This is a genomic window from Streptomyces sp. NPDC005141 (assembly GCF_053599975.1).
The window spans coordinates 57,672-115,342 of sequence record NZ_JBSFYW010000001.1 but is presented as its reverse complement, the minus strand read 5'-3'; the positions used below and the strand labels follow the sequence as shown (position 1 = coordinate 115,342).

Sequence of the window (57,671 nt, the reverse complement as noted above, 5' to 3'; positions counted from 1 at the left end):
ACCCGTTCCTCCCCCCAGGCAGGCCCTCACGGCCTGCGGTCCGCGCGCCTGCCGGACGGCGACTCCCGCGCATCAGTAGGCCCCCTGCCCATAGAGCACCGCACGCAGCGTCTTCCACAAGATCACTGTGTCCAGGGCGAGCGACCAGTCCTCCACGTACCGCAGGTCCAGCCGGACCGCCTCCTCCCACGAGAGGTCGCTGCGTCCGCTGATCTGCCACAGGCCGGTGAGTCCGGGCTTGACCAGCAGACGCCGCCGGATGTCCGGGCCGTACGCAGCGGACTCCTCCGGTAACGGAGGCCGCGGACCGACGAGCGACATTGATCCGGTGAGCACGTTGAAAAGCTGCGGGAGCTCGTCTATCGAGTACCGGCGCAGCACCGCTCCCACCCGGGTCACCCGCGGATCCCGGCGGAGCTTGAACAGCAGGCCGGCGCCCTCGTTGCGGTCGGCCAGTTCGGCACGTGCCCCGTGGGCCCCGGTGACCATGGTGCGGAACTTGAGAATGGTGAACTCGCGGCCGTCCTTGCCGACCCTGCGCTGGCGGTAGAACGCCCCACCCCGGCTGTCCACCAGGACGAGCAGCCCGACGAACACCATCAGCGGCGCGAACAGGATCAGCAGGATCGCTGCGCCTATCCGGTCGACGACCCCTTTGACCGCCCGGCGGCCCCCGGTGAAGGTCGGCATGCTGACCCGCAGCAGCGGGATCCCGAGCACCGCGTCGATATGCAGCCGCGGGCCGGCCACCTCCATCAGCACAGGGGCCACGACCATCTCGGCGTCGCTGCCTTCGAGGTTCCAGGCCAGCCGCTGCAGCCGGTCCGGTGACCAGTGCGGGTGCGGTGTGAGCGCGACGACACGGTAGCCGTCGCGGCGGACGTGGTTGGCGACGTCCGTCAGCCGGCCGACGACCGGCACTCCGTCCAGTTGGTCACCGTCGAACCCGAGACCGTCCGTCGTGCACACCGCGTCCACCCGCCAGCCGAGGTGCGGGAACTTGCGGGTTCGGTTGATCAGGTCGCGCACGGTGGTCAGGCTCCCGGCGGCGAGCACCGGTCGCAGGCACCGTCCTTCTTTCCGCTGTTTGTGCAGCCAGAGGCGCAGCAGATACCGCGCGGGCATGGTGATGAGCGCGATCGCGGGGATCGCGACGAAGATCCAGAGCTTGATGTTGCGCGAGGTCAGGGCGATTCCGCCGAGCGCCAGTACGACGGTCGCCGCGAACAGTGAGCGTCCGAGCCGTCGGAATTCCTCGGCGCCCTGGCCGAGCACGGCCGGAGCCCATGACCGGCCCACCGCGAGGGCCCCCAGCACCAGCAGCTCGGTGCAGAAGGCGAGAATTCCCCACTTCTCGTGCCAGTTGGCCGCGTCCCGGGCTCCGAAGAAGTTGCCGATCGCCGCCACCACGAAGGCGGTGGCCACGGTATCGCTGGTGATCACGGCACGGCGGTACCGCTGTTCCCATTCGATCGCGGGCTGTCTGATGGCGCCGTTCGCCAGACGCTCGCGCGCCGACGGAAACGGGCTGACTAGTCCCCCTTGCCGCACAGAACCCCCCAGGTCCCCAGTGGTACGACGTGTTCGCCCAACACTGTTCCTCCCCCTCGGGAGGCCCCCGCCCCCCCGCACTGCTCCTCCCCTCGGGAGGCCCCCGCCCCCCGCACTGCTCCTCCCCTCGGGAGGCCCCCGCCCCCCGGCACTGCTCCTCCCCTCGGAGGCCCCAGCCCCCGCATGACATCCCGGCTATTTCAGAGCAGCCTGAACAACCCACCCTGACGGCACGGGACTTGCTTGTCCTGTCAGACACTCGAGGTGCGCGGGGCCCGTCGAAACCTCGGATGCTCCCCGCACCCAAGGCCCCCTCTCGGGCTCCAAGAACTGATCACCCCCACGTCCGGCGACGGGGACGCGACTACTGGCTTTCCGTAGCGCCGGACCTATAGATCATTAATGGTCGCCTCGTGTCTGAACAGCTGAAGCACGGTCAATCTAGACCATCGGGGCCAGTATGAAGAGAGGGATGTGTGTAATTTGTGCTCAAGGTTTTGAGGTTGGATCCACCAACCGGCGATCTCCTGCGGTGACTTGACGCCACCACTCGCTCCGGCCGCTCGCCCGGCCCTCCCGGGGGCGGCTTCTGCGCGGTAGTGATCGGAGGGCTGCAGCGGGCCTTCTGCGGCGCCCGGTTCGGCAGCGACCTCCCACTGTTCGTGCACTACAGCGTGCCGCTGCGGGTGCCGGAGCCGGGCGGGGCGGCCGACCCGGACAAGGAGGCGTACGACTCGATCGCGCCGGTGTCCGGCCGCATGTCCGAGGGCGGGCGCGGTTCCTCCGCATCGTCCGCTGAGGTCGCGTCAGGCCGGTTGGCGGTGGCGCAGATTGGCCGGATCAGGGGGCACCGCGGGTCTCCTCGTGGTGCCTCGTGGGGCGGCCCTTCTGCCCCGGCTCGATGTCAGTGGTGACCGCTACGTTGGAATCACTGGAAGACGGCCGAATCGGTCGACCGGACCTTTGGGGAGGGGTGTGCTGTGTCCGCTGCGCAGGCACGACAGACGGGGATCACGACGTATCTGGAGCTGTCCCAGGAGAGCGGCGGTGCGCACAAGTTCTACGAGGTGACCGTCGAGGAGACGACCGTCGCCGTGCGGTACGGACGGATCGGCGTGGACGGGCAGAGCCAAGTCTCCACCTTCGCGACCGCCGAGAAGGCGAAGTCGGCGGCGGCGAAGAAGATAGCCGAGAAGGTGCGCAAGGGATACGCGCCCGCTGTCCAAGGACAGCGCGCGGCACGGCCCGTGACGCGCCGTCAGGTGACGTCGGCCCCCTCCACGGCGCGGGCGACGGCCCCGGTGCTGTGGCGGTTCCGTACCGGGACCTCGGCCTTCGGCATCCATGTGGACGAGGACCGCTGCTGGGTCGGCAACCAGCACGGCGACGTCTACAACCTGAGTCACACCGGTGAGGTGCTGGCCCACTATTCGCTGCCCGACGGTGTGAAGTGCCTGGTGGCGGACGACTTCTGGATCTACGCGGGGTGCGACGACGGCCGGGTGTACGACCTCTCCTCGAAGGTGCCGTTCGCGGCCTACGAGATAGCGGCCGAGGTGGACATCTTCTGGCTGGACATCCACGCCGGCGTGCTGAACGTCGCCGACCGCAACGGCGGACTGACGGTCATCGACCATGAGGACGAACTCCAGTGGTCGCGCAACTCGTCAGGCGACAACGCGTGGATGGTGCGGGCCGACGACCAGGCCGTGTACCACGGGCACAGCCGCGGTGTGACGGCGTACGCGGCGGACGGTGCCGGCCAGCTCTGGCACGCCGCGACCAACGGCAATGTGCTCTTCGGATGGCAGGAGGAGAACGCGGTCTACGCGGGGACGGGGCGGCGGGTCGTCCAGCGGCTCGACAAGTCCACCGGACGGATCGAGGCCACCTACCAGTGCGACGCCGCCGTGTACTCGTGCGCCACCTCTCCCGGCGGTCGGTACGTCTTCGCGGGCGACTCCTCGTCCTCCGTCTACTGCTTCCGGGCCGACGGCACCCGGTTGTGGAAGCTCGGCACCGGTGGCGGTTCGGCGCTCTCGATGCAGTACCACGACGAGCGGCTGTACATCGTCTCCACGGACGGCTCGCTCGCCTGCATCGACGCGACCGAGGCCGCGATCGACGCAGCCCAGTCGGGCAGCGTCCCGGTCGCCGCGGACATCAAGCTGGCGGCTGCCCTGCCGACATACGCCCCGCTGACCGCCGCCGCCTCCGTGGCCACGGTCAGCGCCGTCCCCGCGGCGGGGAACGGGGTGGTCGTCGAGTGCATCCAGGAAGGAGGGCGTGTGCGGGTCCATGTGGTCTCCGAAGGCTATGAGCCGAACTGGAACGTCCAGTTCCCGCGTGCGATACGCCAGCCGGGCACCCGCTATGTGGTGGACGCGCTGCACACCTCGCAGGGCGGCTTCTACCGAGTGCGCGGGGAGATCCGGCGTCTGGTGTGACGGTCCGGTGCGGCGGTGCGGCGGTGCGGCGGTGCGGCGGTGTGGCGGTGCCTCTCGCGGCGCCCCACTCCGCCGCGAGCTGCTGGGTCCTTTTCCTGGACCCTCGTATGCTGGGCGCGTGAGGCGGACTTCTTTTGCGAACTGGCCCTGTTCCATCGCGCGCACGATGGATCTGCTCGGCGACTGGTGGACGCCGCTGGTGCTGAGGGAGGCGTTCTACGGGATCAAGCGGTTCGACGCGTTCCAGCAGGAGCTGGGCATCGCGCGCAACACGCTGACCGACCGGCTCCGTCGGCTGGTCGACGAGGGGCTCATGGAGAAGCGGGCCTATCAGGCGGACCCGGTGCGGTACGACTACGTCCTCACCGAGATGGGCCGCGACTTCTTCGGGGTCCTGGCCGCCATGAACAGCTGGGGCAACCGCTGGCTCAGCGGTGAGCAGGGGCCGCCGGTCGTCTTCCACCACGACCGCTGCGGGCACGAGAGCGACGCCGCGGTGGTGTGCGCCGACTGCGGCGAGCCGATGACGGCCGAGGACACCCATCCGCGTCTCGGCCCCGGCTACCCGCCGCACCTCGCCGAACGCCCGGACATCCGGAGGCGTTTCACCACCTGAGCGATCCCGCGGCGGCTGCTCGCCGCGCCAAGGGGAACCGACCCCCCGCGGCGGCTGCTCGCCGCGCCAAGGGGAGCCGACTCCCCGCGCCGGCTGCGCCGGCTCCCGGACCGGGGCCAGTTCCCCGGACCGGACCCAGACCCGGTCCAGGTGCGCAGCCTCAAGCCCGGTCCAGGTCTGCAGCCTCAGGCCGGTCCGGGTCCCAGCCTCAGACCCGGTCGCGGTCCCCAGCCCAGCCCCGCCCGGGTCCACGTTCCGCTGTCGGCCCGTGAGTTGGCCGCGGTTTTCCTTGACAGGTGAGTCTATCTACGCAACTCTCAAGCTCAGAGCCCTGTCGGGCGCATTTCCCGGGAGACCAGAGGAAGGCCGGAGACTCATGGAGTGGACGGGTGCGCGCTATGCGGACCAGCCGACCGTCGATGTGCGGACACGGATCGACGCTCCGCCGGGGCGGGTGTGGGAGCTGGTGTCCGACATTCATCTGATGCCGGAACTGAGCGCGGAGCTCCAGTCGGTCGAGTGGCTCGACGGCGCGACGGGGCCGGCGGTCGGTGCCCGCTTCGTGGGCCGCAGCAGGCACGAGTCGCTGGGGGAGTGGGAGACCACCTCGTACGTGGTGGAGTGCGAGCCGTGCCGGGCGTTCGCCTGGGCGGTGGTGGACCCCGAACAGCCCAGCGCCGTCTGGCGGTTCGGCCTGGAGGAGACGGACGGCGGCACCGAGCTGACCCAGTGGATGCGGATGGGGCCCGGCCGTTCAGGGCTCTCCTACGCGATCGACCGGATGCCGGAGAAGGAGCAGAAGATCGTGTTCGTACGGCTGCGGGAGTTCGAGCGGAGCATGACGGACAGCGTCGCGGCGATCAGGAAGCTGGCCGAGAGCGCGGAAGGGGTGGAAGCATGATGCGTACCTCCACGACGATCGAGGCGTCGGCGGGCGACTGGCGGGAGACCGTCGACTTCGTGGTCGAAGCCGAGAAGCTGGGCATGGACATCTGCTGGGTGGCGGAGGCCTGGGGCTCCGAAGCCCCTTCTCCGCTGGGCTACTTGGCGGCACGGACCGAACGGATGCTGCTCGGCTCCGGGATCATCCAGCTCGGGACCCGCACCCCGGCGGCCATCGCGCGGGCCGCGATCACGCTCTCCAACATCTCCGACGGGCGCTTCCTCCTCGGCCTCGGTCCGTCCGGTCCCCAGGTGATCGAGGGACTGCACGGGGTGCCGTTCGCGCGCCCGCTGTCCCGGATGCGGGAGACCGTGGAGATCGTCCGGCAGGCGGTGACGGGGGAGAAACTCGCTTACGAGGGGAAGGAGTTCACGATTCCGCTGCCGGGTGGTGAGGCGCGGCCCATGCGAATGTCCCTGCGCGCCGAGCACGACCTGCCCGTCTACCTCGCCACGCTCTCGCCGAAAATGCTGCGGCTGACGGGCGAGGTCGCGGACGGCTGGCTGGGCACCAGCTTCGTACCCGAGGGGGCCAAGGAGGCGTACTTCGATCACCTGGACGCGGGCCTCGCGGCGGCGGGCCGGACCCGCGCCGGCCTCGACATCTGCCAGGGCGCAGAAGTGGCCTTCGCCGAGGACGAGGACGCGCTGCGCGCCATGGTCGCGGGCCGGAAGAAGGAACTGGCCTTCAGCCTCGGCGGAATGGGATCCGCCACCACCAACTTCTACAACGCCGCCTACAGCAGGCAGGGTTGGGCGGAGATCGCCGCCGAGATCCATGAGCGCTGGCAGGCCGGCGACCGGGACGGTGCCGCAGGGCTCGTGACCGACGAGATGGTCCTCGGCACCACCCTGATCGGCACCGAGGACATGGTCCGTGAACGGCTCCGCGTCTGGCGTGCCGCCGGTGTCGACACCGTCCGGTTCTACCCGGCGGGCGAGACCCTCGACGAACGGCTCACGACGCTGGGGCGCGCGCTGGATCTCGTCAACGATCTGAAGCCTGTCGTCGCTGAGGAGCCCGTCGCCGGGGAGCCCGTGGCCGGGGAGCCCGTCACCGCGGAGTCGGCTGCGGACGCTGGTGCTGCGGGGGAGCCGACCGGGCGTCGCTGAGGACCGCGGTGCCGTCGCGGCCGACGGCGCGGGACCGGGACCTGGGCGGGTTGTCCATGCGGTCCCGTGCGACATCGTGCGGCCGATCGGGCGGCAGCCGCCCGGTCACCCGGTCGGCGGAACCCCCGTGGCGAGGGAGGGGCGGTGGGCTGAGGCTCGAACTCCCCGATGCTTCCCGCACGGGGACGGCCAGCGGCCGGACAGCACATCAAGGTGGTCGAGCATGAGCCAGGACTCTTCGCAGCCTCCGAGCCCGCCGCCCGGTGGTGGCACGGGAGCGCAGCCGAGCGGCGGCGACATGCCGTTGTGGGGCGACCAGTGGTCCGGAGCCGCGCCCGCCGCCGGAGGACTCGGGCCGCCGCCTTCGGGCAACAGCGGCTGGGCGGCCGGTGGTGTCACCTTCGCGGGTGTCCTCCTGCTGGTGAACGGGGGTCTCCACATCCTCCAGGGCATCTCCGCGATAGCCAAGGACGATGTCTACACGCGCGTGAACGACTACGTCTACCGCATCAACCTCACCGGCTGGGGCTGGCTCCTGCTGGTCCTCGGCGTGATCTCGGCCGTCGTCGGCTGGGGGATCCTCAAGGACGCCGGGTGGGCCCGTGTCACCGGCATCGTGCTGGCCTCGCTGAGCATGCTCTTCCAGTTCATGTTCCTGCCGTACGCGCCGATCTGGTCGGTCATCGTGATCGCCATCGACGTCTTCGTGATCTGGGCGCTGGCCTCGTACCGGCCCGACGCCCGGCAGCCGCGCTGAGACACCCCTTCCGTCCAGTCGCCGAGCGAGCGCCGCCGAGAAGAGGGCCGCCGTATGCAGTCGAACCCCACGAGGGCCGCCGTATGCCGTCGAACCCCAACGCATCGGACCGATCGGAACGAGACGCGCCATGGATGACGTGATCGACCGGACGCGGGCCGGTCAGCGGTGCGCGCAGCACGACCGCGGCCCGGTGGCCCCTCCGGCCCGCGGTGGCGCGGGCCCGATCAGCGCTCCGGAGACGTCGTGAGTTCCGGTGACGTGAGCGCCGGTGACGCGCGGGAGATCGCCGATCTGCGGGCCCGGGTCGCCGAACTGGAGCGGCGGCGGCCGCTGGTCGAGCACCACCGCGTGCGGTCGTTCTTCGCGGTCGTGCTGATCCTTCTCGCGGCTCTGCTCACCCCGCTGAGCGCCGTGGCGGCCTGGACGAGCGATCTGGTCGGGGACACCGACCGGTACGTGGCCACCATGAAGCCGCTCGCCTCCGACCCCGACGTCCAGAAGGCCGTCGCCGACAGGGTGACCAAAACGGTGATGCAGCACGTCGACGTCAAGACGCTGCTCGAATCGGCCGCCCCCGCCGACCGGCCCGAACTGACCAAGGCCATCGGCCCGTTGAGCGGTCCGATCACCAGCGGTCTCACCGACTTCGTGCACAGCGTGGCGGACCGGTTCGTCAGCAGCGACGCGTTCGCCACCCTGTGGACCGAGCTGAACAGGAGAGCCCACTCCGCCGTCGACAAGGCGCTGACCGGAAGCGGCGGCGGAGCGGTGAAGCTCACCGACGACGCCGTCGTCATCGACCTCGCCCCAGTCATCGACCAGGTCAAGCAGTCGCTCGTCGACAGGGGACTCGGCATCGCCGCGAAGATCCCCGAGGTGCACACCAACTTCACGGTGCTGTCCTCCGAATCCATCGGCAAGGCCAAGAAGATCTACCGGCTGCTCCAGATCGTCGGATTCTGGCTGCCGGTGCTGACCCTCCTGCTGGCGGCCGGCGGTGTGCTGCTCGCCGTACGCAAGCGCCGTGCCCTCGTCACGGCGGCGCTCCTCGTGGCAGCCGGGGCGGCCCTCCTCGGCCTCGCGCTCTGGGTCTTCCGGGCGCTCTATCTCGACGGCCTGCCGTCGGACGTCTCCCAGCCCGCCGCGGGAGCGGTCTTCGACACCCTGGTGCGCTATCTGCGGACGTCGGTACGCATGGTGATCACCCTCGGGATCGTCGTGGCGCTGGCGGCCTGGCTGACCGGCAGCGGCCGGGCGGCCACGCGGGTCCTGGCCGCCTGGACAGGCGGCATCGGTGCCGTGCGCAGCGCGACGGGGTTCGAGCTGGGAGCGGTCGGAGCGTGGGTGCACCGGGTCAAGACGTGGCTGAACTGGACCGTGGTCGCGGTCGCCGCCGTCATCCTGCTGGTCTGGAACTACCCTACGGCCGCCGTCACCATCTGGATCGCCGTGCTGGCCCTGCTGGCCCTGGCCGTGGTCGAGTTCCTCGACGACGACGGCGCCCCGCACCTGACCGGCCCCCTCGACGGACCGACGGCGGGACCGACGGCCAGGAGCCCGGCCTGACCGACCGGGCGTCTGTGATCGGCCGCAGGGCCCGCGACGACCTCACCCCCGCCGTCGCGCCGACCCCCGCCGACCGGAGTCAGCGCGACGGCGGGGGTGTCGGGCGTACCAGGCCCGACTGGTAGGCGATGACGACGAGCTGGGCTCGGTCGCGGGCGGCGAGCTTGGTCATCGCGCGGTGCACGTGGGTGCGTACGGTCAGCGGGCTGACGACCAGGTGTTCGGCGATCTCGGCATTGGACCGGCCCTCGGCGGCCAGGGCCATCACCTCGCGTTCGCGGGCGGTGAGCGTGTCGAGCGACTCGGGCGGTGCGAGCGGGTCGCCCGGAGCCGGGGTGCTGAGGAACCGGCCGATGAGGGCGCGGGTGGCCGACGGGGAGAGCAGGGCCTCTCCGGAGGCCACGGTGCGGATGCCGTCGAGGAGCGCGTCGGCGGCGACGTCCTTGCCGAGGAAGCCGCTCGCCCCGGCGCGCAGGGCCTGGGCGACGTACTCGTCGATCTCGAACGTGGTGAGGATCAGCACGCGCGTGGCCGACAGGTCCGGGTCGGCGCAGATGGTGGTCGTGGCGCTGAGGCCGTCGGTGCCGGGCATGCGGATGTCCATGAGCACGACGTCGGGGCGGTGGAGGCGGGCGAGTTCGACCGCTTCTCTGCCGTCGGTGGCCTCGGCCGTAGCGGGCTGTCCGGCCCAGCAGTAGCCGTCAGGACCCGTGGCCGCCTGCCGTAGCAGCCGTCGGATGTCCCAGCCGCGGTCGATGCCGGTGGCGCGGTACCAGGTGGCGCGGAAGCACGGGCCGGCCGGGCGGGCGGACGCCCGATCGGCCCGCCACGGAAGGCACCTGACAGATCGTGAACCGCGGGCTATGCTCCCCGCGATGACGACTCCCTCTGAAATCAGAACGGGGGACCCGTCCGCGCAAGGTGAGTGCTGATGCTCACTTCGACCGCGTACGAGGATTCCCTTCGCTCCTTCTGGCCGCGCGTGCGTGACTTCGCCGTGCCGCCCACCATGATCGAGACCGCGACCGTCCGCCGCCGCTGCGGGGACTGGGCGGGTGCGTGCACCGCCGCGGGCATCGACATCGACCTCGATCTGCGTTCCCTGGCACGTACGCACGGTCACGATCTCGTGGCCCGAGTCCGTGCCGATCTCCGCCATCTGGCTCCCGACCTGCTGCGCTGGCACATGCCGAGGGTCGCTCCCGACGGGCTGCTGCGCCCCGGCCTCACCATCACGCTGGCCCGGTACGACCGTGCCGGGCGTGACGGCGTACACCCGGTGCACCTGGTGGTCCGTACCCCGCCGGCCTGGGCGGACGGCGGCCAGCGGATCAGCCTCGCGCTGTGGGACGGATCCCACGGCCCGGACGGCGACGGACACCCCGGCGGACGTCGGGGCGGGCGCCGCGACGTCCGCCGGGGCGAACAGCGGGGCGGACCCCATGACGGTACTCAGGGCGGATCCGGCTTCTGGTACTCCTCCGATGCCGGGGTCCGCCGCCATCCGCACCCCCGTCCCAGCCGGCGCTACCGCCTCGACCTGCACCGGCACCTGTGGGACGCGCGAAGGACCGACGAGTTGCGCGTCCGGTCCGGCGCCGACCGGCCGCCGGCCGACGCCCGTTCGGTGAACCCGGATCCACCGGGGCAGGTGCCCCACGACCTCGGCTGCGCCGTCGACCGATGGGCGGCCGAGGCGGGGATCCTGCTCCACGACGAGGGGCGGACGACCGGCACCGTCACCGTGCGGACCGGGTCCCGGCAGCGGCTGCTCCTGGACCTGGTGGCCGGCCCGGCAGGTGTCGGACCGCGCATTCTGCGGATCGACCGGGCGTCCGACGACGGCAGCGTCTCCGCGCTGCCGGTCCTGCCCGACGCCGCGACCTGGGTGCCGCCCGACCTGGCGCTGCTCCGGGCCGGCGCGATCGAGGCCGGGCGGCTGCATCCGCTGGTCGCCGCCGCGCTGGTACCGGAACACACCCCGGCCGCGTCCACCGGGTATGCGGACCCGGCCGGACAGCCGCGCCTCGTGGAGTGCCGGGGAGACCGGCACCGGATCGGCCTCCTCGACGGCGTACTTGCGCCGCTGGACCACGACCCGGCGGAGATCCGCCGGGAGGAATTGCTGGTCGCCCTGACCGGTACGCCGCTTCCCTGCCTCCGGGCCATCGACGAGGCGCACCGGCAGCCGCACTGCCTCCCCGGGGTCCGTGAACGCCTGCACCACGGCGACACGGCCGGTGCGCTGGCCGTCGTCGAGGGGCTGCTGGGCCCTGACGCGGTACTGCGCAGCGGCGCCCTGCAGAACGAACTCCGGGCGGCGGCGCAACGGCGTCTCACCTACGGACTGTTCAGGGCGGGCCTGGCCGGTCCCGCACGCGACCGCATCCTCCCGGGGCCCGACCGTCCCCGCGGCCATCGCTCCCGCCCGCGTGACACGACCGGCCGCTGACCGCTCGCTGAAAGACAGGCGACCGCCCCGGCGGTCCCAGCCCCCTGCGCCCACGCGCCCCACCACGAACCCGAAGGTGATCAAACATGCCCACATGCACCCCGTGCGCCGAAACCGAAGCCCTCGCCGACCCGGCCCACGCCACCCAACTCGACGTAGCCGACGCGCTGTTGACCCTGCTCCGCGACACCGGCACCGAACCGTGTTCCGACAGCCAGCTAGAGGCGCTGACCCTCGCCGTCGCCGCCGATCTGCCCGTACTCCTGTGGGGTGAGCCGGGGATCGGCAAGACCGCGGCCCTGACCCAGCTCGCCGAGACCCTGGACCTGCCGCTCACCACGGTGATCGCCAGCGTCCACGAGCCGTCCGACTTCTCGGGGCTGCCCATCCTCGGCGACGATCCCGCCGAACAGGGCGTTCCCATGGCCCCACCGGACTGGGCGGTGCGGCTCGTACGCGCCGGCCGGGGACTGCTGTTCCTGGACGAACTGTCCACCGCGCCCCCGGCGGTGCAGGCCGCCCTGCTCCGTCTCGTCCTCGAGCGCCGGATCGGAACCCTGCAACTGCCGCCCGGCGTAAGGATCGTGGCCGCGGCGAACCCGCGCTCCTCCGCGGCCGACGGCTGGGAGCTGAGCCCGCCGCTGGCCAACCGGTTCGTCCATCTCCAGTGGGTCCACGACCACGAGGTCGTCGTGCGCGGGCTCGGCGGCACCTGGCCGCGCGCGACACTGCCTCGGCTCGACCCGCGGAGGCTGCCGGAGGCCGTGGACTTCGCCCGCCGCGCGGTGTGCGGGCTCCTCGACGCCCGGCCCGGACTCGTCCACCGGCTGCCCAGCGGTGAGACCCGCCGGGGCGGTGCGTGGCCCTCACCCCGGAGCTGGGAGACGACCCTGCGTCTGATCGCCTTCGCGACCGCCGCCGACGCCTCCAGGGAAGTGCTCTCCCTGCTGGTCAGAGGCACGGTGGGAGACGGTCCGGGACTGGAGCTGCTGGCGAGCCTGGACCGGATGGACCTGCCCGACCCCGAGACGCTGCTAGCCGACCCGGCGGGCGCCGTCCTGCCCGAGCGCGGGGATCTGCGCCAGGCCGTCCTCGACGGCGTGGTGGCCGCGGTCCGCAAGCGTCCCGAGAAGGCCCGCTGGGACGCCGCCTGGGCCCTGCTGGTCCGGGCGCTGGACACCGGCGCCCCGGACCTGGTGGTCGTTCCCGCGACCACGCTCGCGACACTGCGGCAGGAGGACTGGGACGTCCCGGCGTCGATCGAGAGGCTGGCCGGAGCGGTGACCCTGTCCCGGCGCGCGGACGACGCGGCGGCCCGCTCCGCGGTCGCCGCGAAGGCGGGACGATGACGGCGGGCTCACCGGGGGCTCTGGACCTCGAGAAACTCTTCGCCGCCCGGCTGCACGCCGCGCGGGTCCGGCCCTATCTGGCGACGGCCCTGTTCGCCCTGCACACCGTCGAGTCGCGATGGGTGCCGACGATGGCCGTGGACCGGCACTGGCGGTGCTACGTCTCGCCGGGGTTCGTGGACCGGACACCCGTCGAGGACCTGGCCGGCGTCTGGGTGCACGAGGTGTCGCACCTGCTGCGCGACCACCACGGCCGCAGCGAACGGGTCGCACGCGAGCGCGGACTCACGGGCCCGGGGGAGCGGCTGCGGATGAACATCGCCGCGGACTGCGAGATCAACGACGACGCGTTCGGCGAAGGTCTCGTCCGGCCCGAGGGCGCCGTCACGCCGGAGTTCCTGCGCCTGCCCCCGGGCGAGCTCATGGAGGACTATCTCCGCCTGTTCCGGCTCGGGCCGCGTACACAGGACCTCGCCTGGCTGGACTGCGGCAGCGGCGCCGACGGACGCGAACGGGAGTGGGACCTCGGGCCGGACGGCGCGCACGGCCTCAGCGCGCAGGAACGCGACGCCGTCCGGTTCCGGGTCGCGCAGGGGATCAAGGCCCGCCCCGGGAAGAGCCCGGAGGGATGGCAGCGGTGGGCGGAGGAGGCCTTCCATCCGCCGCAGCCGTGGCGGGAGTTGCTGGGGGCCGCGGTCCGCTCCGCGGCCTCGGGGCCCGGCGTGGGTGAGGACTACACCTACGGCCGGCCGTCGCGGCGCGCGGCGGGCGTGCCCGGCGTCGTCCTGCCGAGCCTGCGCCGCAGACCGCCCCGGGTCTCGGTGGTCGTCGACACCTCCGGGTCGGTCAGCGACGCGGAACTGGGCAGCGCGCTCCTCGAGGTCACCGCCATCTCCCGTGCCGTGGGCGGCCGTCGGGACCTGATCACCGTGGTGTCGTGCGACGCGGCGGCCGGGATCGCGCACCCGCTGTGCCGCGCGGAGGGCATTCCGCTGATGGGCGGCGGCGGTACGGACCTGCGCTCGGGATTCACCGCCGCGCTGCGGGTACAGCCGCGCCCCGATGTCATCGTGGTGCTCACCGACGGGCAGACCCCCTGGCCGGAATCGAGACCCCCGTGCCGGACGGTCGTGGGTCTCTTCTCCCGCCAGGGGTCGGACGACTCATGGGACGAGGACGACCCCGACTACGTGCCGGACCAGCCGCCCGCGTGGGCCCGCGTGGTCGAGATCGGGTCGGTTCCGGCGAGCCGGTAGCCCCTCGGACCGGCGCCGACCGGATCGGTGCGGACCGGCGCGGACCGGACCGGCGCGGCCCGGACGCGGGCCGCCGAGTGGGGGCTGGTGGGGGCGCGTCCGGTCGTACGAGGGGACGGACGGGCTCGTCGGTACGGGGGCCGGGGGCCCCGGGCGATGCGGGCGGCCGGGCCGGGGAGCCCTACACGCTGTACCCGCCGTCCACCCCCAGCGCCTGTCCGGTGATGAAGCCCGCGCGGTCCGAGGCCAGGAACGCGACGGCCTCGGCGATGTCCCTCGCGGCACCGAAGCGGCGCAGCGGGATGTTGCGACGGGTGATCTCCAGTGCCGCGTCGTCGAGTTCGCCGGAACGGATCAGCCGGGCGGCGATGCCGTCGGTCAGCATGCCGGGCCCGACGCAGTTCACGCGGACGCCGTAGCGCCCCTCCTCGGCGGCCAGGGCGCGCGCGACCGCCTCGACCGCCCCCTTGGTGCCGGAGGAGAGACCGTCACGGACGGGGAACCGGCGGGTGGCGACGGTGGTGACGGCGACGACACTGCCCCGGCTCTCCCGCAGCAGGGGCAGCGCGGGGTGCACCAGAGTGAAGAAACCCCCTGCGTCCGCGTCGAGTTGGGCGCGGTACCGGCTCGGTGTGACCTTGCTCAGATGCACCATCGGCACATGCGGGCCGGCCGCGTGGACGAGGGTGTGCAGGCCGCCGAACGCCGCGGCAGTCTCCGACACGGCGGCGGCGACGGCCTCCTCCTCGCCCAGGTCGAGCCGCAGTGCCATGACACGGCGGCCCCGTTCCGCGAACTCCTCCGCGATCTCCCCGGCGAGCGACTCGGCCGCCGCCCGGCTGGAGCGGTACGTGAACGCCACGTCGCTGCCCCGCTCGGCGAGCGTCCGTACGATCGCGGCGCCGATACCGCCGGTGCCGCCCGCCACGAACGCGACACCCTTCCGACGGGCGAAATCCGCCTGATGCGAGAAGTCCGGCGTCTCCGACATCACAGTCCCGGGGATTGGCGATGATGACCTTCATGACCTCGCTGGTCCCGGCATGGATCCGGGTGTTGCGCGCTTCCGCGTACAGCCGGGCGATGGGATATTCCAGCACGTATCCGTAGCCGCCGAACAGGTGCAGGCGCTGATCGTCGCCGGGTGCGGGTGCGGGTGCGGGGCGAGCGGGAGCGGCCCGCCGACCGTCAGGCGGGTCAGGCGGGTCAGGCGGGTCAGGCGGGTCAGGCGGGTCAGTCAAATCGGGCGAGTCGAGCGAGTCGAGCGAGACGGGCGAGTCAGGCGTTGGACAGCGACACCTCGGTGGACTTGATGAGCGCGACGACCTCGGAACCCGCCGAGAGGCCCAGTTCCGTGACGGCGTCCTTGGTGATCGCGGACGTCAGCTCGCCGCCCGCGATCTGGACCTTGACGCGGGCCATGGCACCGCCGGAGGCGACGTCGGTGACCGTGCCCGGCAGCTGGTTGCGGATGCTCACGCCGGTGACCGGAGAGGTCGCCAGGGACACCTCGGTCGCCTTGACCAGGGCCCGCACGGTGGAGCCGGACGCCAGGCCGAGCTCCTGTACGGCCTCCACGGTGACGGCCGCGGTGATCTCCTGTCCGGCATCGAGCCGGACCTTCACCGTCGCCATCACCTCACCCGGGGTGACGGACGTGACGGTGCCGGGGAGTTGATTGCGGATGCTCAGGCTCATGGGGGAGGCCTCGATTGCTGTGCGGCGTGATGGATATGGACGGTTACGCGTAGCTTGCCGCACGCGCCGTCCCTCAGACCGTGTCGCGGACCGTGTCGCTGTTGGGCCGAACGGGTGACCATGCGTAAGAATTGCCCGGTGCAGACAACGAGTGCGAGCCAGGACGGGGTGGATCGATGAACGGCCACGACGTCACCGATGAACAGTGGGAAGGGCTCGCCCAGGTCGTTCCGTTGCGCGGCCGGGATGCCTGGCCCTCGGCGGTCCGCCACCGGTCGATGCCCGAGGCCGAGACCGAGACGCGGCGCCGCTTCGTGGTCCTGAGGGTCAATGTGTTCGCGGACGCCCGCGATGTCGCCGAGACGCTGATGTCCGGCATCCCGGTCCTCCTCGACCTGACCGGCGCGGAGACCGATGTCGCCAAGCGGGTCCTGGACTTCAGTACGGGGGTGGTCTTCGGCCTCGCGAGCGGCATGCACCGGGTCGACCGGAACGTGTTCCTGCTGACGCCGCCGGGGACCGAGGTGCGGGGGCTGATGGAGGGGGTGGGAGTCCCCGGACTCTGACTCCGCGGCAGGGAGCCGGGCGAAGGCGAAGCCTCATGGCGGCGAGGGCCGACGAGGGGTTCCCGCGGCACCGGGGGAAGGGTCCGCGCGGCGGGACCGGCCAGTGGGCTCTGGTGGCCGAGCGTCCGGGACACGCACCCGCGAACAGGGGGCCCGCGTCAGCCGCCCGGCGGAGTTCCCGGCCGCGGGATCGGCCGGTCCCTTCCCTCGATCGTAGGAAGGTACCCCGGGTGTAACGGTTCACCTCGTGGTGGAGGCCTACCGTCCGCATATGACCCTGTCCTCGCCGGAAGCCCCCACGGCGGCGGAGGCGCGCCCCGGCCGTCCGGGCGTGACCGAGCTGCGGCTCGCCGCCTTCGCCACCCATCGCCGCGTCCGGTTCCCGCTCGGACCGCTCACCCTCGTCACCGGCCCCAGCGGCAGCGGCAAGACGGCCGCCCTGCGGGCCTACGAGGCGCTGGCGCGGCTCGGTGCCGGTGCCGAGCTCCGGGAGGTGTTCCCGGACCCGGTCACCTGCGTGCCCGAGCGGTCCCGGCCCGACGACCAGCACCGCCGGGGCTTCCGCATCGGCTGCACGGTGGACGGACCCGAAGGCCCGGTCCGGCTCGATGTCGCCGTCCAGGCCGAACCCGAACTGCGCGTCGTGGGCGAGCGGTTGTCGGCGGGCGGGCGGACCCTGCTGGAGACGGCGCTGCGCGACCCGGGCCGCCCGTCCGTCCAGGCGGCCTGGCACACCGGGGGTTCCGCCGTGGTGACCAGGGTCCCGCTGCCCGACGACCGCCTCGGCACCGCGCTGCTGCCCCTGCGGGTCGCGGGCCGCACCGCCGGCGAGTGCCAAGTCCTCGCAGCCGCAGAGCAGATGGTGCTCGCACTGCGTTCCGTCTACGTCTGCGACCCGAGCCCGGACTCCATGCGGGCGCCCGTACCGCTCGGCTCCGGGCGGCTCCTTCGGGACTGCGGCAACCTCGCCGACGTGCTGTGGCGCACGCGGTCGGAATGCGGCCACCGTTACGCCCTCCTGGTCGCGGCGGTCCGCTCCGGCTGCGCGGGTCCGGTCACCGACGTGCTGGCCGAGCTGCTCAGTGGCGGCATGGTCCGCGCCCTCCTCGACCGCGGCGACGGGGTCCGTACGCCGCTCGGGCTGCTGGGGGACGGTGAGCTGCGGTATCTCGCGCTGGCCCTGGTACTGCTCACCGGGCCCGGCGTCCTGGAGGTCGATCCGGCGGGCGAGGTTCCGGCCGCGTACCAGTCGCTGACGGTCCTGGCCGACGGCTTCGACCGCGGGCTGGACGCCCGCCAGACCGGGGAACTGGTGCGGCTGGCGACGCGGATGTGCGAGCGGGGACACATCCGGCTGGTGGGCACGGTGAGCGACGGGGCTCAGGCGTACGGGGCGGCCGGGGCAACGGTGGTAGACCTGACGCCGTGAGTGAACTGGACGTAGCGACGCTGCAGCGCAGACTGGCCGAGTTCGCGGCCGCGCGGAACTGGCAGCCCTACCACACCCCGAAGAACCTGGCCGCCGCGCTGAGCGTGGAGGCCTCCGAACTCGTCGAGATCTTCCAGTGGTTGACGCCGGAGGAGTCGGCCCGCGTCATGGACGACAAGGACACCGCGCACCGCGTCACCGACGAGATCGCGGACGTCCTCGCGTATCTGCTCCAGTTCTGCGAGGTGCTGGGCATCGACCCGCTCGCCGCCCTCGAAGCGAAGATCGACCGGAACGAGCGGAGGTTCCCGGCACCGGAGAGCCCCTGACGTCTCGACCGTCACAGGGTCCAAAAAGAGAAATCCATCACTCTCCGGAGTCGGCGAGTTGTCCCGATGCAATTCCGTGTCCACAGATTTCGGGCTTCCTCTGGCTTTCCGTCTCAAGGGACTTCACTCTGGGTAGTGAACAAGGGAGTTCGGGCGGACGTGCGAGAGTGCGTCGGACAGACGGGGGCAGCGCATGGAAGCGGTGCGGCTCATCGTGGCGAGCAGACGGGCCCTGGCGGAGAGCGGTGACGCTCCGGAGGTGATGGCGGAAGCGTGGCAGGCGCATTCCCTGGCTCAGGCGATCGGCAGCCGGCTGGCCGTGTCCGGCCCTCCCGAACTCCGCGGCGAGGCCCTCGGTCTGACCGAGCTGGCGGGCCGGGGCTGCGGAGTGCTCGGCAACCCTGCCCTCGGACTCGACGCCTTACGCGCCGCCCAGCTCACCGAGCTGGGCGACGCGCGCGAGTGCCTGCTCTGCCTCGGCGGCCTTCTGGGCGAGGTCGGCATAGCCCTGGTCGGCATAGCCTGCGCGGCCGACGACGAGGGGACCTACTGGCAGTGCATGGAGGCGATCGACGCGGCGGACGAGTCCCGTGACCGTGTCCTGGAGATGCTGAGACGGCTCGCGGTGCGGGACGAGAAGCGAGTGGTGGAGAGGGGCTCGGCCGCGGGGTAGGCGAGCGGGCGCTGCCGCCGAACCTGCGCCGTCACCACCGTCCGACCGGCCTCCTCCGCACAGGCGGACCGGCCTCCTCCACGTAGGCGAACCGACCGCCTCCCGCGCAGGCGAACTGACCACCTCCGCGTAGGCGAACTGGCTGCCCCCGCGACTGGCAGGCCGACTGATCGCCGTCGCCGGGCGAACCGACCGCCCCCGCCAGGGCAGGCCAACTGATCGCCGTCGCAGGGCGAACCGACCGTATCCACCGCGGCAGGCCACTGATCGCCGTCGCCGGGCGAACCGACCGCCTCCGCCACGGCAGGCGAACCGACCGCCTCCGCAAGCCACCCGGCCGCCACCGCCTCCACCACCGCCACCGCGCAAGCCAACCGGCCGACCGACGACCGAACCGTCCGTGAGGTCCGACCGCTCAGTCGAGCTGTGGTGTCACCTCGGAGGCGATCAGGTCCAGTTGGTCCAGGTCGTCGAGGTCGAGCATCTGGAGATACATCCGCTGGGAACCCACCGCCTGGTACTGGGCGATCCGTTCGACGACCTCCGCGGGAGACCCCGCGAGCCCGTTCGCCTTCAGCTCGTCGACATCGCGCCCGATGGCGTCCGCCCGTCGCCTCACCTCGCCGTCGGTCCGGCCGACACAGGCCACCAGGGCGTTGGAGTAGACGAGTTCGCCGGTCTCGCGCCCGGCCTGCTGCAAGGCCGCGCGCACCCGGCCGAACTGCTGCTCCGTGTCCGCGACGGAGGCGAACGGGATGTTGAACTCGTCCGCGTAGCGCGCGGCGAGGGCCGGGGTCCGTTTGGCCCCGTGGCCGCCGATCAGGACCGGCACCTTCGACTGCGCGGGCTTGGGCAGCGCGGGCGAGTCCTTGAGCTGGTAGTACGTCCCGTCGAAGGTGAACCGCTCGCCGACCGGCGTGGCCCACAGCCCGGTGATGACGGCCAGTTGCTCCTCCAGCCGGCCGAACTTCTCCTTCGGGAACGGAATGCCGTACGCCGTGTGCTCGGCCTCGTACCAGCCGGCGCCCAGACCGAGTTCCACCCGGCCGCCCGACATCTGGTCGACCTGCGCGACCTGGATGGCGAGGACGCCGGGGAGGCGAAAGGTTCCCGCAGTCATCAGGGTGCCCAGGCGGATTCGGCTCGTCTCGCGGGCGATGCCGGCCAGGGTGATCCAGGCGTCGGTGGGACCGGGGAGTCCGTCGACGGATCCCATGTGCACATAGTGATCAGAACGGAAGAAGGCTCCGTAATGGAGGTCTTCGGCGGCCTTGGCGACGCGGAGCAGCGTCTCGTAGGTCGCGCCTTGCTGCGGTTCTGTGAAGACTCGAAGATCCATGTATCCATCATGCGCCGGTCACAACAGGCGCCCCGCGCCGAACCGCTGTCACACCTTTCCCGATCGGGAAGGGTCTGGGCGAGGCACGGCGAGGCGGGCGGGGCGGCGAGGCGGGCGGGGCGGCGAGGCGGGCGGGGGCGTCCGTGCAGAGCCGCGCGTGCCGCACCGCGCTCCCCGCTCGGCGGCGGAGCCCTCGACGCCCCGCGGCCTCCCTGGCCGAGTGGCTCCGCAGGCTCGGCCGGTTCCGCCGACGAGGCCTGCGGGGGAGGGGCGGACTACCTCTGCCCGGCGAGCTGGGGATACAGAGCGCTCAGTTCGCCGGAGAGGCCGGCCTTGACCTGGCGGGTGATCGCGTCCGCGAGGACCTCGTGGGCGTCCGTCTCGATGCCGTCGAGAGCCTGCTCGGCGACGCTGTGCGCGGAGATCTTGGACACGTCGAGGCCCGCGGTCAGGTCGGTGTCGACGTAGCCGACGTGCAGCCCGGTGACCTTGATGCCGCGCGGCTGGAGCTCCAGGCGCAGGGCGTTGCTCTGGGACCACAGGGCGGCCTTCGCGGCGCTGTAGCCGTCCGTCCCGGGGACCGTCACCCACGACAGCACCGAGTGGACGGTCAGGATGTGCCCGTCGCCGTTGTGCTCCAGGACCGGGACGAAGGCCCGGGTGGTGAGCAGCGGCCCGAAGAAGTTGATGTCGAACTCGCGCCGTATGTCCTCGACGGGGGAGTCGAGGAAGGAGGTGGAGGCCGTGGCGCCGGCGTTGTTGATCAGGAGTGTGACGTCCTGGGCCTGCGCGGCGGCGGCCGCGACCGATGCCGGGTCGGTGACCTCCAGTGCCAGCGGCACCGCGTCGGGGTGGGTGACGGTCCGCGGGTCGCGGGCCGTCGCGTAGACCTTCCGGGCGCCGCGTTCGTAGAGGGCTTCCACCAGGGACTTGCCGATGCCGCGGCTGCCGCCCGTCACGAGCGCGACCGAACCTTCGATGCTGGTCATGATCTTCTCCTCTTGGAAATACGTGGAAACCGATCGGTTTCCATCGACTGTAAACCGATCGGTTTCCAAGCGCAATCGGAGAACGTACGCTGGGCCCATGACACAGGCGACATCGACATCGACCGCGACCGCCGGCGCCTCGACCCGCGACCGGCTGCTCGACGCCGCGGCCGAGCTCTTCTACCGCGAGGGCGTCGGTGTCGGCGTCGAGGCGCTGTGCCGGGTGGCCGGGGTGTCCAAGCGCTCGATGTACCAGCTGTTCGACAGCAAGGACGGGGTCCTGGCGGCGAGCCTGGAACGCAGCGCGCCCGCCTACCAGGCGTTCCTGCTGCCCGCCGAGGACGAGCGGTCGCCGCGTGCGCGCGTCCTGCACGTCTTCGAGCGCCTCGAAGAGCTCGCCGACCGCCCGGACTTCCGCGGCTGCCCCTTCGTGGCCGTGACCGCGGAGCTGAAGGCGCCGGATCACCCCGCGAGCCTGGTGGCACGCCGCTGCAAGGACGCGTTGACCGCGTTCTTCCGGGCGGAGGCGGAGCGCGGCGGAGTCGCGGATCCCGCGCTGCTCGCCCGCCAGCTGACCGTCGCCTTCGACGGATCGAGCGTCCGGGCCGTCATGCAGGGTGTGGGCCTGGACGGCGTCGCCGTCGCGACCGCCGCCACCCTGCTCGACAGCGCGGGCCTGAACGGGCACGGCGACGCCCCGCACCAGGGGGCGCGGACGTCCGGCTGACCCCGGCCGCCCGCCCTCCGAGGCGGCGAAAAACCCCGGGTCCGCCTGGGGTGTCCGCCTGTACGTTGTGGGGGCGCGCCGAGAACAGGCGTCGCCCCTGCGGTCGACCGCGGCGCGGCGTGGCCACGGCTGCGCTTGCCGGGAGCGAGCCGGGAGCGGCGACGACCGAGGCGCGCTCGCCCACCGCTGTGGCCCATCGGCGCCGGCGCGGTGCACCCTGGTGCACACGTCGGCCGCCCCGGTGGGTTTCCGCAGCTCAGCAGACGTTTCGAGGCAGACCCACTGTGTTCCTGACGATCAGTACCACCGGTACCCCAGAGCGCCCCGCGACCGATCTCGGTTTCCTGCTGCACAAGCATCCCGACAGGGCGCAGACGTTCTCGACCTCCTACGGCACGGCGCATGTGCTGTACCCCGAGGCGACCGTCGAGCGGTGCACGGCCGCGCTGCTGCTCGAAGTCGACGCGGTGGCGCTGGTCCGGCGAGGCAAGGGCAAGGGGCGCGGCGGCGCCCCCGACGCGGCGCTCGCGCAGTACGTCAACGACCGTCCGTACGCCGCGTCCTCGCTGCTCGCCGTGGCGCTGAGCGGCGTCTTCTCCAGCGCGATGAAGGGCCAGTGCGCCGCCAGGCCCGAGCTGCCGGCCGAGGCCAGACCCCTGCGCATCGAGGTGCCCGCGCTGCCCGCACGCGGCGGTGCCGACCTCGTCCGCGGGCTCTTCGAACCGCTGGGCTGGACGGTCACGGTCGAGGCCGTACCGCTGGACGAGCGGTTCCCGGAGTGGGGCGACTCCCGATACGTACGCCTGGAACTGGCGGCGGAGGGGCTGACGCTCGCCGAGGCCCTGCGGCACCTCTATGTGCTGCTCCCGGTGCTCGACGACGCCAAGCACTACTGGGTGTCCTCCGACGAGGTCGACAAGCTGCTGCGGGCGGGCGAGGGCTGGCTGCCCGACCACCCCGAGCACAAGCTGATCACCAGCCGCTATCTCTCCCGGCGTTGGTCGCTGACGCGGGAGGCCATGGAGCGGCTCGAACTCGTCCGGCTCGCCGAGACCGACGACACCGAGGTCGAGGAGATCGACAACGCGGTCGACGAGGAGAGCGACACCGAGGAGAAGCCGGTGCCGCTCGCCGTCCTGCGCCGGGACGCGATCCTCACCGCGCTGCACGCGTCCGGCGCGAGCCGGGTCCTCGACCTCGGCTGCGGACAGGGCCAGTTGGTGCAGGCGCTGCTCAAGGACACCCGGTTCACCGAGATCGTCGGTGTCGACGTGTCGATACGCGCGCTCACCATCGCCTCGCGCCGGCTCAAGCTGGACCGCATGGGCGAGCGGCAGGCCGCGCGCGTCCAGCTCTTCCAGGGCTCGCTCGCCTACACCGACCGCCGGCTCAAGGGATACGACGCCGCCGTGCTCAGCGAGGTCATCGAGCACCTCGACCTGCCCCGGCTGCCCGCCCTGGAGTACGCGGTGTTCGGCTCCGCGCGCCCCCGGACCGTCCTCGTGACGACCCCGAACGTCGAGTACAACGTCCGCTGGGAGACCCTGCCGGCCGGACACTCCCGGCACGGCGACCACCGCTTCGAATGGACCCGCGAGGAGTTCCGTTCGTGGGCCCGCGAGGTGGCCGGACGGCACGGCTACGACGTGGAGTTCACCCCCGTCGGCCTCGACGACCCCGAGGTCGGCCCGCCGACCCAGATGGCCGTCTTCACCCTGGCCACAGCCGACACGATCGCGAAGAAGGAGGAGAAGGCGGCATGAGCGACGAGACCTACCAGGGGCGTGTGCTGCCCGTGACCGACCTCTCCCTCGTGGTGCTGATCGGCGCGTCGGGTTCCGGCAAGTCGACCTTCGCCCGACGGCACTTCAAGCCGACGGAGATCATCTCCAGCGACTTCTGCCGGGGCCTGGTCGCCGACGACGAGAACGACCAGAGCGCCAGCGGCGACGCCTTCGACGTGCTGCACTACATCGCGGGCAAGCGGCTCGCGGCCGGCCGCAGGACCGTCGTCGACGCGACCAGCGTGCAGCAGGAGAGCCGCCGCGGGCTGATCGAACTCGCCAGGAAGTACGACGTGCTGCCCATCGCCGTCGTGCTCGACGTGCCCGAGGAGATCTGCGCCGAGCGCAACGCGGCGCGCACCGACCGCGCGGAGATGCCGCGCCGCGTCATCCAGCGCCACACCCGCGAACTGCGGCGTTCCCTCAGGCACTTGGAGCGTGAGGGATTCCGCAAGGTGCACGTCCTGCGGGGTGTCGAGGACATCGAGAACGCGTCGGTGGTGACCGAGAAGCGGTTCAACGACCTGACCCACCTCACCGGCCCGTTCGACATCGTCGGCGACATCCACGGCTGCGCCTCGGAGTTGGAGGCCCTGCTCGGCGAGCTCGGCTATGTCGACGGCGCACACCCCGAGGGCCGTACGGCCGTCTTCGTCGGCGACCTCGTCGACCGCGGCCCGGACTCGCCCGGGGTGCTGCGCCGGGTGATGTCCATGGTCGGCTCGGGCAACGCCCTGTGCGTGCCCGGCAACCACGAGAACAAGCTCGGCCGCTACCTCAAGGGCCGCAAGGTCCAGCACAGCCACGGACTGGCCGAGACCATCGAGCAGCTGGACCGGGAGAGCGACGAATTCCGGGCCACGGTACGGGAGTTCGTCGACGGGCTGGTCAGCCACTATGTCCTCGACGGAGGGCGGCTCGTCGTCTGCCACGCCGGCCTGCCCGAGAAGTACCACGGCCGCACCTCGGGCCGGGTGCGCTCGCACGCGCTGTACGGCGACACGACGGGGGAGACCGACGAGTTCGGGCTGCCCGTGCGCTACCCGTGGGCGGAGGACTACCGGGGCCGCGCGGCGGTGGTGTACGGGCACACCCCGGTTCCCACGGCCACCTGGCTCAACAACACCATCTGCCTGGACACCGGTGCCGTCTTCGGCGGCAAGCTCACCGCGCTGCGCTGGCCGGAGCGCGAGCTGGTCGACGTACCGGCCGAGCGGGTCTGGTACGAACCGGCCAAGCCGCTGGCGACCGAGGCGCCGGGCGGTCACGAGGGCCGTCCGCTGGACCTCGCGGACGTGCACGGCCGAAGGGCCGTCGAGACCCGGCACGCCGGACGGGTGGCCGTCCGTGAGGAGAACGCGGCGGCGGCCCTGGAGGTCATGAGCCGCTTCGCGGTGGACCCCCGGCTGCTCCCGTACCTCCCGCCGACCATGGCGCCCACCGCGACCTCGCACGTGGAAGGCTATCTGGAGCACCCCGCCGAGGCCTTCGCCCAGTACCGGGACGACGGGGTCGCCCGGGTCGTGTGCGAGGAGAAGCACATGGGGTCGCGGGCGGTGGCCCTGGTCTGCCGCGACGCGGGCACGGCGCGCGAGCGGTTCGGCGTCGACGGCCCCACCGGGTCGCTCTACACGCGTACCGGCCGCCCCTTCTTCGGCGAGGGCGCCGTCACCGAGGAGATCCTCGGGCGGCTGCGGGAGGCCATGACCGCCGCCGGGCTGTGGGAGGAGCTCGGCACCGACTGGGTGCTGCTCGACGCCGAGCTGATGCCGTGGTCGCTGAAGGCGTCCGGGCTTCTGCGCAGTCAGTACGCCGCTGTCGGCGCCGCGTCTGGCGCGGTCTTCCCGGGAGTGCTGACCGCGCTCGAAGGGGCGGCTGCGCGCGGAGTCGACGTGGCGGAGCTGCTGGCGCGCCAGCGTGAACGGGCCGCGGACGCCGGTGCGTTCACGGACGCGTACCGGCGCTACTGCTGGACGACGGACGGCCTCGACGGCGCCCGTCTCGCGCCCTTCCAGATCCTGGCCGTCCAGGGCCGGAGTCTCGCCGCGCTGCCGCACGACGAACAACTCGCCCTGATCGACCGGCTCGTGGAGCACGACGGGACCGGGCTGCTGCACACCACCCGGCGGCTCTTCGTCGACACCGGTGACCCGGAGTCGGTGCGGGCCGGTATCGACTGGTGGCTGGAGATGACCGGCCGCGGCGGCGAGGGCATGGTCGTGAAGCCGGTCGGTGCGGTGGTGCGCGGCGGTAACGGGCGGCTGGTCCAGCCCGGCATCAAGTGCCGGGGGCGCGAGTACCTGCGGATCATCTACGGCCCCGAGTACACCCGCCCGGAGAACCTCACCCGCCTCCGCGGCCGCTTCCTCAACCACAAGCGGTCCCTGGCCGTCCGGGAGTACGCCCTGGGCCTCGAAGCCCTGGACCGCCTGGCCGAGGGCGAGCCCCTGTGGCGCGTCCACGAGGCGGTGTTCGGCATCCTCTCCCTGGAATCCGAACCGGTCGACCCCCGCTTGTAGCGGGGAGCCCCTGGCCAGGGACGCGGGGAACCGCGCGCTCAGCCCCGTCAGGGGCGCGGGGAACCGCTCAGCCCCGTCAGGGACGCGGGAAACCGCGCGCCCAGCCCCGTCAGGGGCGCGGGGAACCGCGCGCCCAGCCCCCGCCGGGCCGCAGTCGAACGAGTTCTTGGGTTGTGGGCCGACCGGGGTGCACTGCTCACGCGGTGCGGGCCGGTCAGCCCCGACAGGGGCGCGGGGAACTGCGCGATCAACCCCCACCGGCCGGCAGCCGAACGAGAACACCCCCACCGGGTCGCACCCGGCCGCCTCCCCGCCCCCGGTCAGGGGACGTCCGGGGCGCCGGGGCCCGGCGGGGGCCGGCGACGGCTGGGGCTGGGGGCCGCCAGGCCCCTCAGCCCACCAGCCGGAGCCGAACCCCGGCCACCCCCACCCGTACGGTCTGCCCCCACATCAACTCCACGGCGTCCCCCTCCATCCCGTCCCCGAACGCGATGAGCCGGTCCGACTCCACGGTGAGGGACAGCCGCCCGGACGCGGTGAGTTCACCGGCCACCAGCGAGGTACCGGTGGCCGGCGAAGGCCAGGCCTCGCGGACGAACCAGAGCAGGCGTTCGTCCGTGGGCCCCGGCAGCGGCAGCCCCCCGCCCCGCTCCTGCCACACCGAGCGGAGCCAGCCGCTGGCCCCGGTCCCGGTCCCCACCAGCACCCCGGAGGACGCCTGGGGCTCGACGGCACCCCCGTACTCGTCGAGCCCCAGCCGATAGCGGGCCGTCTGATGGCCCGCGGCTCCCAGGTAGATCTCGTTGAGGGCGACCAGCCGCTGCGTGTCGTCCGCGACCGCCTCGACCATGGTCAGCTCATCGGCTGCGCCCCCGTGCGCCGAGGCGAGCAGCGCCCCGGCGTCCCCGGGCCGGTGCCGCACCAGCACGCCCGGATTGCGCCCGGGATCCGCGTCGATGCCCACCACAGGCTGGCCCGCCAGGTACTTGGCGACGTTCGCGACCAGTCCGTCCTGCCCGACCACGACCACCACGTCCTCCGGCGCGAACAGGAATCGGTCCAAGTCGGCCCGCTCCAGACGCGCCTGACGCCAGGTCAATGGAATGGCCGCCACCACCTCGGCGAGCGCCTCACGGGACCGCCGGTGCCGTTCGGCCACCTCCGCGATGTCCCGGCCGCGGGAGGACAGGAAGAACGCCGCCTGCCCGTGCGTGCCGTGCCGGGCCACCAACTCCTCGTACTCGGTGGTCCGATGGACGAGGACGACCCGGGGAGCGAGGCTCACGCCGGGTCCCCGGCGGCCCCGTTGCCCAGCTTGGCGAGCAGCCCGGTGAGGACGTCGGGCGACACCGTGACGCTTTCGATCCGCGGCAGGTTCTCCGCGAGCCGGGTGCCGGTCAGGGCGTGCAGCGTGGCGACGTCCACGTCGCCGTGCACCCGCAGCCAGGCCTCCTGCGCCTCGGCCCGCGCCGCGCCGACCTCGCGCTCCGCCTGCGCCTCCGCCTCGGCGAGCCGCACCTTCCGGGTGGCCTCCGCCTCGGCCAGCCGGACCGTGCGGGCCGCCTCCGCGCCGGCGCGCACCGCGTCCGCCGCCGCGTGTTCCTCGGCCTCGCGGCGCGCGTTCGTACCGCGCTGGTCGACCAACTGCTCCTCACGCCGGGCGAGTTCGATCTGACTGGCGAGTTCGTTCTCGGCGATGGCCCGCTCCCGCTCGACGGCGACCGCCCGGCGTTCGTACGTCGCCTTGTCCGCGTCCTGCTGGATCTGCTCGCGGGCGGGGGTGCGCAGTGCCCGTTCCACCTCGGGCTCCGGGCGCAGGGCGACGACCCGCACGGCGACCACCTCGATGCCGGTCGCGGGCAGCCGGGGTTCGGCGGCGAGGCCGCCCGCGATCCGTTCCCGCACCGCCGCGACGCCGTCGACCAGGGCGGACGCCAGTGACGTACGGGCCAGCACGTCGAGCGCGTGCTGCTGGGCCGTCTCGGTCAGCAGCGACCCCAGCTGTTCGAGGGGGGTGCCGCGCCAGGCGCCCGTGTCGGGGTCGATGGAGAAGTCGAGGCGGGTGGCCGCGACCGCGGGGTCGCTGACGCGGTAGGTGACGGTCGCCTGCACCGCGACGTCCTGGAAGTCGGACGTACGGGCGTGGAAGGTCATCGCCAACTCGCGGTCGTCGACCGGGACTTCGGAGAGTGCGGCGGTCAGTGAGCGGTACCAGAAGCTGAGCCCGGGGCCGTCGTGGACGAGGCGTCCCGACCGGTGGTGCCGGACGTGGGCGGTCGGCGCCCCGCGCAGATGGCGCCAGCCGAGGCGTCGCGTGATGTCGGCCATGAAGTCCCCCTCGCGCCGGGCGGTCCCGGCGGCTCCTCGTCTTCTTTGTCGTCAGTGAGACGATAATGGCTGGGTCCGCTTATCGTCAAGGGGACGAAATGAATGCGGTGCGTCTCGGCCGATCCACGGGTGAACACGCGTCCGGATGGTCAGGATGGAGACATGGGATTCCACGTCGACTCCGAGGCCGGGCGGCTGCGCCGCGTCATCCTGCACCGGCCTGATCTCGAGCTCAAAAGGCTCACCCCCAGCAACAAGGACGCCCTGCTCTTCGACGACGTCCTGTGGGTGCGCCGGGCGCGCGCGGAGCACGACGGGTTCGCCGACGTGCTGCGCGACCGCGGGGTCACCGTCCACCTCTTCGGTGACCTGCTCGCCGAGACCCTGGCGATCCCGGCGGCCAGGTCGCTCGTCCTGGACCGGGTCTTCCACGAGAAGGAGTACGGGCCGCTCGCCACCGACCATCTCCGGGCCGCCTTCGAGACCCTGCCCGCCCCGGAGCTGGCGTCCGCGCTCGTCGGCGGCATGACCAAGCGCGAGTTCCTGGACGAGCACGCGGAGCCCACCTCCGTGCGCTTCCACGTCATGGACCTCGACGACTTCCTCCTGCGGCCGCTGCCCAATCACCTCTTCACCCGCGACACCTCCGCCTGGATCTACGACGGGGTCTCCATCAACGCCATGCGCTGGCCGGCCCGGCAGCGCGAGACCGTGCACTTCGAGGCGATCTACCGGCATCACCCCCTCTTCCGCGACGAGGGCTTCAACCTCTGGTCGGAAGGGCAGGCGGACTACCCGTCCACCATCGAGGGCGGCGACGTCCTCGTCATCGGCAACGGCGCGGTGCTCATCGGCATGAGCGAGCGCACGACGCCCCAGGCGGTCGAGATGCTCGCGCACAAGCTGTTCGCGGCGGGCTCGGCGACCACCATCGTGGCGCTCGACATGCCCAAGCGGCGGGCGCTCATGCACCTCGACACCGTGATGACGATGGTCGACGGCGACATCTTCACGCAGTACGCCGGGCTCGGCATGCTCCGCTCCTACACCATCGAGCCGGGTGTGGGGGAGAAGGAGCTGAAGGTCACCGACCATCCCCCGGAGCACATGCACCGTGCCATCGCCGCGGCGCTCGGCCTGGGCGAGATCCGTGTCCTGACCGCCACGCAGGACGTGCACGCGGCCGAGCGGGAGCAGTGGGACGACGGGTGCAACGTCCTCGCCGTAGAGCCGGGCGTCGTCATCGCCTACGAGCGGAACGCCACCACCAATACCCATCTGCGCAAGCAGGGCATCGAGGTGATCGAGATCCCGGGCAGCGAGCTGGGGCGGGGGAGGGGCGGCCCGCGCTGTATGAGCTGTCCCGTCGAACGGGATCCCGTGTAGGGCCCGCGCGGAGGGCCCCCGCGCCCGGCTTCCCGTGGGGCGCCGGGGCCCGCAGGGGGGCCGGGGTCCCGTACGAGCAGCCGGGGCCCGTATGGGCTTCGTATAGGGATGCGCGCAGGGGCCCCGCGTAGAGTCGAACGGGAGACCGCATATTAATGTCGAGCGTCGTATAGAATTCCAAGCGTCCGTCCCCGTCCTCGTCCCGTCATCCCTGGAGTGCCCCCATGGCGACAGTCCCGACCGCCCTCGCCGGCCGCCACTTCCTCAAGGAGCTGGACTTCACGGGAGAGGAGTTCCTCGGTCTGGTCGAGCTGGCCGCAGGGCTCAAGGCGGCCAAGGGGGCCGGGACGGAGACCCGGCACCTGCGGGGCAGGAACATCGCGCTGATCTTCGAGAAGACCTCGACGCGCACGCGCTGCGCCTTCGAGGTCGCGGCCGCGGACCAGGGTGCATCGACGACGTATCTGGACCCGTCCGGCTCGCAGATCGGCCACAAGGAGTCCGTGAAGGACACCGCGCGCGTGCTCGGCCGCATGTTCGATGCCATCGAGTACCGCGGCGACAGCCAGGCCTCGGTGGAGGAACTGGCCGCGTACGCCGGAGTGCCCGTCTACAACGGCCTCACCGACGACTGGCACCCCACCCAGATGCTGGCCGACGTCCTCACGATGACCGAGCACTGCGCCAAGCCGATCGGCGAGATCGCCTTCTCCTACCTGGGGGACGCCCGTTTCAACATGGGCAACTCCTACCTGGTCACCGGCGCGCTGCTCGGCATGGACGTGCGGATAGTCGCCCCGCAGGCCTACTGGCCCGCCGACGAGGTCGTCGCGCAGGCCCGCGAACTCGCCGAGAAGAACGGCGGCCGCATCACTCTCACCGAGCACATCGCCGAGGGGGTGCGGGGCGCCGACTTCGTGGCCACCGACGTCTGGGTCTCCATGGGCGAGCCCAAGGATGTGTGGGCCGAACGCATCGGCGCCCTCTCCCCGTACGCCGTGACCATGGACGTGCTGCGCGCCACCGGCAACCCGGACGTCAGGTTCCTGCACTGCCTCCCGGCCTTCCACGACCTCGGGACCAAGGTCGGCCGCGAGATCCACGCGACCTACGGCCTCGACTCGCTGGAGGTCACCGACGAGGTCTTCGAGTCGGCGCACTCCGTCGTCTTCGACCAGGCCGAGAACCGGCTGCACACGATCAAGGCGATCCTGGTCGCCACGCTGGCCTGATTTTCTCCGTACGATGTCCGGCGCCCCGGAGCCATCCCTTCATCGGCGGCGGAGTGATCGCCTTCGGCGCGGTCGTCGCCATCGCCTCGGTCGCTCCTCTGATGTACGAGACCGGTTGGACGACCTGGATCCAGTTCGCCGGTTTCCGCGCGGCCGGATCCCTGGTTTACGTCCTCTACGGGCGCCGCAATTCCCGGCTGGCACAGGCCGGTGCCGGCGCGGAGGCCGCTACAGCACCGGACGCCGCTGGGCGGGAACCACGGGCAGTCTGAACCAGACCGCCTTGCCGGAGTCGGTGGGGCGGTGTCCGCAGGACGAGCTGAGGGCGCGGAGCAGCAGCAGGCCGCGTCCGTGCTCCTGCCAGGGGTCGGGTTCACCGGGCGGGTGCGGGAGCGTGAGGTCGACGGGCGGAACGGGGTCGGGGTCGTGCACCTCGACCCGGCAGCCGGTCGGCATCAGCTCCACGACCAGCTCTATGGGCCCGTCGCCCGCGGTGTGCTCGACGGCGTTGGCGACCAGCTCCGCGGTGAGCAGCTCGGCGGTGTCGCTGTCGGCCGCGTGTTCCCGCTCGGCGAGTGCCGTGCGGACCAGGGCGCGGGCGACGGGCACGGCCGCGACGGTGTGCGGCAGCGCGATGCGCCAGGAGGCGGGTGCTGGGGTGTCGTGCAAGGCGGGTCCGTTCATGGAGCAGGCGGTCCTGCTTTCAACCTTAGGAATGGTACGGCGACACCGGGCAAACGTGCTCGGTGGGCTTTCTCTGGACATCGGACGGTGTGTCCCCCGGGTTCCGCTGTCTCCTTTCGGGACGTTCGGTCCGATACGGGGCTGTGTACCCAGGCGAACGGCCCGCCTCCCCTGTGTGCTCCCGCCGTTACACGCCTATCGAAGATCCGTGACGCGGTGACGGACCACGGTCACCGCGCGACCCTCCCCTCATCCCTCGCGATCCCCGCGGTTCACGCCCTGCGACCGTCACGGCACATGACGATTCATGGCCGGTGCGTCACTTCGCGAGGCTGTCGTATCGCGTGGCCGTGACGACAGTCACAGATGAGTGATAACTTCGGTGAACAGCCACAGAGCGTCGCCCCCGCCCGAGGAGGCCGCACGTCATGAGTCCCTTCACCGGCTCCGCCACCCGCACCTCCGACTGGCAGCATCTGAGGTACGAGCTCACCGACGGCGTCGCCACGGTCACCCTGGCCCGCCCCGAGAAACTCAACGCGCTCACCTTCGGCGCCTACGCCGACCTGCGCGACCTGCTGGCCGAGCTGTCCCGCGAGCGGTCCGTCCGTGCCCTGGTCCTTGCCGGCGAGGGCCGCGGATTCTGTTCCGGCGGCGACGTCGACGAGATCATCGGCGCGACCCTCGCCATGGACACCGCCCAGCTCCTCGACTTCAACCGGATGACCGGGCAGGTCGTCCGGGCCGTACGCGAATGCCCGTTCCCGGTGATCGCGGCGGTGCACGGGGTGGCGGCGGGCGCCGGAGCCGTGCTGGCGCTGGCCGCCGACTTCCGGGTGGCGGACCCGAGCGCACGCTTCGCCTTCCTCTTCACACGCGTCGGGCTGTCCGGCGGCGACATGGGCGCGGCCTATCTGCTGCCCCGGGTGGTCGGGCTCGGCCACGCGACGCGGCTGCTCATGCTCGGCGAGCCGGTGCGGGCGCCCGAGGCCGAACGCATCGGCCTGATCAGCGAACTCACCGACGAGGGGCACGCCGACGAGGGCGCGCGGGCGCTGGCCCGCCGCCTCGCCGAGGGTCCGGCCCTGGCGTACGCCCAGACCAAGGCGCTGCTCACCGCCGAACTGGACATGCCGCTCGCCGCCTCCGTCGAGCTGGACGCCGCGACGCAGGCCCTGCTGATGAACGGCGAGGACTACGCGGAGTTCCACGCGGCCTTCACGGAGAAGCGGGCCCCGAAGTGGCGGGGGAGGTGAGCACGGGATGCGGGTGGACAGCGACGGCGAGAGCCGCGAAGAGAGTCCGGGGGCCGGGAGCGACGGCAGCGCGGGGGCCAGGCGTGAAGGCCCTGCTGGGGCTGGACGCACGGGGGCTGGGCGTGTGGCGGCCGGGCGCGCGGGCGGTGATGCGATGCGCGTCGCCGTGATCGGCGGCGGGCCCGGTGGACTCTATGCCGCGGCCCTGCTCAAACGCCTCGACCCGGCCCGCGAGATCACCGTCTGGGAACGCAACGCCCCGGACGACACCTTCGGTTTCGGCGTCGTCCTGTCCGACGAGACCCTCGGCGGCATCGAGCACGCCGACCCGGTCGTGTACGCGGCGCTCCAGGCCGAGTTCGTCCGCTGGGACGACATCGACATCGTGCACCGCGGGGTGCGCCACACCTCCGGCGGCCACGGCTTCGCCGCGCTCGGGAGGCGCCGGCTCCTGGAGATCCTGCACGAACGCTGCCGCTCGTTGGGCGTCGACCTGCGCTTCACGGCCGAGGCCCCGCCCGTGGACGGTCTGATGGCGGAGTACGACCTCGTCGTCGCCGCCGACGGCGTGCACAGCCTCACGCGCGCCGCGTACGCGGAGGTGTTCCGGCCCTCCGTGGAGGAACACCGCTGCCGCTACATCTGGCTCGCCGCCGACTTCGCCTTCGACGCCTTCCGCTTCGAGATCGCCGAGACCGAGCACGGCGTGATGCAGCTGCACGGCTACCCCTATGCGGCCGACGCCTCCACCGTCATCGTCGAGATGCGCGAAGAGGTCTGGCGGGCCGCGGGGTTCGCGGATCTCGACGAGCGGGAGTCCGTCGAGCGGTGCGGCAAGATCTTCGCGGACGCGCTCGGCGGACGCCCGCTGCGGGCCAACCGATCGGCGTGGACACGATTCAGGACGATCGTCAACGACCGCTGGTCGCACGGCAATCTGGTCCTGCTCGGCGATGCCGCCCACACCGCCCACTTCTCCATCGGCTCCGGCACCAAGCTCGCCGTCGAGGACGCCCTCGCGCTGGCCGCCTGTCTTGAGGAGCGGCCGTCGCCGGCGGAGGCCCTGGCGGCGTACGAGGAGGAGAGGCGCCCCGTCGTCGCCTCCACGCAGCGGGCCGCCCGCGCCAGCCTGGAGTGGTTCGAGGACCTCGACCGCTATCTCGGCCAGCCCACCCGGCAGTTCGCCTTCAACCTCCTCACCCGCAGCCGTCGCGTCACCCACGACAACCTGCGGCTGCGCGATCCGCACTTCGTGTCCGCGGTCGAGCGGGAGTTCCGCTGTCCGCCCGGCACTCCGCCGATGTTCACCCCGTTCCGGCTCCGCGGCCTGACCCTGCGCAACCGTGTCGTCGTCTCGCCGATGGACATGTACTCGGCCGTGGACGGCGTCCCCGGCGACTTCCACCTCGTCCACCTGGGCGCGCGGGCTCTCGGCGGCGCCGGACTGGTGATGACCGAGATGGTGTGCGTCAGCGCGGAGGGCCGCATCACACCCGGGTGCGCGGGCATCTACACGGCCCGACAGGCCGACTCCTGGCGGCGGATCGTCGACTTCACGCACCGGCAGGCACCGGGCACCGCGATCGGCCTCCAGCTCGGCCACGCCGGCCGCAAGGGCTCGACACGGCTGATGTGGGAGGGCATCGACGAGCCCCTGGCGGACGGCAACTGGCCGCTCGTGGCCGCCTCCCCCCTCCCGTACAAGCCGGACAGCCAGACACCCCGTGAGCTGTCGCGCGCTCAACTCACCGATCTGCGCGAGCAGTTCACCGAGGCGGCCTGCCGCGCCGCGCGTTGCGGCTTCGACCTCCTCGAACTGCACTGTGCCCACGGCTACTTGCTCTCCGGCTTCCTCTCGCCACTGACCAACCTGCGCACCGACGCGTACGGCGGATCACTGGAGAAGCGGCTGCGCTTCCCGCTCGAAGTGTTCGACGCGGTGCGGGCCGTGTGGCCGGCGGAGCGTCCGATGACCGTGCGCATCTCCGCCACCGACTGGGCCGAGGGCGGCACCACCGGGGACGACGCGGTGGTGATCGCCCGGGCCTTCGCGGCGCACGGCGCCGACGCGGTGGACGTGTCGACCGGCCAGGTGGTGGCGGACGAGCACCCCGAGTACGGCCGCTCGTACCAGACGCCGTACGCCGACCGGATCCGCCACGAGACCGGGCTCCCGGTGATCACCGTCGGCGCGATCTCCTCCTGGGACGACGTCAACTCCCTGATCCTGGCGGGGCGGACGGACCTGTGCGCGCTCGCCCGTCCGCACCTCTACGACCCGCACTGGACGCTGCACGCGGCGGCCGAACAGGGCTACGAGGGGCCGGGTGCCGGCTGGCCGATGCCCTACCGCGCGGGCAGCCGACGCCCCCAGACCGGACGCACCGACGCCCCCAGGCCCCGCCTCACCTTGGGGACGTGAGGGCGGACCGGCGCAAGGGCCGATTCACACGGTCCGGTCACACGGCCGGGTCACCCGTCGGTGGGTGTCCGGACCACGGGGCCACTCCGGCGAACTCCGCTCCCGCGTCCCGCAGCCGCTCGTGCAGGGCCCGGAAGACGGTGGCCGAGCGGGCGCCCGGCCAGTCCTCGGGGAGCAGCGCGGCGGGCAGTCCCGGGTCGGTGTAGGGGAGGTGGCGCCAGGAGTCGAGGGCGAGCAGGTAGTCGCGGTAGGCCTCCTCGGGCGGCGTGTCCGCGCGGCCCTCCCAGGTGTGCAGCACGCGCGCGTGCCGGCCGAGGAACGCCTCGTGCTCCTTGGCGACGGCGGCCAGGTCCCACCAGCGCGCCACCGCGTCGGCCGTCGCGGCGAACCCCAGGTGCTCGCCGCGGAACAGCTCCACGTACCGATCGAGCCGCAGCCGCTCCAGGGTGTGCCGGGTCTCCTCGTACAGCCGCGCCGGGGCGAGCCACACCCCGGGGGCGGCCGTGCCGAAGCCGAGACCGGCGAGCCGCGAGCGCAGGATGTGCCGCTTCTGCCGCTCCGACTCCGGTACTGAGAAGACGGCGAGCACCCATCCGCCGTCCTCGGGAGGCGCCGACGCGTACACCCTGCGGTCGCCGTCGTCGAGCAGCTGCCGTGCGTCCGGCGACAGCGCGTATCCGGCCGCGCCCGCCGCGGTGCGCGCCGGCTCCAGGAGCCCGCGGCGCTTGAGCCGGGACACCGACGACCGCACCGAGGGCGCGTCCACGCCGACCGCGGCGAGGAGCCGGATCAACTCGGCGACCGGCACCGGGCCGGGCATGAAACGGCCGTACGCGCCGTAGAAGGTGACGATGAGGGACCGGGGGGCGTGCTGCTCTGACACGTTGATCATTCTAGTGCGCGAAGATCACTTGGGGCCGTCGCCGGTGGACAGGTCACCCTCGGGCGCGGAGGATGACAGTGTGTCAGCACCGGTCTCCGCGCGCAGCCGGAACCGCTGGAGTTTGCCCGTGGCGGTGCGCGGCAGCGCGTCCAGGAAGACGATCTCGCGGGGGCATTTGTACGGAGCCAGCTCGGACTTGAGGAAGGCGCGCAGCGCCTCGGCGTCCCGGCGGGCGCCCTCCTTGAGCACCGCGTAGGCCACCACGACCTGCCCGCGTGTCTCGTCGGGCCGCCCGACGACCGCCGTCTCGACCACGTCAGGGTGCCGCAGCAGCGCGTCCTCGACCTCGGGGCCCGCGATGTTGTACCCCGCCGAGATGATCATGTCGTCGGCGCGGGCCACATAGCGGAAGTAGCCGTCGGGGTCGCGTACATAGGTGTCGCCGGTGATGTTCCAGCCGCCGCGGACGTACTCCCGCTGCCGCGGGTCGGCGAGATACCGGCAGCCGACCGGGCCGCGCACGGCGAGCAGCCCGGGTTCGCCGTCCGGCACCGGCGCTCCGTCGGCGTCGACCACACGCGCGTGCCACCCCGGCACCGGGAGACCCGTCGTGCCGGGGCGGATGTGCCCGTCGGCGGCGGAGATGAAGATGTGCAGCAGCTCGGTGGCGCCGATGCCGTTGATGATGCGCAGTCCGGTGCGCCCGTGCCAGTCCCGCCAGGTCGCCGCGGGCAGGTTCTCGCCCGCGGACACGCAGCGCCGCAGCGACCCGGTGTCGTGGTCGTCGAGCTCCGCCAGCATCGCCCGGTAGGCCGTCGGCGCCGTGAACAGCACGGAGACGCGGTGCTCGGCGATGGCGGGCAACAGCTGCTTGGGGCCCGCCTGTTCGAGCAGCAGGGAGCAGGCGCCGGCACGCAGGGGGAAGACGACGAGACCGCCCAGCCCGAAGGTGAAACCCAGGGGAGGGCTGCCCGCGAAGACATCGTCCTCCTGTGGTCGCAACACATGCTTCGAGAAGGTGTCCGCTATCGCCAGCACATCGCGGTGGAAGTGCATACAGCCCTTGGGCCGTCCGGTGGTGCCCGAGGTGAACGCGATCAGCGCCACGTCGTCGGCGGCCGTGTCCACCGCGTCGAAGGGTTCGTCCGGCGCGCCGGTGATCCGCAGCAGCAGATCGTCGGAGGCGTCACCGCCGTACGTCGTGACCCGCAGTCCGGGGATCTCCGCCTTGACCAGGTCGTCGACCGAGCGGATGTCGCACAGGGCGTGCGTGACCCGCGCGATCCCGCACATCGTGCTCAGTTCGTGCGACCGCTGCTGCGCGAGCACCGTGACGGCGACCGCGCCCGCCTTCAGTACCGCCAGCCAGCAGGCGGCCAGCCACGGAGTGGTGGGGCCGCGCAGCAGCACCCGGTTGCCCGGGACGACGCCCAGCTCGCCGGTCAGCACATGGGCGATGCGGTCGACACGGGCACGCAGCTGTCCGTACGTCCACGGGTCGCCGGACGGCGTACGGAACACCGGGCGTCCGGGGTCGGTGTCCGCGAGGAGTTCGGCGGCGCAGTTCAGCCGAACGGGGTAGCGCAGCCCGGGCAGGTCGAAGTGGAGTTCGGGCCACTGCTCGGGGGGCGGGAGGTGGTCACGCGCGAAGGTGTCGACGTGGGCCGAGACTGCCGGCACCGAGGGGTCTGCGGGATCCACGGGATCCACAGTGTCCATGGCGGTTCGCCCCCTTGCCTTGGTGGGCGTCGTGGTGGGCTCGCACGAGGAGCGTATCGTGTTGGTGACGACAGTCAACGGTTCGCGATAACGTGGGCGGCGTCCGATGGGGAGAGGGGACGGGCAATGACCGCATTCTCGCTCGATCCGGGGCAGACCGCCTGGTGTGCCGAGCTGCGCACGCTGGCCGCGGACCGTCTGCGCCCGCTGGCCGACAAGGGCGAGGCGGGGCACGTCAACCGTCCGCTGGTCGCCGAACTCGGCCGACTCGGCCTGCTCTCGCGCCTGTTCACCTCCGGCGCCCTGGATCTCTGCCTGATGCGCGAGTCCCTGGCCCAGGTCTGCACCGAGGCCGAGACGGCACTGGCCCTCCAGGGGCTCGGCGCCCATCCGGTCCACGAGTACGGCACCGCGGTCCAGCGGGAGCACTGGCTGCCCCGGGTCGCGGACGGCACCGCCGTGGCGGCCTTCGCGCTGAGCGAGCCCGGCGCCGGCTCCGACGCGGCCGCGCTGGCGCTCCGGGCGGACGAGGACGGCTCCGGCGGCTGGCGGCTCACCGGCGAGAAATGCTGGATCTCCAACGCCCCCGAGGCCGACTTCTACACCGTCTTCGCGCGGACCGCGCCCGACGCCGGAGCCCGCGGCGTCACCGCGTTCCTCGTCCCCGCCGACCGCCCCGGCCTCACCGGCACCCCGCTCGACATGCTCTCCCCGCACCCCATCGGCGCCCTCGCCCTCGACGCCGTACCCGTCACGGCGGACGATGTCCTCGGCGAACCCGACCACGGGTTCCGGGTCGCCATGCACACCCTCAACCTCTTCCGGCCGAGCGTGGGCGCCTTCGCCGTCGGCATGGCGCAGGCCGCACTGGACGCGACACTCGCCCACACGAAGCGACGCGTGGCGTTCGGCGGTCCGCTGAAGGACCTGCAGACCGTGGCCCACCAGGTCGCCGAGATGGCGCTGCGCACCGAGGCGGCCCGCCTGATGGTGTACGCGGCGGCGGCGGCGTACGACGAGGGGGCCGCGGACGTGCCGCGGCGGGCGGCGATGGCGAAACTGCTGGCGACCGAGACGGCCCAGTACGTCGTCGACGCGGCGGTCCAGTTGCACGGCGCCCGCGCACTGCGCCGCGGCCATCTCCTCGAACACCTCTACCGCGAGGTGCGCGCGCCGCGCATCTACGAGGGGGCCAGCGAGGTCCAACGGGCGGTCATCGCCAAGGAGTTGTACCGGACGGCCGGGCAGCCACAGGAAACGGGGTCCGCATGACCGCCGAACGTGTCAACCCGCCCGAGCTCTCCCCGCCGACCGGCTTCTCCCACGCCGTCGTCGCCACCGGCTCCCGCGTCGTCTTCCTGGCCGGTCAGACGGCGCTCGACGTCGACGGGAAGGTGGTGGGGGAGACCCTGCCCCTGCAGTTCGAGCGGGCGCTGGCCAATCTGCTGACCGCGCTGCGCGCGGCGGGCGGCGCTCCCGCCGACCTCGCCCGGGTCACGGTCTACGCCACCGACGTCGCCGACTACCGCGTCCACGCCCCCGAACTCGGGCGCATCTGGCGCCGGCTGGCGGGCCGCGACTACCCCGCGATGGCCGTCATCGGCGCCGCCCGCCTGTGGGACGAGGAGGCACTGGTCGAACTCGACGGCTTCGCCGTGCTGGCGTAGGGCCGCGGGGAAACGGAGATCAGGCCGCGACGGCCAGGTGCTCGGCGAACATCCGGTGCGGAGCGATCACGCTGCCGTCGGGGAGCAGTTCGCCGCTGTCGTCGAACACGATCGCCCCGTTGCACAGGAGGTTCCAGCCCTGCTCGGGGTGGGCCGAGACGATGTGCGGGGCTGCGGTGTCCGCGGACGGGCTCGAAGACTGGTGTGAACACATGGCGCACCTCCACGTCGGATGCGAAGAGTGTCGGCGGCGTTGTCGTCGCCCTCGCATAAAGAGACCATGCGCTCGCCGCGAACTCATCGGAACAGCCGGTCGTGAAGCGTGACAACACGAGGACAACTCTCGGACGTCCCCAAGACGGACGGTGCCAACTCGCCACCAAAGGGGTGATGATCACAGCCCTCGGGGCCTCGGACCGGTACCTGTTGAGCGCCCTTTCCAGGTCCCCGCTCCAGGAGGTACCCCATGTTCACGCGCCAGGCCCTCGCCACCGCCGCCGGTGCCGCGTTGCTCCTGCTCCTCGCCCCGTCCGCCGTCGCCCGGTCCGCACCGTCCGACGAGGTGACCGTCGACCCCACCGGCACGGTCGCCGCCGACGGCACCATCACCCTCTCCGGCACCTACCGCTGCACGGGCTCCGACGGTCCCGTGTTCGTGTCCTCCTCGGTGTACCAGGGTGAACCCCGGGTCGGCCTCGGCGTCGGCGGCTCCTCGGCGCTCTGCGACGGCGCGGACCACCGCTGGTCCAACTCGGAGAAGCGCGCGCCGGACACCCTCGCCCCGGGCGCCGCGCACGTCGAGGCCGCGATCCTGGAACTGAGCGGCAGCGGCCTCCCGCTCCCGACGATCCACGCGAGAAAGGAGCAGGACGTCACCATCGCGCGGGGCTGAGCGGGTACGCCCCCCGGAATCGAGCGCGTACGACGCAGGGGCGGAGCCCTTATGACACCGGGGCCGCCCCCGACGCACGCAGGCCGCCGCACCCACGCCCGGCCCGCTTTCCAGCAGGCCGGGAGGGGTGCGACGGCACTCCCGTGAGGGTCGCTCAGATGTCCCGGAAGATCTCGATCTGCGCGCCGATCGAGTTCAGGCGCTCGGCGAGGTCCTCGTAGCCGCGGTTGATGACGTAGACGTTGCGCAGCACCGAGGTGCCGTCGGCCGCCATCATCGCGAGCAGGACGACCACGGCGGGGCGCAGCGCGGGCGGGCACATCATCTCGGCGGCGCGCCAGCGGGTCGGGCCCTCGACGAGGACGCGGTGCGGGTCGAGGAGCTGGAGCCGGCCGCCGAGGCGGTTGAGGTCCGTCAGGTAGATCGCCCGGTTGTCGTAGACCCAGTCGTGGATCAGCGTCTTGCCCTGCGCGGAGGCCGCGATGGCCGCGAAGAACGGGACGTTGTCGATGTTCAGGCCGGGGAACGGCATCGGGTGGATCTTGTCGATGGGCGCCTCCAGCTTGGAGGGCCGGACGGTGAGGTCCACCAGCCGCGTGCGGCCGTTGTCCGCGAAGTACTCGGGCGTTCGGTCGTGGTCGAGGCCCATCTCCTCCAGTACCGCGAGCTCGATCTCCAGGAACTCGATCGGCACCCGGCGCACCGTCAGCTCCGACTCGGTGACCACGGCGGCGGCGAGCAGGCTCATCGCCTCGACCGGGTCCTCGGAGGGCGAGTAGTCCACGTCGACGTCGATGTTCGGCACGCCCTGCACGGTGAGCGTCGTGGTGCCGATGCCCTCCACCCGTACGCCCAGGGCCTCCAGGAAGAAGCACAGGTCCTGGACCATGTAGTTGGAGGACGCGTTGCGGATGACCGTGACACCGTCATGGCGGGCGGCGGCGAGGAGCGCGTTCTCGGTGACCGTGTCCCCGCGCTCGGTCAGCACGATCGGCCGTCCGGGCGTGACGGAGCGGTCGACCCGGGCGTGGTAGAGCCCCTCGGTCGCGGCGATGTCGAGGCCGAACCGGCGCAGCGCGATCATGTGCGGCTCGATGGTCCGGGTGCCCAGGTCGCAACCGCCCGCGTACGGCAGCTTGAAGGCGTCCAGGCGGTGCAGCAGCGGGCCGAGGAACATGATGATGGACCGCGTGCGAATGGCGGCCTCGGCGTCGATGGCCTCCATGTCCAGCTCGCTCGGCGGCACGATCTCGAGGTCGACCCCGCCGTTGATCCACCGGGTGCGGACACCGATCGAACCGAGGACCTCCAGGAGGCGGTACACCTCTTCGATCCGGGCCACCCGGCGCAGCACCGTGCGCCCCCTGTTCAGGAGCGTGGCGCAGAGCAGCGCGACACAGGCGTTCTTACTGGTCTTGACGTCGATCGAGCCGGACAGACGACGTCCGCCGACCACGCGCAGATGCATCGGACCCGCATAGCCGAGCGAGACGATCTCGCTGTCCAGCGCCTCACCGATTCGGGCGATCATCTCAAGGCTGATGTTTTGGTTGCCGCGCTCGATGCGATTGACGGCGCTCTGACTGGTGCCGAGCGCCTCGGCAAGCTGCGACTGTGTCCAGCCCCGGTGTTGCCGGGCGTCACGGATGAGCTTGCCGATACGTACGAGGTAGTCGTCTGCCATGGCGCGACGGTATATCGGATGTGAGATAAAAAGAAATGGAGCGCGGCCTTCCGAGTGACGGGCTCCATCAAGGGGTGGGGGCAGGGGAGTTCGGGTGCCGCGCTGCCGTGCGCGACAGCACGGCGGCGACCGTCGGGGGGGGGGGGGGCTCCCGGAGGTGCCGCCCGTCGATGTCGCCGCCGGTGAGTGCCGTGAAGGGATGTTTCTGTGACGGTTCGTCGAAACTGCCGTCCTATGTCCCTCTTGCGTCACTTTGCCTTGCGGGTCTTGCGCCAGCCGAACGGGCCCGGGAGGTCCATCGACGTCGTCCTGCGCCCGGTGGTGCTGTGCGTGTACCTCGGGCCGTGGTCGCCACCCGTGGTGATGGACATCGACTTGCGGTTGATGTTCAGCCGCACGCCGGGAAAGATCTTGAAGCTCTTGCGGAATGTGAGCGGCATGACTGCCCCTTCGCCTCGGTTGCGCCGGGACCTCCCCGGCAGGCACCGGATACCCCGAAAGTGCTCCGATGTGCCTGCCTCGGCCTTCGGCCCGTCAGCTTCGCTTTCAGTGAGTGAAGTTGACCCGGTCCGCCCTTTCCGGGGGGCCGGCGGTGGGATCCGGTCGCTCCCTCGGGGGCGGGTGTCGGCGACCGTGGTCGAGGCGGGTTGCGGGCGGGCGTCGGTCCAGGTGGCCCCGGCGGTACCGTCGGCGCGCGCCGGTCGCCGCGGAGGTCACCACCGGCGTGCCGGGTGTCCCGACCCGGTCGCTCGCCCCGGGGTGGGCGCGGGCCTCACCCGGTGTCACCGGGCGTCGCAGCGTTGTCGCGGACACGGCATGGTGACGACTCCGGCCGGACATGGCGGCGCCCGGACATGACCTGCCCGCCCCCATGTACTAGAGTTATCTCGACATCGAGATATCTGCCGAGGCGTACCGCGGCCGCACTCCGTCATCAGGTCTGGCGGTAAGGACTACCTAACTTAGCCTTACCTTAGCGGATCGGCCATGACGTCGTGGCGGCAGGATGCGGTGGGAACGCGCACATCAATGAAGGAGACTGTCGTGTCGGCGAACAGCTTCGACGCCCGCAGCACGCTGCAGGTGGGCGACGAGTCGTACGAGATCTTCCGGCTGGACAAGGTGGAAGGCTCGGCTCGCCTTCCGTACAGCCTGAAGGTGCTGCTGGAGAACCTGCTCCGTACCGAGGACGGCGCGAACATCACCGCCGACCACATCCGGTCCATCGGCAACTGGGACTCCCAGGCGCAGCCCAGCCAGGAGATCCAGTTCACGCCCGCCCGCGTGATCATGCAGGACTTCACCGGCGTGCCCTGTGTCGTCGACCTCGCCACCATGCGCGAGGCCGTCAAGGAGCTCGGCGGCGACCCGGCGAAGATCAACCCGCTGGCCCCGGCCGAGCTGGTCATCGACCACTCCGTCATCGCCGACAAGTTCGGCACCAGCGACGCGTTCGCGCAGAACGTCGAGCTGGAGTACGGCCGCAACAAGGAGCGCTACCAGTTCCTGCGCTGGGGCCAGACCGCCTTCGACGAGTTCAAGGTCGTCCCGCCGGGCACCGGCATCGTCCACCAGGTCAACATCGAGCACCTGGCCCGCACGGTCATGGTCCGCAAGGGCCAGGCCTACCCGGACACCCTGGTCGGCACCGACTCGCACACCACGATGGTCAACGGCCTGGGCGTCCTCGGCTGGGGCGTCGGCGGCATCGAGGCCGAGGCCGCGATGCTCGGCCAGCCGGTCTCCATGCTCATCCCGCGCGTCGTCGGCTTCAAGCTCACCGGTGAGCTCACCCCCGGCACGACCGCCACCGACCTGGTGCTCACGATCACCGAGATGCTGCGCAAGCACGGCGTCGTCGGCAAGTTCGTCGAGTTCTACGGCGAGGGTGTGGCCGCCACGTCGCTGGCCAACCGCGCCACCATCGGCAACATGTCGCCGGAGTTCGGCTCCACCGCCGCGATCTTCCCGATCGACGGCGAGACCCTGAAGTACCTGCGCCTGACCGGCCGTGACGAGCAGCAGGTCGCGCTCGTCGAGGCGTACGCCAAGGAGCAGGGCCTCTGGCTCGACCCGGCCGCCGAGCCCGACTTCTCCGAGAAGCTGGAGCTCGACCTCTCCACGGTCGTCCCCTCGATCGCCGGCCCGAAGCGCCCGCAGGACCGTATCGTCCTCGCGAACGCCTCCGAGCAGTTCAAGAGCGACGTGCGCAACTACGTCGCCGACGACGACGAGGCGGGCAAGGAGTCCTTCCCGGCCTCCGACTCCCCGGCCGCCACCAACGGCGTGCCGACCAACCCGGTCACGGTCACGGCCCCAGACGGCTCGACCTACGAGATCGACCACGGCGCGGTGACGGTCGCGGCCATCACCTCCTGCACCAACACCTCGAACCCGTACGTCATGGTCGCCGCCGCGCTCGTCGCGAAGAAGGCCGTGGAGAAGGGCCTGACCCGCAAGCCGTGGGTCAAGACCACCCTCGCCCCGGGCTCCAAGGTCGTCACCGACTACTTCGACAAGGCGGGGCTCACCCCCTACCTCGACAAGGTCGGCTTCAACCTGGTCGGTTACGGCTGCACCACCTGCATCGGCAACTCCGGCCCGCTGCCGGACGAGGTCTCCAAGGCCGTCAACGACCACGACCTCGCCGTCACCTCGGTCCTCTCCGGCAACCGGAACTTCGAGGGCCGTATCAACCCCGACGTCAAGATGAACTACCTGGCCTCCCCGCCGCTGGTCGTCGCCTACGCCCTCGCGGGCTCCATGAAGGTGGACATCACCCGCGACGCGCTCGGCACCGACACCGAGGGCAAGCCGGTCTTCCTGGCCGACATCTGGCCCTCCGAGGCCGAGGTCAACGACGTCGTGGCGAACTCCATCGGCGAGGACATGTTCAACAAGTCCTACCAGGACGTCTTCGCGGGCGACGCCCAGTGGCAGGCGCTGCCGATCCCCGAGGGCAACACCTTCGAGTGGGACCCGCAGTCGACGTACGTCCGCAAGCCCCCTTACTTCGAGGGCATGACGATGGAGACCACCCCGGTCTCGGACATCGCCGGCGCGCGCGTCCTCGCCAAGCTCGGCGACTCGGTCACCACCGACCACATCTCCCCGGCCGGTGCGATCAAGGCCGACACCCCCGGAGGCAAGTACCTCACGGAGCACGGTGTCGAGCGTCGTGACTTCAACAGCTACGGCTCGCGCCGCGGCAACCACGAGGTCATGATCCGCGGTACGTTCGCCAACATCCGTCTGCGCAACCAGATCGCGCCGGGCACCGAGGGCGGCTACACCCGCGACTTCACGAAGGAAGGCGCCCCCGTCTCCTTCATCTACGACGCCTCGCGCAACTACATCGACCAGGGCATCCCGCTGGTCATCCTGGCGGGCAAGGAGTACGGCTCCGGCTCGTCCCGCGACTGGGCCGCCAAGGGCACCGCGCTCCTCGGCGTCAAGGCCGTCATCGCCGAGTCGTACGAGCGCATCCACCGCTCGAACCTCATCGGCATGGGCGTCCTGCCGCTCCAGTTCCCGGAGGGCGCCACGGCCGAGTCCCTCGGCCTGACCGGCGAGGAGACCTTCTCCTTCACCGGCGTCGAGGAGCTCAACAACGGCACCACCCCGCGCACGGTGAAGGTCACCACCGACACCGGCGTCGAGTTCGACGCGGTCGTCCGCATCGACACCCCCGGCGAGGCGGACTACTACCGCAACGGCGGCATCATGCAGTACGTGCTGCGCAACCTGATCCGCAACTGAGCGGTCCGGTAAGGCAGTTGTAAGGCAGCTCTTTCAGCGGTTCAGGGCCGCATCCCCGGTCGACGGGGGTGCGGCCCTTCGCCGTCGCCCCCGAAGCCGGTTTCAGGACACCGGCGGTGCTCAGGTGGAACACAGGATTCCCCCAGCGGGCCGGGACAGGATTGCCCCATGTCCGGTGCTCCTGGGGTCCATGGCGGCCGCGTCCGCGTACTGATCGTCGACGACGAGCCGGTGCTCACCGAACTGCTGTCCGTCGCCGTGACGGAGGCGGGCTGGCGGCCCTGCCCGGTGGCCGACGGGCAGAGCGCGCTGCGCGTCGCGCGCAGCATCGCACCGCACGCCGTCGTCCTCGACGGGATGCTGCCCGACCTGGACGGCCTTCAGGTGCTGCGCCGGCTGCGGTACGAGAATCCGGGACTGCCCGTTCTCATGCTGACCGCGCGGGACGCGCTGGAGCACCGGATCGACGGGCTCGCCGCGGGCGCCGACGACTATGTGACGAAGCCCTTCTCCCTGGAGGAGGTCGTGCTGCGGCTGCGCGGGCTGCTGCGCCGCGCCGGGGCGGAGGAGCCGCGGTCCGGCGGGTCGGTGCTCGTCCTCGGCGATCTCGTCCTCGCCGCGGACACCCGTGAGGTGCACCGCGACGGGATGCCCGTCCGGCTCACCGCCAAGGAGTTCGACCTGCTCACCCTGCTGCTGTGCCATCCGCGCCAGGTGCTCAGCAAGGCCCAGATCCTCGACCACGTGTGGAGCACCGCGTTCGACGGCGCCGGGAACCTCGTCGAGGTGTACATCTCCAGCCTGCGCCGGAAGCTCGACAAGGGACGGGCGCCCATGATCCACACGGTGCGCGGCTTCGGATACGCCATCAGGCCGCCGGAGGACGGGAGATGAGCCCCCTGCCCGGCCCGCGCCCTCCGAGGCGGCGGCCACGACTGCCACTGCGCCTGAGGCCATGTCCGTGGCCGCGGGCGCGCGGGCGGTCCCTGTGGAGCCGGCACCCGCTCACGGGATTCCCGTGGACGGAGGCGTCGCGCGCCCAGTCCTCCCGGACGCGATCCCCGCGGACGCGAAGGCCGCGCCCGGGCTCCCTGTGGACCCGACACCCGCTCACGCGATTCCCGTGGGTGCGGCACCCGCGTGCGGCATCCGTACGCACGAGGCCCCTGCGCACGCCAGGGTTCCTGCGCACGCACTCCCTGCGCACGCCAGGGTTTCTGCGCACCCGGTCCCTGCGGACCCGGCTCCTCGTCCTCATCGGCCTGGCACTCGTCGCGGTGTGCGTGACCATGGCGTTCACCACGGTCCTCGCGCAACGGGCCTATCTGCTCGGCAACCTGGACCAGCGGGTCGGCGACGCCGCCGAGCGCAGCCAGGGCGGCGTCTCCATCGGGCCGGGCGTCGAGACGGACCTCGCCTTCCTCAACGAGCAGGGGCAGCCCATCGGCACGATCGCCGCCCGCCTCGACGAGGGCGGGGCCGTCATCGCGGCCAAGGTGGTGAGCCGGTCCGGCGGGCTGCGCGACCTCGGCGCCGCCCAGCGCTCCGCCCTGGCAGGCATCGAGACGAACGGCTCACTGCACACCCGGACGGTTCCCGGGCTCGGCACCTACCGCGTCACCGCGCTCGACGGCGGCGGACGGCCCGTGCTCACCGGACTCCCGATGGACGACGTACAGGACATGATCCGTGGCCTGGTCGTGGTCGAGGGGGTGGTCGCGGCCGCCGGTCTCACCGTCGCGGGGTGCGTCTGCGCGGTCGTCATCCGGCGTCAGCTGCGTCCGCTCGGACGGGTCGCCGCCACCGCCGTCGAGGTCTCCCGCTCGCCACTGGGACACGGCGAGGTCACCGGCCTGACCCGGGTACCCGAACGGGACGCCGACCCCGGCAGCGAGGCCGGCCAGGTCGGCGCCGCGCTCAACCGCATGATCGACCACGTCGAGACCTCCCTCGCGGAACGCCGGCGCGGCGAGGAGGAGATGCGCCGCAGCGAGGAACGCATGCGCCGCTTCCTCGCCGACGCGAGCCATGAACTCCGCACGCCCCTGGCGTCCATCGCCGGATACGCGGAGCTGATGAACCGGGGGACCGAGCGGATCGAACCGGCGCTGGCCTGGCGGCGGGTGTCCGCCGAGTCGGCGCGGATGACGGGTCTTGTGGAGGATCTGCTGCTGCTCGCCCGGCTCGACGAGGGACGGCCGTTGCAGTCGGCGGAGGTGGACCTGGCGGCGCTGGTCGCCGAGGCGGTGTGGGACGCGCGGGCCGCGGGGGAGGAGCACGTCTGGCAGCTGGCCCTCCTCCTGGACTCCCCGGCACTGGTCGTCGGCGACGAGGCCAGGCTCCACCAGGTGGTGGCCAATCTCCTGGCCAACGCCCGGGCGCACACACCGGCGGGCACGACGGTCGTCGCCACGGTGGAGGCCACCGGCACGTCCTGCACGATCCGGGTCCGCGACGACGGCCCCGGCATCCCGCCCTCCCTGCTGCCGAGGGTCTTCGAACGCTTCACCCGGGCCGACACCTCCCGCTCCCGCGTCTCTCCCGGGCACGGCGGTTCGGGCCTCGGCCTGGCCATCGCCGCGGCGATCACGACGGCCCACCACGGCCGTGTCCACGCCGAGAGCGCCCCGGGCCGTACGGAATTCACCGTCGAGCTCCCGGCCGCGGAGCCCGCGCTCCCGGCCGGCCCGGCTGCGGGGGAGCGCGCACCGGCGCCCCGGGCCGGAGGGGAAGCGGCGGCCTTCCCCCGGAGGTGAGCGCGACCGGCTCGCGGGCCCTTCCGTGGAGCCGGGGCGCGACCCACGGGTGTGCGGGATGCGCGAGGCGTTTACAGGGGTTCCCGCGCGCGCTAATTTCCGAGTGAGGTGGGAGCGCTCCCACCAGCGGACCGGAACCCGCCTCGGGAGCCGCTCCCACCTCACCCCCGATCCCGCACGGCCCACGAAGGAGCAGATTGTCATGCACTTAACAAGAGTGCGCTCAACGAGAACGCTCCGGCCGCTCTCCCGATTACGGCTCCCCCGCGGCCGCCCGTCCACCTTCCTCGTCCTCCTCGCCCTGCTGGCCGCGCTTCCGGCTCTCGCCCTGATCGTCGTGACCGGCGGCCGGGCGGAGGCGCACGGCACGCCCATGAAGCCCGGCAGCCGCACGTTCCTGTGCTGGCAGGACGGGCTGACCGACACCGGCGAGATCAAACCCGTGAACCCCGCCTGCAAGGCGGCGCAACAGGTCGGCGGGACCACGCCGTTCTACAACTGGTTCTCGGTGCTGCGCTCGGACGGCGCGGGGCGCACCCGGGGCTTCGTCCCGGACGGCCGGCTGTGCAGCGGGGGCAATCCCAACTTCACCGGCTTCGATCTGCCGCGCTCCGACTGGCCGTTGACCCATCTGACCTCGGGCGCGACCGTCGACTTCGCGTACAACGCATGGGCGGCGCATCCCGGTTGGTTCTACGTCTACATCACCAAGGACGGCTTCGACCCGACCCGCACGCTCACCTGGGACGCCATGGAGGACCAGCCGTTCCTCAGCGTCGACCACCCGGCGCTCAACGGCACCCCGGGCACGGTCGCGGCCAACTACTCCTGGAGCGGCAAGCTGCCGGCGGGCAAGTCCGGCCGCCACATCGTCTACATGGTCTGGCAGCGCTCGGACAGCGCGGAGACCTTCTACTCCTGCTCCGACGTCGTCTTCGACGGCGGCAACGGCGAGGTCACGGGAATCCACGATCCCGGCAACCCGACCGAACCCCCGCCCGGGGCGTGCTCCGCGACCCGGCGCACCACCAACAGCTGGTCCGGCGGCTACCAGACCGAGGTGACCGTCACCAACACCGGAGACGTCCCGATGCTCGGCTGGATGGTCGACTGGACGCTGCCCGGCGGTCAGTCGGTCGCCAGCCTGTGGAACGGCAACGCGACCTACAGCGGCCAGGACGTGATGGTGCACAACGCCGACTGGAATGGCTCGCTCAGTCCGGGCGGCAGCACGACGTTCGGGTATGTCGTCTCGGGCTCGGGCGGCGATCCGTCAACGGCCCTTCCCTGCCGGGTCGGTTGAACAAGCAACGCTCGGGGCGGACCGGGTGGGTGGGTTCGGACCCGCCCGGTCCGCGAGCCCGGGCGGGTCGGGGGAGGCCCTGCCCGGGATGGTGCGGCTTGTGGTGACCGTGGTGTGCGACAACGTTGTCGAACGGTCTGCACACGACTCTATCGCCTCAACAGACAACGATGTCAAGCCAGTTGACGGCCTACCTGTGCGCCGGCTGCGCCATTGGGGTGCGCGCGGGGCGCGTCCCCGGTGTTCCCGGCGGCACAGGCGGTCTTCCGTGGTACCCGTGGCGCACGTTACTGTCCCTGCGGCTTGTGCGACCTGTGGTGCGCGACCCGTCCGAAGGAGGAGGGGCCGCATCATGCGTTTCCGTCCGTCATCCGTCCTGCTGGCCGTCGCCCTGACGGTCGCCGGCGCCACTCCGGCGCTCGCCGCACCCCCGTCAGGTCCACCGAAGCTCGTCCAGGATCCCACCGCGTACGTCGACCCGCTCATCGGCACCAAGAACGGCGGCAATGTCTTCCCGGGCGCCGTCACGCCCTTCGGCATGCTCTCCTGGAGCCCGGAGAACACCCGCGGGGACGCCACCCGCACGGCCGCGCCCGGCGGCTACCAGTACGACGCCACGCGCATCCGGGGCTTCAGCCTCACCCACATGTCCGGAACGGGATGCGCGGGCGGCAGCGGCGACATCCCGTTCTTCCCGTACGCGGGCGAGGTCACCTCCTCCCCGGCGAGCGACACCAAGGACGCCGTCTACGCGGCCGGCTTCGCCCACTCCGACGAGCAGGCCGAGCCCGGCCACTACAAGGTCGGGCTCGCCTCCGGAGTGACCGCCGACCTCACCGCGACCGAGCGCACCGGCTCGGGCCGCTTCACCTTCCCGGCCGACAAGCCCGCCTCGCTGCTGATCCGTACCGCCAACTCCGAGGTCGGCTCGACCGACTCGACGGTGCGGATCGACCCGGAGACCCGCACCGTCTCCGGCTCGGTCACCTCGGGGAACTTCTGCGGCTACCTCGACCCCGAGGGTCGACGTTCCTACTACACCCTCTACTTCACGGCCCGCTTCGACCGCGACTTCAAGACCAACGGCACCTGGCAGGACGACCGGCTGAGCCCGGGGGCCACCGAGGCGAGCGGCGGCACCGGGGGCTTCGGGCAGGGCGGCCGGCCCGTCGCGGGCAAGGGGGCCGGTGGCTATGTGGAGTTCGAGCCCGGCACCGACCCGGTGAACGTCAAGGTCGGCATCTCGTACGTGAGTCAGGCCGGCGCCGCCGCCAACCTCGCGGCCGAGAACCCGCCGTCCCGCTCCTTCGCCTCGGTCCAGCGCGCCGCCCACCGGGCCTGGCGCGAGAGGCTCGGCGCGATCGGCGTCGGTGGCGGCACCGACACCGACCGCACCACCTTCTACACCGCGCTCTACCACGCCCTCCTGCACCCGAACGTCATCAGTGACGCCGACCGCAGATACCGGGGCCCCGACGACAAGGTGCACACCGTGAGCCGGGGCCACGCGGCGCAGTACGGCACCTTCTCCGGCTGGGACGTCTACCGCTCCCAGGTCCAATTGCTGACCCTGCTCAACCCGGACACCGGCTCCGACATCGCGCAGTCACTGCTCGAACTCGCCCGCCAGAACGGGGGAGTCTGGGACCGCTGGCTGCACGGCGCGAGCGGCACGCACGTCATGAACGGCGACCCGTCACCGGCCGCCCTCGCCGGCATCCGCGCCTTCGGAGGCACGGACTTCGACCTCCGCGGCGCGCTCGCCTCCCTGGTGAAGGCGGCCACCGTACCGACCGAGGGTGACCTCTCCTCGGCGGGCAAGCCCGTCCTCTCGGTCGGTCAGCGGCCCTCGCTCGACAAGTACCTCGAACACCACTACATGCCGTCCGTCTCCAACGCCTGGGGTGGCGCCGCCGAAACCCTGGAGATGTCCGGCGCGGACTTCGCGATCTCCCAACTGGCCTCGGCGGCCGGGGAGAAGAAGACGGCCGCCGACTTCGCCGAACGCTCCCAGTGGTGGCAGAACGCCTTCAACATCGCGGCCGACCCCGGCGGCGGCTACATCGCCAACCGCAAGGCCGACGGGAGCTGGGTCACCGGCTTCACCCCGGCGACCGGCAACGGCTTCGTGGAGGGCACGGCGGCCCAGTACACCTGGATGGTGCAGCACGACCCGGCGGGCCTCTTCGCCGCCATGGGCGGGCGCGCCAAGGCCCTCGACCGGCTCGACACCTTTTTCCACAACGCGGACGGCAGCTGGGCGTTCACCGGCAGCGGCGGCGACAAGTCCGAGCTGGACAACGAGCCGTCGGTCAACGTGCCCTACCTGTACGACTACGCGGGCGCGCCCTACAAGGCGCAGGAGACCGTCCGTGCGGCGATGAGCAGGCTGTGGTCGACGGAGCCGGGCGGCATTCCTGGCAACGACGACCTCGGTGAGATGTCGTCCTGGTACGTCTTCTCGGCGCTCGGCATGTACCCCCAGGTGCCTTCCCGCGCCGAACTCACCCTGTCCTCACCGCTGTTCCCGAGGATCGAGATCGAGCGTCCGGGCGGCGACGACATCGAGATCCGGGCCCGGGGCGCGGCCGCGGACGCCCCGTACGTCCAGTCGCTGCGGGTGGACGGCCGCACCAGTGAACGGCCGTGGCTCCCGGCCTCCTTCGTCCGCGACGGCGGCACGCTCGACTACACGCTGTCCGGCACGCCCGACAAGAGCTGGGGCAGCGCCGAGACGGCCGCGCCGCCCTCCTTCCGCACGGGCGAGCAGCCGTACCAGATCGGCGTGGGCCCGACCGCGGCGACGCTCGCGCCCGGCGGCAGCACCGCGCTCGACATCCGCGCCCTCGCCCTCGGCGGCGGTGCCGGGCCCGAGGTCCGCTTCCATGTGGACGTGCCCCCCGGCGTGACGGCGACGCCCGCCGAGGGCACGGTGACCGACGGCGCCCAGCGGATCACCCTGACCGCCGCCGACGACGCCGATCAGGGGTTCTACGACGTCAAGGTCGAGGTGACCTCGGCCGACACGTCGTACGCCCAGCCGGTGGCCCTGACGGTCGCGGCCCCGGGATCCCTCCTCGCGGCCTACAACAACACCGGCGTCTCCGACGACACCGGTGACCACGACGAGGCCGACTACGACGGCGGCGGCTGGAGCTACTCCCGGCAGGCCCTCGCCGACGTGGGTCTGACGCCGGGCACCCAGGGCACGGTGGACGGTCTCACCTACACCTGGCCGAACGCGCCGTCCGGCCGCCCCGACAACGCCTCGGCGACCTCGCAGCGCATCGAACTGCCCGACCCCGTGAGCCGGTTGTCCTTCATCGGCAGCGCGGTGAACGGCAACCAGCAGACCAGGGCGACCGTCACGTACACCGACGGCGGCACCGACTCCGTCGACCTTTCCTTCACCGACTGGACCGTCGGCGGAGGGGGCGGCACCGTCCAGTACGGCAACAGGACCGTCGCCAAGGCCGCCTACCGCAATGTCGCCGGCGCCGACAAGGACCCGGTGGCCACCTACGTCTTCGCCACCCAGCCCTTCGAGGCACCGGCGGGGAAGACCATCGAGAGCGTCAAACTCCCGGACAACGCGGACCTGCACGTGTTCACCCTCGCGGTCGGTCCGTGAGTCCGTGAGTCGTGAATCCGTGAGCCGGTGAGCCGACGAGCCGGTGAGCCGATCCGTCCATGAACGCGGGGCGGGCCCGGAGTCTCCTCCGGGCCCGCCCCTTTCCCCTCGCGCGTGCGTCAGGCCAGCAGCTCCACCTCCGCCAGGGTCGACTCGCCGTCGAGCACGAGGCGGTAGTGGGCGTACGAGCCGGGGTCGGCGACCGTGAACGCCCGGGTCTGCCTGTCCCAGCGGAAGGATTCGCCGGAGCGCTTGTCGAGGTCCTTCCACGTCGTTCCGTCCGAGGAGCCCTGGAGGGTCCATCCGGCCGGAGCCTTCGCGTGGTCCGAGGACGTCAGCGTGTACTGGACCCCCTCGGTGGCGGCGTCGACCGGCAGGTCCACCGAGGTGACCGCGGTGTCCGTCGCCGAGGTGTTGTCGAACAGGGCCCCGTCTCCCTTCAGGGTGTCCGAGCGCGGCGACGGCACCTTGTCGTCCTCGGTGACCGACACCGGCGCCGCGTTCTTGCCGGTGCCCCACGAGGAAGGCTTGGCACCCATGTCGAACTCCAGCACCCCGCCACGCGAGATCAGCGAGTGGGGCAGCGAAGTCGACTTCCACTGCTTGCCGTTGAACCGCACACCCTGCACGTACACGTTCTTCGCGCTGTTCCGCGGGGCCTTGATCACCAGGTCCCGGCCGTTCTCCAGGTGGACCGTCGCCTTGGTGAACAGCGGGGAGCCGATGGCGTATTCGCCGCTTCCCATCACCAGCGGGTAGAAGCCGAGGGAGGAGAAGAGGTACCAGGCCGACTGCTCGCCGTTGTCCTCGTCACCGTGGTAGCCCTGCCCGATCTCGCTGCCGGTGTAGAGCCGGGAGAGGACCTCGCGGACGTTCTGCTGGGTCTTCCAGGGCTGTCCGGCCGCGTCGTACATGTAGTTCACGTGGTGGGCCACCTGGTTGGAGTGCCCGTACATGCCCATCCGTACGTCCCGGGCCTCGGTCATCTCGTGGATGACCCCGCCGTACGAGCCCACGAAGTCCGGCGAGGCGGTCTCCGGCGTGGCGAAGTACGTGTCGAGCTTCTCCGCGAGCGCGCTCCGGCCGCCGTACAGGTTCGCCAGTCCGCGCGAGTCCTGCGGCGCGGTGAACGCGTACCCCCAGCCGTTGGTCTCCGTGTAGTCGTAGCCCCATACACGCGGGTCGTACTTCGCGGAGTCGACCCGCCAGTCACCCTTCGCGTCCCGGCCCTGGAAGAAGCCGGCCTTGGAGTCGAAGAGGTTCACGTAGTCCTGGGCGCGGTTGAGGAAGTAGTCCGATTCCTCCTTGTAGTGCTTCTTGCCCGTCTTCCTGTAGAGCGCCCGGCCCATCTCGGCGATGCCGTAGTCGTTGACGTAGCCCTCCATGGCCCACGACAGGCCCTCGCCGGTGGAGGTGCTCGTGTAGCCGAGGAAGGGGGAGGTGGCCATGCCCTTGCGGCCGACACCGGAGGTCGGCGGGACGACCGTCGCGTTCTTCAGCGCCGCGTCGTACGCCGACTCCGCGTCGAAGCCGACGCCCTTGACGTACGCGTCCGCGAACGCCACGTCCGACGAGGTGCCGGTCATCAGGTCCGCGTACCCGGGCGAGGACCAGCGCGAGGTCCAGCCGCCGTCCTTGTACTGCTGTACGAACCCGTCGACCATCTCACCCGCCTGACCGGGCGTCAGGAGGGAGTACGCCGGCCAGGTGGTCCGGTAGGTGTCCCAGAAGCCGTTGTTGACGTACACCTTGCCGTCGACGATCTTCGCGCCGGTGTGGGTCGGGGTGTCCGGACCCGGCATCGGGACGAACGGCGAGGCGTACTGGTCCTTCGAACCCACCTTCTCGGAGCCGGAGTTGGGGTACAGGTACAGCCGGTACATGCTGGAGTACAGCGTCGTCAGCTGGTCCGGCGTCGCGCCCTGCACCTCGACCTTGCCGAGCAGCCGGTCCCACTGCTTCCGGGCCCCGGCCTTGACCGCCCCGAACGACGTGCCGTCCGGGATCTCCTGGCGCAGGTTGTCCTTGGCCTGGTCGAGGCTGATGAGCGAGGTGGCCAGGCGCAGGGTGACGGTGTGGTCGGAGCCGGGCTTGAACTTCAGATAGCCCTTGACGCCGCTGGAGGAGCCCTCGGTCACGGGCGCGTCGAAGACACCGTAGACGAAGAGCCGCGTGGCGCCGGTCGACAGGCCGGACTTCACGTCCGAGTAGCCGGTCACGACACCCGCCGAGGTGTCCAGTGTCAGCCCCGCCTGTTCGGTGACGTTGTCGAAGATCACGTTCGCGTCGTCACCGGGGTAGGTGAAGCGCAGGGCGGCCGCGTGATCGGTCGGCGCCATCTCCGCCTTGAGACCGTTCTCGAAGGTCACGCCGTAGTAGTAGGGCCGCGCGGTCTCGTTCTCGTGCCGGAAGGCCAGCTCGCGGGCCGCCCGGCCGGTCTCCGGGGTGCCGGTGGCTGCCGACGGCATCACCTGGAAGGTCTGCCGGTCACCCATCCAGGGGCTCGGCTCATGGCTCGCGCTGAACGCCTCGATGGTGGGCAGGTTGTCCGCGTTGTTGGCGCGGGCGTAGTCGTACAGCCAGCTCAGCGAGCCCGCGTTGGTCACCGGCGTCCAGAAGTTGAAGCCGTGCGGGACGGCGGTCGCCGGGAAGTTGTTGCCGCGCGAGAAGCCGCCGCTGGAGTTGGTGCCGCGGGTGGTCAGCGCGTAGTCGGACAGGTGCGCCTCGGGCTTCTGCGGGGCGGCCGTCCGCAGCGCGATGTCGTCGAGCCAGCCGCGGAACTTCGCTGGGCCCTTCGGCGAGTCGTACGCGACGACGATCCGGTCCACGGTCCTCCCGTTGGCGACGGACCCGATCCGCGACGACACGTTGTTCCACTGGTTGACGTAGAGCACCTTGGAGGCACCCTGGCCCTGCGGTGTCAGCGCGAATCCGTGCTGGTCCGTGGCGTTCAGGCCGCTGAGCGAACTGCCGTCGGTGAAGACCAGGTCCACGGACACGTTCGTCGCGTCGTAGTCCCGGTCGCCGTCCGCCATCGAGGGGAAGATCCGGTACGACAGCTCGGTGTCGCGCCCGACGGCGACGTTCACGTCGAAGACCTTGTTGTACGAGTACGCCCGGCCGTCGCCCTTGTGGGTGCCGGCGTAGCGCAGGGCCCGCTTGCCCGTGAAGCCCGCGCCCGCCTTCGCGGTCGGCGAGCCGCTCGGCCCCCGGTCCACGAGCGAGAGCATGTCCTTGGGCGTCGGGTCGTCGCTCCGGCCCGTCGAGAACTGGACATCGGCGAGCTGGAGGATGTCGCCACCGTTGTTCTTGGTGACGTCGAGCCGGAAGTGCTGGTACTCGACGGGGCTTTGGATGTCGTACGACTTCGTCTGGAAGCGCTCGCCGAAGGACTCGCCGGAGCGGGTGTCGAGGGTCTTCCAGTCCTTGCCGTCGTTGGAGCCCTGCAGGGTCCAGTCCTCGGGGTCGCGCTCGTCGTGGTCGTTCGCGGATGTGAGCGCGTACGTGACCACCTTGACCGGCGCGTCCAGGTCGAACTCCGTCCAGCCGGTCGGCTCGAAGGTCAGCCACTTGCTGCTCGACTCGCCGTCGACGAGGTTCTCCTTGACCTCGCCCGCACCCGTGTTCTCGCCGCTGGCCCGCACGTCGGTGACATGGTCGGTCACATTGCCGGGGATTCCGGTGCTGTAGCCGCCGTCGACACCCGAGGACCTTTTCGTCCCGTCAGGAGTCGTATCAACCGTGTTGAGCCAGTCCGGAGCCGGATCGCCCGATTCGAACGAGGAGCTGAACCCCCGGTCGGCGGCCGCCGCTTGGGCGGGCAGGGCGACCGCAGCGCCCTGCGATGCCGCCACCAGGGAAAGCGCTGCCACCCCCAGTGCCGTAGGGGAAAGCCATCCGGCCCGACTCGTGGAACTCCGTCTGTACCGAGCTCTGTGCTGCATGCGCGAGCACCCTCCCTGCA

Annotated in this window: 42 protein-coding genes and 3 pseudogenes; 29 read left to right on the top strand and 16 right to left on the bottom strand. The window is 71.6% G+C overall.

The window, feature by feature from the left end; genetic code table 11:
* Positions 1–72: 72 nt before the first annotated feature.
* Positions 73–1,551: a sugar transferase gene (locus ACWD68_RS00470; protein WP_451804091.1), complete on the bottom strand. Its 1,479-nt coding sequence runs from the start codon at positions 1,549–1,551 to the stop codon at positions 73–75.
* Positions 1,552–2,531: 980 nt separating this feature from the next.
* Here ACWD68_RS00470 and ACWD68_RS00465 point away from each other — a divergent pair.
* The 6 genes from ACWD68_RS00465 to ACWD68_RS00440 all read left to right on the top strand — a co-directional run bounded on the left by ACWD68_RS00465 (position 2,532) and on the right by ACWD68_RS00440 (position 8,995).
* Positions 2,532–3,998, top strand: coding sequence for a WGR domain-containing protein (locus ACWD68_RS00465; RefSeq protein WP_451804089.1), 1,467 nt, complete (start codon positions 2,532–2,534; stop codon positions 3,996–3,998).
* Positions 3,999–4,116: 118 nt separating this feature from the next.
* Positions 4,117–4,614: a winged helix-turn-helix transcriptional regulator gene (locus ACWD68_RS00460; RefSeq protein WP_451804087.1), complete on the top strand. Its 498-nt coding sequence runs from the start codon at positions 4,117–4,119 to the stop codon at positions 4,612–4,614.
* A gap of 376 nt (positions 4,615–4,990) precedes the next feature.
* Entirely contained in the window at positions 4,991–5,515 is a 525-nt protein-coding gene (locus ACWD68_RS00455; RefSeq protein WP_451804085.1) for an SRPBCC family protein, read from the top strand.
* Positions 5,515–6,669, top strand: coding sequence for an LLM class flavin-dependent oxidoreductase (locus ACWD68_RS00450; RefSeq protein ID WP_451804402.1), 1,155 nt, complete (start codon positions 5,515–5,517; stop codon positions 6,667–6,669). The genes ACWD68_RS00455 and ACWD68_RS00450 overlap by 1 nt, the downstream gene beginning before the upstream one ends.
* 223 nt (positions 6,670–6,892) lie before the next feature.
* Positions 6,893–7,426, top strand: a complete 534-nt coding sequence (locus ACWD68_RS00445) for a DUF7144 family membrane protein (RefSeq protein ID WP_451804083.1) — start codon at positions 6,893–6,895, stop codon at positions 7,424–7,426.
* 246 nt (positions 7,427–7,672) lie between these two features.
* Positions 7,673–8,995 (top strand): hypothetical protein, encoded by a 1,323-nt coding sequence (locus ACWD68_RS00440; protein WP_451804081.1) that lies wholly within the window; start codon positions 7,673–7,675, stop codon positions 8,993–8,995.
* A gap of 79 nt (positions 8,996–9,074) precedes the next feature.
* On the opposite strand, the pseudogene ACWD68_RS00435 reads toward ACWD68_RS00440, so the two are convergent.
* Positions 9,075–9,665: pseudogene (locus ACWD68_RS00435) on the bottom strand (response regulator); the annotation flags it as partial.
* Positions 9,666–9,926: 261 nt separating this feature from the next.
* Between ACWD68_RS00435 and ACWD68_RS00430 the strand changes: the two are divergent.
* From ACWD68_RS00430 to ACWD68_RS00420, 3 genes are all read left to right on the top strand, one after another.
* Entirely contained in the window at positions 9,927–11,447 is a 1,521-nt protein-coding gene (locus ACWD68_RS00430; protein ID WP_451804079.1) for a hypothetical protein, read from the top strand.
* A gap of 86 nt (positions 11,448–11,533) precedes the next feature.
* On the top strand, positions 11,534–12,796 hold the full coding sequence (locus tag ACWD68_RS00425; RefSeq protein WP_451804077.1) for an AAA family ATPase: 1,263 nt from the start codon (positions 11,534–11,536) through the stop codon (positions 12,794–12,796).
* Positions 12,793–14,052 carry a vWA domain-containing protein gene (locus tag ACWD68_RS00420; RefSeq protein WP_451804075.1) on the top strand — a complete coding sequence of 420 codons (1,260 nt, stop codon included), beginning with the start codon at positions 12,793–12,795 and terminating at the stop codon, positions 14,050–14,052. Before ACWD68_RS00425 ends, ACWD68_RS00420 begins: the two co-directional genes overlap by 4 nt.
* Positions 14,053–14,233: 181 nt before the next feature.
* On the opposite strand, the gene ACWD68_RS00415 is transcribed toward ACWD68_RS00420, so the two are convergent.
* The 3 genes and pseudogenes from ACWD68_RS00415 to ACWD68_RS00405 all read right to left on the bottom strand — a co-directional run bounded on the left by ACWD68_RS00415 (position 14,234) and on the right by ACWD68_RS00405 (position 15,750).
* Positions 14,234–15,043: an SDR family NAD(P)-dependent oxidoreductase gene (locus ACWD68_RS00415; protein WP_451804073.1), complete on the bottom strand. Its 810-nt coding sequence runs from the start codon at positions 15,041–15,043 to the stop codon at positions 14,234–14,236.
* A gap of 16 nt (positions 15,044–15,059) precedes the next feature.
* Positions 15,060–15,188, bottom strand: a pseudogene (locus ACWD68_RS00410) (acyl-CoA dehydrogenase family protein); the annotation flags it as partial.
* Between the two features lie 142 nt (positions 15,189–15,330).
* Complete coding sequence (locus ACWD68_RS00405) at positions 15,331–15,750, bottom strand: TOBE domain-containing protein (RefSeq protein ID WP_451804071.1); 420 nt, start codon at positions 15,748–15,750, stop codon at positions 15,331–15,333.
* A gap of 176 nt (positions 15,751–15,926) precedes the next feature.
* On the opposite strand from ACWD68_RS00405, the gene ACWD68_RS00400 reads away from it, so the two are divergent.
* From ACWD68_RS00400 to ACWD68_RS00385, 4 genes are all read left to right on the top strand, one after another.
* On the top strand, positions 15,927–16,316 hold the full coding sequence (locus tag ACWD68_RS00400) for a cell division protein SepF (RefSeq protein WP_385703741.1): 390 nt from the start codon (positions 15,927–15,929) through the stop codon (positions 16,314–16,316).
* 271 nt (positions 16,317–16,587) lie between these two features.
* Entirely contained in the window at positions 16,588–17,745 is a 1,158-nt protein-coding gene (locus ACWD68_RS00395; RefSeq protein WP_451804069.1) for an AAA family ATPase, read from the top strand.
* Positions 17,742–18,074 carry a nucleotide pyrophosphohydrolase gene (locus ACWD68_RS00390; protein WP_451804067.1) on the top strand — a complete coding sequence of 111 codons (333 nt, stop codon included), beginning with the start codon at positions 17,742–17,744 and terminating at the stop codon, positions 18,072–18,074. The genes ACWD68_RS00395 and ACWD68_RS00390 overlap by 4 nt, the downstream gene beginning before the upstream one ends.
* Before the next feature lie 193 nt (positions 18,075–18,267).
* Positions 18,268–18,747 carry a DUF6099 family protein gene (locus tag ACWD68_RS00385; protein WP_451804065.1) on the top strand — a complete coding sequence of 160 codons (480 nt, stop codon included), beginning with the start codon at positions 18,268–18,270 and terminating at the stop codon, positions 18,745–18,747.
* 415 nt (positions 18,748–19,162) lie between these two features.
* On the opposite strand, the gene ACWD68_RS00380 is transcribed toward ACWD68_RS00385, so the two are convergent.
* Positions 19,163–20,086: an LLM class F420-dependent oxidoreductase gene (locus ACWD68_RS00380; protein WP_451804063.1), complete on the bottom strand. Its 924-nt coding sequence runs from the start codon at positions 20,084–20,086 to the stop codon at positions 19,163–19,165.
* A 275-nt stretch (positions 20,087–20,361) separates the two neighbouring features.
* Positions 20,362–21,075 carry an SDR family oxidoreductase gene (locus tag ACWD68_RS00375; protein ID WP_451804061.1) on the bottom strand — a complete coding sequence of 238 codons (714 nt, stop codon included), beginning with the start codon at positions 21,073–21,075 and terminating at the stop codon, positions 20,362–20,364.
* Between the two features lie 97 nt (positions 21,076–21,172).
* Between ACWD68_RS00375 and ACWD68_RS00370 the strand changes: the two genes are divergently transcribed.
* The 3 genes from ACWD68_RS00370 (at position 21,173) to ACWD68_RS00360 (ending at position 26,105) form a co-directional block, all read left to right on the top strand.
* A complete protein-coding gene (locus tag ACWD68_RS00370) occupies positions 21,173–21,802 on the top strand; it encodes a TetR/AcrR family transcriptional regulator (protein WP_451804059.1) in 630 nt (209 codons plus the stop codon).
* A 284-nt stretch (positions 21,803–22,086) separates the two neighbouring features.
* Positions 22,087–23,565 (top strand): 3' terminal RNA ribose 2'-O-methyltransferase Hen1, encoded by a 1,479-nt coding sequence (locus ACWD68_RS00365; RefSeq protein ID WP_451804057.1) that lies wholly within the window; start codon positions 22,087–22,089, stop codon positions 23,563–23,565.
* Entirely contained in the window at positions 23,562–26,105 is a 2,544-nt protein-coding gene (locus ACWD68_RS00360; RefSeq protein ID WP_451804055.1) for a polynucleotide kinase-phosphatase, read from the top strand. Before ACWD68_RS00365 ends, ACWD68_RS00360 begins: the two co-directional genes overlap by 4 nt.
* A gap of 391 nt (positions 26,106–26,496) precedes the next feature.
* Here ACWD68_RS00360 and ACWD68_RS00355 read toward each other — a convergent pair whose 3' ends face one another.
* Together ACWD68_RS00355 and ACWD68_RS00350 are read right to left on the bottom strand one after the other, a co-directional pair.
* Positions 26,497–27,390 (bottom strand): hypothetical protein, encoded by an 894-nt coding sequence (locus tag ACWD68_RS00355; RefSeq protein WP_451804053.1) that lies wholly within the window; start codon positions 27,388–27,390, stop codon positions 26,497–26,499.
* Positions 27,387–28,433 (bottom strand): SPFH domain-containing protein, encoded by a 1,047-nt coding sequence (locus ACWD68_RS00350; protein ID WP_451804051.1) that lies wholly within the window; start codon positions 28,431–28,433, stop codon positions 27,387–27,389. The genes ACWD68_RS00355 and ACWD68_RS00350 overlap by 4 nt, the downstream gene beginning before the upstream one ends.
* A 162-nt stretch (positions 28,434–28,595) precedes the next feature.
* On the opposite strand from ACWD68_RS00350, the gene ACWD68_RS00345 reads away from it, so the two are divergent.
* From ACWD68_RS00345 to ACWD68_RS00335, 3 genes and pseudogenes are all read left to right on the top strand, one after another.
* Positions 28,596–29,819, top strand: coding sequence for an arginine deiminase (locus ACWD68_RS00345; protein WP_451804049.1), 1,224 nt, complete (start codon positions 28,596–28,598; stop codon positions 29,817–29,819).
* Positions 29,820–30,043: 224 nt separating this feature from the next.
* Positions 30,044–31,051 (top strand): ornithine carbamoyltransferase, encoded by a 1,008-nt coding sequence (gene argF / locus ACWD68_RS00340; protein ID WP_451804047.1) that lies wholly within the window; start codon positions 30,044–30,046, stop codon positions 31,049–31,051.
* 41 nt (positions 31,052–31,092) lie between these two features.
* Positions 31,093–31,323, top strand: a pseudogene (locus ACWD68_RS00335) (amino acid permease C-terminal domain-containing protein); the annotation flags it as partial.
* On the opposite strand, the gene ACWD68_RS00330 reads toward ACWD68_RS00335, so the two are convergent.
* Entirely contained in the window at positions 31,280–31,735 is a 456-nt protein-coding gene (locus ACWD68_RS00330) for an ATP-binding protein (RefSeq protein WP_451804045.1), read from the bottom strand. The pseudogene ACWD68_RS00335 and the gene ACWD68_RS00330 overlap by 44 nt on opposite strands.
* A gap of 428 nt (positions 31,736–32,163) precedes the next feature.
* Between ACWD68_RS00330 and ACWD68_RS00325 the strand changes: the two genes are divergently transcribed.
* Entirely contained in the window at positions 32,164–32,991 is an 828-nt protein-coding gene (locus ACWD68_RS00325) for an enoyl-CoA hydratase family protein (RefSeq protein WP_266763504.1), read from the top strand.
* A 154-nt stretch (positions 32,992–33,145) separates the two neighbouring features.
* Positions 33,146–35,413: a bifunctional salicylyl-CoA 5-hydroxylase/oxidoreductase gene (locus tag ACWD68_RS00320; protein WP_451804043.1), complete on the top strand. Its 2,268-nt coding sequence runs from the start codon at positions 33,146–33,148 to the stop codon at positions 35,411–35,413.
* Positions 35,414–35,450: 37 nt separating this feature from the next.
* Here the strand turns inward: ACWD68_RS00320 and ACWD68_RS00315 are convergent, their stop codons facing one another.
* The gene (locus ACWD68_RS00315) at positions 35,451–36,305 is read right to left on the bottom strand and encodes a PaaX family transcriptional regulator (protein WP_451804041.1); all 855 of its coding nucleotides are present in this window, start codon (positions 36,303–36,305) and stop codon (positions 35,451–35,453) included.
* A gap of 15 nt (positions 36,306–36,320) precedes the next feature.
* Positions 36,321–38,015 carry an AMP-binding protein gene (locus tag ACWD68_RS00310; RefSeq protein ID WP_451804039.1) on the bottom strand — a complete coding sequence of 565 codons (1,695 nt, stop codon included), beginning with the start codon at positions 38,013–38,015 and terminating at the stop codon, positions 36,321–36,323.
* A 126-nt stretch (positions 38,016–38,141) separates the two neighbouring features.
* Here ACWD68_RS00310 and ACWD68_RS00305 point away from each other — a divergent pair, with 126 nt between their 5' ends.
* Positions 38,142–39,287, top strand: coding sequence for an acyl-CoA dehydrogenase family protein (locus tag ACWD68_RS00305; protein WP_451804037.1), 1,146 nt, complete (start codon positions 38,142–38,144; stop codon positions 39,285–39,287).
* Positions 39,284–39,682: a RidA family protein gene (locus tag ACWD68_RS00300; protein ID WP_451804035.1), complete on the top strand. Its 399-nt coding sequence runs from the start codon at positions 39,284–39,286 to the stop codon at positions 39,680–39,682. The genes ACWD68_RS00305 and ACWD68_RS00300 overlap by 4 nt, the downstream gene beginning before the upstream one ends.
* A 19-nt stretch (positions 39,683–39,701) precedes the next feature.
* Here ACWD68_RS00300 and ACWD68_RS00295 read toward each other — a convergent pair whose 3' ends face one another.
* Positions 39,702–39,896, bottom strand: coding sequence for a DUF5999 family protein (locus tag ACWD68_RS00295; RefSeq protein WP_451804033.1), 195 nt, complete (start codon positions 39,894–39,896; stop codon positions 39,702–39,704).
* Between the two features lie 252 nt (positions 39,897–40,148).
* On the opposite strand from ACWD68_RS00295, the gene ACWD68_RS00290 reads away from it, so the two are divergent.
* Positions 40,149–40,574: a DUF6299 family protein gene (locus ACWD68_RS00290; protein ID WP_451804031.1), complete on the top strand. Its 426-nt coding sequence runs from the start codon at positions 40,149–40,151 to the stop codon at positions 40,572–40,574.
* A gap of 154 nt (positions 40,575–40,728) precedes the next feature.
* On the opposite strand, the gene ACWD68_RS00285 is transcribed toward ACWD68_RS00290, so the two are convergent.
* Both ACWD68_RS00285 and ACWD68_RS00280 read right to left on the bottom strand, forming a co-directional pair.
* On the bottom strand, positions 40,729–42,258 hold the full coding sequence (locus ACWD68_RS00285; RefSeq protein WP_451804030.1) for a helix-turn-helix domain-containing protein: 1,530 nt from the start codon (positions 42,256–42,258) through the stop codon (positions 40,729–40,731).
* 248 nt (positions 42,259–42,506) lie between these two features.
* Entirely contained in the window at positions 42,507–42,698 is a 192-nt protein-coding gene (locus tag ACWD68_RS00280; protein ID WP_081219920.1) for a DUF4236 domain-containing protein, read from the bottom strand.
* Positions 42,699–43,302: 604 nt separating this feature from the next.
* Between ACWD68_RS00280 and acnA the strand changes: the two genes are divergently transcribed.
* The 5 genes from acnA (at position 43,303) to ACWD68_RS00255 (ending at position 53,707) form a co-directional block, all read left to right on the top strand.
* Positions 43,303–46,017 (top strand): aconitate hydratase AcnA, encoded by a 2,715-nt coding sequence (gene acnA, locus ACWD68_RS00275; RefSeq protein WP_451804028.1) that lies wholly within the window; start codon positions 43,303–43,305, stop codon positions 46,015–46,017.
* Positions 46,018–46,185: 168 nt separating this feature from the next.
* A complete protein-coding gene (locus ACWD68_RS00270) occupies positions 46,186–46,911 on the top strand; it encodes a response regulator transcription factor (RefSeq protein WP_451804026.1) in 726 nt (241 codons plus the stop codon).
* A 395-nt stretch (positions 46,912–47,306) separates the two neighbouring features.
* Positions 47,307–48,773 carry a HAMP domain-containing sensor histidine kinase gene (locus tag ACWD68_RS00265; protein WP_451804401.1) on the top strand — a complete coding sequence of 489 codons (1,467 nt, stop codon included), beginning with the start codon at positions 47,307–47,309 and terminating at the stop codon, positions 48,771–48,773.
* Positions 48,774–48,975: 202 nt separating this feature from the next.
* Positions 48,976–50,076 (top strand): lytic polysaccharide monooxygenase auxiliary activity family 9 protein, encoded by a 1,101-nt coding sequence (locus tag ACWD68_RS00260; RefSeq protein WP_451804024.1) that lies wholly within the window; start codon positions 48,976–48,978, stop codon positions 50,074–50,076.
* Between the two features lie 352 nt (positions 50,077–50,428).
* Positions 50,429–53,707, top strand: coding sequence for a GH92 family glycosyl hydrolase (locus ACWD68_RS00255; protein ID WP_451804022.1), 3,279 nt, complete (start codon positions 50,429–50,431; stop codon positions 53,705–53,707).
* A 119-nt stretch (positions 53,708–53,826) separates the two neighbouring features.
* Here ACWD68_RS00255 and ACWD68_RS00250 read toward each other — a convergent pair whose 3' ends face one another.
* On the bottom strand, positions 53,827–57,651 hold the full coding sequence (locus ACWD68_RS00250) for a GH92 family glycosyl hydrolase (protein WP_451804020.1): 3,825 nt from the start codon (positions 57,649–57,651) through the stop codon (positions 53,827–53,829).
* Positions 57,652–57,671 lie beyond the last annotated feature (20 nt).

What these genes read in the sequence shown, in the direction of transcription:
- ACWD68_RS00455 (WP_451804085.1), top strand. Translation starts at nt 4,991, where the DNA reads ATGGAGTGGACGGGTGCGCGCTATGCGGACCAGCCGACCGTCGATGTG.
- ACWD68_RS00450 (WP_451804402.1), top strand. Translation starts at nt 5,515, where the DNA reads ATGCGTACCTCCACGACGATCGAGGCGTCGGCGGGCGACTGGCGGGAG.
- ACWD68_RS00445 (WP_451804083.1), top strand. Translation starts at nt 6,893, where the DNA reads ATGAGCCAGGACTCTTCGCAGCCTCCGAGCCCGCCGCCCGGTGGTGGC.
- ACWD68_RS00430 (WP_451804079.1), top strand. Translation starts at nt 9,927, where the DNA reads ATGCTCACTTCGACCGCGTACGAGGATTCCCTTCGCTCCTTCTGGCCG.
- ACWD68_RS00425 (WP_451804077.1), top strand. Translation starts at nt 11,534, where the DNA reads ATGCCCACATGCACCCCGTGCGCCGAAACCGAAGCCCTCGCCGACCCG.
- ACWD68_RS00420 (WP_451804075.1), top strand. Translation starts at nt 12,793, where the DNA reads ATGACGGCGGGCTCACCGGGGGCTCTGGACCTCGAGAAACTCTTCGCC.
- ACWD68_RS00415 (WP_451804073.1), bottom strand. Translation starts at nt 15,043, where the DNA reads ATGTCGGAGACGCCGGACTTCTCGCATCAGGCGGATTTCGCCCGTCGG.
- ACWD68_RS00405 (WP_451804071.1), bottom strand. Translation starts at nt 15,750, where the DNA reads ATGAGCCTGAGCATCCGCAATCAACTCCCCGGCACCGTCACGTCCGTC.
- ACWD68_RS00400 (WP_385703741.1), top strand. Translation starts at nt 15,927, where the DNA reads ATGAACGGCCACGACGTCACCGATGAACAGTGGGAAGGGCTCGCCCAG.
- ACWD68_RS00395 (WP_451804069.1), top strand. Translation starts at nt 16,588, where the DNA reads ATGACCCTGTCCTCGCCGGAAGCCCCCACGGCGGCGGAGGCGCGCCCC.
- ACWD68_RS00385 (WP_451804065.1), top strand. Translation starts at nt 18,268, where the DNA reads ATGGAAGCGGTGCGGCTCATCGTGGCGAGCAGACGGGCCCTGGCGGAG.
- ACWD68_RS00380 (WP_451804063.1), bottom strand. Translation starts at nt 20,086, where the DNA reads ATGGATCTTCGAGTCTTCACAGAACCGCAGCAAGGCGCGACCTACGAG.
- ACWD68_RS00375 (WP_451804061.1), bottom strand. Translation starts at nt 21,075, where the DNA reads ATGACCAGCATCGAAGGTTCGGTCGCGCTCGTGACGGGCGGCAGCCGC.
- ACWD68_RS00370 (WP_451804059.1), top strand. Translation starts at nt 21,173, where the DNA reads ATGACACAGGCGACATCGACATCGACCGCGACCGCCGGCGCCTCGACC.
- ACWD68_RS00360 (WP_451804055.1), top strand. Translation starts at nt 23,562, where the DNA reads ATGAGCGACGAGACCTACCAGGGGCGTGTGCTGCCCGTGACCGACCTC.
- ACWD68_RS00350 (WP_451804051.1), bottom strand. Translation starts at nt 28,433, where the DNA reads ATGGCCGACATCACGCGACGCCTCGGCTGGCGCCATCTGCGCGGGGCG.
- ACWD68_RS00345 (WP_451804049.1), top strand. Translation starts at nt 28,596, where the DNA reads ATGGGATTCCACGTCGACTCCGAGGCCGGGCGGCTGCGCCGCGTCATC.
- argF (WP_451804047.1), top strand. Translation starts at nt 30,044, where the DNA reads ATGGCGACAGTCCCGACCGCCCTCGCCGGCCGCCACTTCCTCAAGGAG.
- ACWD68_RS00330 (WP_451804045.1), bottom strand. Translation starts at nt 31,735, where the DNA reads ATGAACGGACCCGCCTTGCACGACACCCCAGCACCCGCCTCCTGGCGC.
- ACWD68_RS00325 (WP_266763504.1), top strand. Translation starts at nt 32,164, where the DNA reads ATGAGTCCCTTCACCGGCTCCGCCACCCGCACCTCCGACTGGCAGCAT.
- ACWD68_RS00320 (WP_451804043.1), top strand. Translation starts at nt 33,146, where the DNA reads ATGCGCGTCGCCGTGATCGGCGGCGGGCCCGGTGGACTCTATGCCGCG.
- ACWD68_RS00315 (WP_451804041.1), bottom strand. Translation starts at nt 36,305, where the DNA reads ATGATCAACGTGTCAGAGCAGCACGCCCCCCGGTCCCTCATCGTCACC.
- ACWD68_RS00310 (WP_451804039.1), bottom strand. Translation starts at nt 38,015, where the DNA reads ATGGACACTGTGGATCCCGTGGATCCCGCAGACCCCTCGGTGCCGGCA.
- ACWD68_RS00305 (WP_451804037.1), top strand. Translation starts at nt 38,142, where the DNA reads ATGACCGCATTCTCGCTCGATCCGGGGCAGACCGCCTGGTGTGCCGAG.
- ACWD68_RS00300 (WP_451804035.1), top strand. Translation starts at nt 39,284, where the DNA reads ATGACCGCCGAACGTGTCAACCCGCCCGAGCTCTCCCCGCCGACCGGC.
- ACWD68_RS00295 (WP_451804033.1), bottom strand. Translation starts at nt 39,896, where the DNA reads ATGTGTTCACACCAGTCTTCGAGCCCGTCCGCGGACACCGCAGCCCCG.
- ACWD68_RS00290 (WP_451804031.1), top strand. Translation starts at nt 40,149, where the DNA reads ATGTTCACGCGCCAGGCCCTCGCCACCGCCGCCGGTGCCGCGTTGCTC.
- ACWD68_RS00285 (WP_451804030.1), bottom strand. Translation starts at nt 42,258, where the DNA reads ATGGCAGACGACTACCTCGTACGTATCGGCAAGCTCATCCGTGACGCC.
- ACWD68_RS00280 (WP_081219920.1), bottom strand. Translation starts at nt 42,698, where the DNA reads ATGCCGCTCACATTCCGCAAGAGCTTCAAGATCTTTCCCGGCGTGCGG.
- ACWD68_RS00270 (WP_451804026.1), top strand. Translation starts at nt 46,186, where the DNA reads ATGTCCGGTGCTCCTGGGGTCCATGGCGGCCGCGTCCGCGTACTGATC.
- ACWD68_RS00265 (WP_451804401.1), top strand. Translation starts at nt 47,307, where the DNA reads ATGGCGTTCACCACGGTCCTCGCGCAACGGGCCTATCTGCTCGGCAAC.
- ACWD68_RS00260 (WP_451804024.1), top strand. Translation starts at nt 48,976, where the DNA reads ATGCACTTAACAAGAGTGCGCTCAACGAGAACGCTCCGGCCGCTCTCC.
- ACWD68_RS00255 (WP_451804022.1), top strand. Translation starts at nt 50,429, where the DNA reads ATGCGTTTCCGTCCGTCATCCGTCCTGCTGGCCGTCGCCCTGACGGTC.
- ACWD68_RS00250 (WP_451804020.1), bottom strand. Translation starts at nt 57,651, where the DNA reads ATGCAGCACAGAGCTCGGTACAGACGGAGTTCCACGAGTCGGGCCGGA.